The 55,537-nt window shown below is 41.2% G+C and carries 63 protein-coding genes (2 of these 63 cut by a window edge); 49 read left to right on the top strand and 14 right to left on the bottom strand.

Features of this window, described 5'->3' with window-relative positions; genetic code table 11:
- Positions 1–1,508, bottom strand: the 5' portion of a protein-coding gene (gene gcvP, locus ACFQ3Q_RS13875; protein ID WP_380746851.1) for an aminomethyl-transferring glycine dehydrogenase. 1,345 nt of this gene lie to the left of the window's left edge; 1,508 of the gene's 2,853 nt are visible here — the first part of the coding sequence; the start codon lies at positions 1,506–1,508; its stop codon lies off the left edge, out of view.
- A 132-nt stretch (positions 1,509–1,640) separates the two neighbouring features.
- On the opposite strand from gcvP, the gene ACFQ3Q_RS13870 reads away from it, so the two are divergent.
- Positions 1,641–2,462, top strand: coding sequence for a hypothetical protein (locus ACFQ3Q_RS13870; RefSeq protein ID WP_380746849.1), 822 nt, complete (start codon positions 1,641–1,643; stop codon positions 2,460–2,462).
- Here the strand turns inward: ACFQ3Q_RS13870 and ACFQ3Q_RS13865 are convergent.
- The 5 genes from ACFQ3Q_RS13865 to ACFQ3Q_RS13845 form a co-directional block, all read right to left on the bottom strand.
- The gene (locus ACFQ3Q_RS13865) at positions 2,443–2,703 is read right to left on the bottom strand and encodes a hypothetical protein (RefSeq protein ID WP_380746847.1); all 261 of its coding nucleotides are present in this window, start codon (positions 2,701–2,703) and stop codon (positions 2,443–2,445) included. The two genes, ACFQ3Q_RS13870 and ACFQ3Q_RS13865, sit on opposite strands and share 20 nt — an antisense overlap.
- Before the next feature lie 2 nt (positions 2,704–2,705).
- Positions 2,706–3,257, bottom strand: coding sequence for a sigma-70 family RNA polymerase sigma factor (locus ACFQ3Q_RS13860; protein ID WP_380746845.1), 552 nt, complete (start codon positions 3,255–3,257; stop codon positions 2,706–2,708).
- Positions 3,258–3,432: 175 nt separating this feature from the next.
- Positions 3,433–5,463, bottom strand: a complete 2,031-nt coding sequence (locus ACFQ3Q_RS13855) for a M3 family metallopeptidase (RefSeq protein WP_380746843.1) — start codon at positions 5,461–5,463, stop codon at positions 3,433–3,435.
- Between the two features lie 230 nt (positions 5,464–5,693).
- On the bottom strand, positions 5,694–6,179 hold the full coding sequence (gene purE, locus ACFQ3Q_RS13850) for a 5-(carboxyamino)imidazole ribonucleotide mutase (protein WP_380746841.1): 486 nt from the start codon (positions 6,177–6,179) through the stop codon (positions 5,694–5,696).
- A gap of 5 nt (positions 6,180–6,184) precedes the next feature.
- Positions 6,185–7,345 carry a 5-(carboxyamino)imidazole ribonucleotide synthase gene (locus ACFQ3Q_RS13845; RefSeq protein ID WP_380746839.1) on the bottom strand — a complete coding sequence of 387 codons (1,161 nt, stop codon included), beginning with the start codon at positions 7,343–7,345 and terminating at the stop codon, positions 6,185–6,187.
- A gap of 119 nt (positions 7,346–7,464) precedes the next feature.
- Here ACFQ3Q_RS13845 and hpt point away from each other — a divergent pair, with 119 nt between their 5' ends.
- The 4 genes from hpt (at position 7,465) to ACFQ3Q_RS13825 (ending at position 10,248) form a co-directional block, all read left to right on the top strand.
- Positions 7,465–7,998, top strand: coding sequence for a hypoxanthine phosphoribosyltransferase (hpt, locus tag ACFQ3Q_RS13840; RefSeq protein ID WP_380746837.1), 534 nt, complete (start codon positions 7,465–7,467; stop codon positions 7,996–7,998).
- 1 nt (position 7,999) lies between these two features.
- A complete protein-coding gene (locus tag ACFQ3Q_RS13835) occupies positions 8,000–8,572 on the top strand; it encodes an adenylate kinase (RefSeq protein ID WP_380746835.1) in 573 nt (190 codons plus the stop codon).
- Between the two features lie 60 nt (positions 8,573–8,632).
- Positions 8,633–9,640: a GTPase ObgE gene (obgE, locus tag ACFQ3Q_RS13830; RefSeq protein ID WP_380746833.1), complete on the top strand. Its 1,008-nt coding sequence runs from the start codon at positions 8,633–8,635 to the stop codon at positions 9,638–9,640.
- Positions 9,641–9,726: 86 nt separating this feature from the next.
- Entirely contained in the window at positions 9,727–10,248 is a 522-nt protein-coding gene (locus tag ACFQ3Q_RS13825) for a DUF4136 domain-containing protein (RefSeq protein WP_380746831.1), read from the top strand.
- A 100-nt stretch (positions 10,249–10,348) separates the two neighbouring features.
- On the opposite strand, the gene ACFQ3Q_RS13820 is transcribed toward ACFQ3Q_RS13825, so the two are convergent.
- The 3 genes from ACFQ3Q_RS13820 to ACFQ3Q_RS13810 are packed head-to-tail and all read right to left on the bottom strand — an operon-like array spanning position 10,349 to position 17,670.
- Entirely contained in the window at positions 10,349–12,025 is a 1,677-nt protein-coding gene (locus tag ACFQ3Q_RS13820) for an OmpA family protein (RefSeq protein ID WP_380746829.1), read from the bottom strand.
- Positions 12,026–12,037: 12 nt separating this feature from the next.
- On the bottom strand, positions 12,038–12,976 hold the full coding sequence (locus ACFQ3Q_RS13815; protein WP_380746827.1) for a PorP/SprF family type IX secretion system membrane protein: 939 nt from the start codon (positions 12,974–12,976) through the stop codon (positions 12,038–12,040).
- Between the two features lie 23 nt (positions 12,977–12,999).
- The gene (locus ACFQ3Q_RS13810; protein WP_380746825.1) at positions 13,000–17,670 is read right to left on the bottom strand and encodes a gliding motility-associated C-terminal domain-containing protein; all 4,671 of its coding nucleotides are present in this window, start codon (positions 17,668–17,670) and stop codon (positions 13,000–13,002) included.
- Between the two features lie 204 nt (positions 17,671–17,874).
- Between ACFQ3Q_RS13810 and ACFQ3Q_RS13805 the strand changes: the two genes are divergently transcribed.
- From ACFQ3Q_RS13805 to ACFQ3Q_RS13770, 8 genes are all read left to right on the top strand, one after another.
- Positions 17,875–18,753, top strand: coding sequence for a tetratricopeptide repeat protein (locus ACFQ3Q_RS13805; RefSeq protein ID WP_380746823.1), 879 nt, complete (start codon positions 17,875–17,877; stop codon positions 18,751–18,753).
- Between the two features lie 60 nt (positions 18,754–18,813).
- A complete protein-coding gene (locus ACFQ3Q_RS13800; RefSeq protein WP_380746822.1) occupies positions 18,814–20,166 on the top strand; it encodes a UDP-N-acetylmuramate--L-alanine ligase in 1,353 nt (450 codons plus the stop codon).
- A 79-nt stretch (positions 20,167–20,245) separates the two neighbouring features.
- Positions 20,246–20,947 carry a RadC family protein gene (radC, locus tag ACFQ3Q_RS13795; protein ID WP_380746820.1) on the top strand — a complete coding sequence of 234 codons (702 nt, stop codon included), beginning with the start codon at positions 20,246–20,248 and terminating at the stop codon, positions 20,945–20,947.
- A gap of 10 nt (positions 20,948–20,957) precedes the next feature.
- On the top strand, positions 20,958–22,247 hold the full coding sequence (locus ACFQ3Q_RS13790) for a polysaccharide deacetylase family protein (RefSeq protein WP_380746819.1): 1,290 nt from the start codon (positions 20,958–20,960) through the stop codon (positions 22,245–22,247).
- Entirely contained in the window at positions 22,234–22,923 is a 690-nt protein-coding gene (locus ACFQ3Q_RS13785) for a YjjG family noncanonical pyrimidine nucleotidase (RefSeq protein ID WP_380746817.1), read from the top strand. The genes ACFQ3Q_RS13790 and ACFQ3Q_RS13785 overlap by 14 nt, the downstream gene beginning before the upstream one ends.
- 48 nt (positions 22,924–22,971) lie before the next feature.
- The gene (locus ACFQ3Q_RS13780) at positions 22,972–23,523 is read left to right on the top strand and encodes a hypothetical protein (RefSeq protein WP_380746816.1); all 552 of its coding nucleotides are present in this window, start codon (positions 22,972–22,974) and stop codon (positions 23,521–23,523) included.
- Positions 23,524–23,525: 2 nt separating this feature from the next.
- A complete protein-coding gene (locus ACFQ3Q_RS13775) occupies positions 23,526–24,926 on the top strand; it encodes a DUF5723 family protein (protein ID WP_380746814.1) in 1,401 nt (466 codons plus the stop codon).
- A 6-nt stretch (positions 24,927–24,932) separates the two neighbouring features.
- Positions 24,933–25,817: a hypothetical protein gene (locus tag ACFQ3Q_RS13770; RefSeq protein ID WP_380746812.1), complete on the top strand. Its 885-nt coding sequence runs from the start codon at positions 24,933–24,935 to the stop codon at positions 25,815–25,817.
- Here the strand turns inward: ACFQ3Q_RS13770 and ACFQ3Q_RS13765 are convergent.
- On the bottom strand, positions 25,814–27,088 hold the full coding sequence (locus ACFQ3Q_RS13765) for a replication-associated recombination protein A (protein WP_380746810.1): 1,275 nt from the start codon (positions 27,086–27,088) through the stop codon (positions 25,814–25,816). The genes ACFQ3Q_RS13770 and ACFQ3Q_RS13765 overlap by 4 nt on opposite strands.
- Before the next feature lie 123 nt (positions 27,089–27,211).
- Here ACFQ3Q_RS13765 and ACFQ3Q_RS13760 point away from each other — a divergent pair, with 123 nt between their 5' ends.
- Positions 27,212–27,910, top strand: coding sequence for a rhomboid family intramembrane serine protease (locus tag ACFQ3Q_RS13760; protein ID WP_380746919.1), 699 nt, complete (start codon positions 27,212–27,214; stop codon positions 27,908–27,910).
- Here the strand turns inward: ACFQ3Q_RS13760 and rlmB are convergent.
- The 4 genes from rlmB to ACFQ3Q_RS13740 all read right to left on the bottom strand — a co-directional run bounded on the left by rlmB (position 27,907) and on the right by ACFQ3Q_RS13740 (position 34,227).
- Positions 27,907–28,647 (bottom strand): 23S rRNA (guanosine(2251)-2'-O)-methyltransferase RlmB, encoded by a 741-nt coding sequence (rlmB, locus tag ACFQ3Q_RS13755; protein WP_380746808.1) that lies wholly within the window; start codon positions 28,645–28,647, stop codon positions 27,907–27,909. The two genes, ACFQ3Q_RS13760 and rlmB, sit on opposite strands and share 4 nt — an antisense overlap.
- A 101-nt stretch (positions 28,648–28,748) precedes the next feature.
- Positions 28,749–29,411 carry a hypothetical protein gene (locus tag ACFQ3Q_RS13750; RefSeq protein WP_380746806.1) on the bottom strand — a complete coding sequence of 221 codons (663 nt, stop codon included), beginning with the start codon at positions 29,409–29,411 and terminating at the stop codon, positions 28,749–28,751.
- A 133-nt stretch (positions 29,412–29,544) separates the two neighbouring features.
- Positions 29,545–30,960 carry a SusD/RagB family nutrient-binding outer membrane lipoprotein gene (locus ACFQ3Q_RS13745; RefSeq protein ID WP_380746804.1) on the bottom strand — a complete coding sequence of 472 codons (1,416 nt, stop codon included), beginning with the start codon at positions 30,958–30,960 and terminating at the stop codon, positions 29,545–29,547.
- A 12-nt stretch (positions 30,961–30,972) separates the two neighbouring features.
- Positions 30,973–34,227 carry a SusC/RagA family TonB-linked outer membrane protein gene (locus ACFQ3Q_RS13740; RefSeq protein ID WP_380746802.1) on the bottom strand — a complete coding sequence of 1,085 codons (3,255 nt, stop codon included), beginning with the start codon at positions 34,225–34,227 and terminating at the stop codon, positions 30,973–30,975.
- Between the two features lie 447 nt (positions 34,228–34,674).
- On the opposite strand from ACFQ3Q_RS13740, the gene rpsL reads away from it, so the two are divergent.
- The 35 genes from rpsL to ACFQ3Q_RS13565 all read left to right on the top strand — a co-directional run.
- On the top strand, positions 34,675–35,049 hold the full coding sequence (gene rpsL / locus ACFQ3Q_RS13735; protein ID WP_380746800.1) for a 30S ribosomal protein S12: 375 nt from the start codon (positions 34,675–34,677) through the stop codon (positions 35,047–35,049).
- Positions 35,050–35,072: 23 nt separating this feature from the next.
- Positions 35,073–35,549, top strand: a complete 477-nt coding sequence (gene rpsG, locus ACFQ3Q_RS13730) for a 30S ribosomal protein S7 (RefSeq protein ID WP_380746798.1) — start codon at positions 35,073–35,075, stop codon at positions 35,547–35,549.
- 5 nt (positions 35,550–35,554) lie between these two features.
- A complete protein-coding gene (fusA, locus tag ACFQ3Q_RS13725; protein ID WP_380746796.1) occupies positions 35,555–37,663 on the top strand; it encodes an elongation factor G in 2,109 nt (702 codons plus the stop codon).
- A gap of 10 nt (positions 37,664–37,673) precedes the next feature.
- Positions 37,674–37,979, top strand: coding sequence for a 30S ribosomal protein S10 (gene rpsJ, locus ACFQ3Q_RS13720; protein WP_007094989.1), 306 nt, complete (start codon positions 37,674–37,676; stop codon positions 37,977–37,979).
- A 146-nt stretch (positions 37,980–38,125) separates the two neighbouring features.
- Complete coding sequence (rplC, locus tag ACFQ3Q_RS13715) at positions 38,126–38,737, top strand: 50S ribosomal protein L3 (protein ID WP_380746794.1); 612 nt, start codon at positions 38,126–38,128, stop codon at positions 38,735–38,737.
- Positions 38,737–39,366 (top strand): 50S ribosomal protein L4, encoded by a 630-nt coding sequence (rplD, locus tag ACFQ3Q_RS13710; protein ID WP_380746792.1) that lies wholly within the window; start codon positions 38,737–38,739, stop codon positions 39,364–39,366. Before rplC ends, rplD begins: the two co-directional genes overlap by 1 nt.
- A 5-nt stretch (positions 39,367–39,371) precedes the next feature.
- On the top strand, positions 39,372–39,662 hold the full coding sequence (rplW, locus tag ACFQ3Q_RS13705; RefSeq protein ID WP_380746790.1) for a 50S ribosomal protein L23: 291 nt from the start codon (positions 39,372–39,374) through the stop codon (positions 39,660–39,662).
- A 9-nt stretch (positions 39,663–39,671) separates the two neighbouring features.
- Positions 39,672–40,499 carry a 50S ribosomal protein L2 gene (gene rplB, locus ACFQ3Q_RS13700; RefSeq protein WP_380746788.1) on the top strand — a complete coding sequence of 276 codons (828 nt, stop codon included), beginning with the start codon at positions 39,672–39,674 and terminating at the stop codon, positions 40,497–40,499.
- Positions 40,500–40,505: 6 nt separating this feature from the next.
- Positions 40,506–40,784, top strand: coding sequence for a 30S ribosomal protein S19 (gene rpsS, locus ACFQ3Q_RS13695; RefSeq protein ID WP_380746786.1), 279 nt, complete (start codon positions 40,506–40,508; stop codon positions 40,782–40,784).
- 8 nt (positions 40,785–40,792) lie between these two features.
- Complete coding sequence (gene rplV, locus ACFQ3Q_RS13690; RefSeq protein ID WP_380746784.1) at positions 40,793–41,200, top strand: 50S ribosomal protein L22; 408 nt, start codon at positions 40,793–40,795, stop codon at positions 41,198–41,200.
- An 8-nt stretch (positions 41,201–41,208) separates the two neighbouring features.
- Positions 41,209–41,928 (top strand): 30S ribosomal protein S3, encoded by a 720-nt coding sequence (gene rpsC / locus ACFQ3Q_RS13685; RefSeq protein WP_380746782.1) that lies wholly within the window; start codon positions 41,209–41,211, stop codon positions 41,926–41,928.
- A 19-nt stretch (positions 41,929–41,947) separates the two neighbouring features.
- Positions 41,948–42,367 (top strand): 50S ribosomal protein L16, encoded by a 420-nt coding sequence (gene rplP / locus ACFQ3Q_RS13680; protein WP_380746780.1) that lies wholly within the window; start codon positions 41,948–41,950, stop codon positions 42,365–42,367.
- A gap of 12 nt (positions 42,368–42,379) precedes the next feature.
- The gene (rpmC, locus tag ACFQ3Q_RS13675; RefSeq protein ID WP_081208841.1) at positions 42,380–42,571 is read left to right on the top strand and encodes a 50S ribosomal protein L29; all 192 of its coding nucleotides are present in this window, start codon (positions 42,380–42,382) and stop codon (positions 42,569–42,571) included.
- Between the two features lie 18 nt (positions 42,572–42,589).
- Positions 42,590–42,847 carry a 30S ribosomal protein S17 gene (rpsQ, locus tag ACFQ3Q_RS13670; protein WP_081208843.1) on the top strand — a complete coding sequence of 86 codons (258 nt, stop codon included), beginning with the start codon at positions 42,590–42,592 and terminating at the stop codon, positions 42,845–42,847.
- Between the two features lie 2 nt (positions 42,848–42,849).
- Complete coding sequence (gene rplN / locus ACFQ3Q_RS13665; protein ID WP_081208845.1) at positions 42,850–43,218, top strand: 50S ribosomal protein L14; 369 nt, start codon at positions 42,850–42,852, stop codon at positions 43,216–43,218.
- Positions 43,219–43,230: 12 nt separating this feature from the next.
- The gene (rplX, locus tag ACFQ3Q_RS13660; protein ID WP_380746777.1) at positions 43,231–43,542 is read left to right on the top strand and encodes a 50S ribosomal protein L24; all 312 of its coding nucleotides are present in this window, start codon (positions 43,231–43,233) and stop codon (positions 43,540–43,542) included.
- A 2-nt stretch (positions 43,543–43,544) separates the two neighbouring features.
- A complete protein-coding gene (rplE, locus tag ACFQ3Q_RS13655; RefSeq protein WP_380746775.1) occupies positions 43,545–44,096 on the top strand; it encodes a 50S ribosomal protein L5 in 552 nt (183 codons plus the stop codon).
- Positions 44,097–44,098: 2 nt separating this feature from the next.
- Positions 44,099–44,368, top strand: coding sequence for a 30S ribosomal protein S14 (gene rpsN / locus ACFQ3Q_RS13650; protein WP_380746773.1), 270 nt, complete (start codon positions 44,099–44,101; stop codon positions 44,366–44,368).
- A gap of 59 nt (positions 44,369–44,427) precedes the next feature.
- Positions 44,428–44,826: a 30S ribosomal protein S8 gene (rpsH, locus tag ACFQ3Q_RS13645; RefSeq protein WP_380746771.1), complete on the top strand. Its 399-nt coding sequence runs from the start codon at positions 44,428–44,430 to the stop codon at positions 44,824–44,826.
- A gap of 21 nt (positions 44,827–44,847) precedes the next feature.
- Positions 44,848–45,390, top strand: a complete 543-nt coding sequence (gene rplF / locus ACFQ3Q_RS13640) for a 50S ribosomal protein L6 (RefSeq protein WP_380746769.1) — start codon at positions 44,848–44,850, stop codon at positions 45,388–45,390.
- A gap of 12 nt (positions 45,391–45,402) precedes the next feature.
- The gene (rplR, locus tag ACFQ3Q_RS13635) at positions 45,403–45,759 is read left to right on the top strand and encodes a 50S ribosomal protein L18 (RefSeq protein ID WP_380746767.1); all 357 of its coding nucleotides are present in this window, start codon (positions 45,403–45,405) and stop codon (positions 45,757–45,759) included.
- Between the two features lie 5 nt (positions 45,760–45,764).
- Positions 45,765–46,289: a 30S ribosomal protein S5 gene (gene rpsE / locus ACFQ3Q_RS13630; protein ID WP_380746765.1), complete on the top strand. Its 525-nt coding sequence runs from the start codon at positions 45,765–45,767 to the stop codon at positions 46,287–46,289.
- A 13-nt stretch (positions 46,290–46,302) separates the two neighbouring features.
- Complete coding sequence (gene rpmD, locus ACFQ3Q_RS13625) at positions 46,303–46,485, top strand: 50S ribosomal protein L30 (RefSeq protein WP_380746763.1); 183 nt, start codon at positions 46,303–46,305, stop codon at positions 46,483–46,485.
- 9 nt (positions 46,486–46,494) lie between these two features.
- Entirely contained in the window at positions 46,495–46,947 is a 453-nt protein-coding gene (rplO, locus tag ACFQ3Q_RS13620; protein ID WP_380746761.1) for a 50S ribosomal protein L15, read from the top strand.
- Between the two features lie 12 nt (positions 46,948–46,959).
- Positions 46,960–48,297, top strand: coding sequence for a preprotein translocase subunit SecY (gene secY / locus ACFQ3Q_RS13615; RefSeq protein ID WP_380746759.1), 1,338 nt, complete (start codon positions 46,960–46,962; stop codon positions 48,295–48,297).
- A 2-nt stretch (positions 48,298–48,299) separates the two neighbouring features.
- Entirely contained in the window at positions 48,300–48,515 is a 216-nt protein-coding gene (gene infA, locus ACFQ3Q_RS13610) for a translation initiation factor IF-1 (RefSeq protein WP_014031991.1), read from the top strand.
- 120 nt (positions 48,516–48,635) lie between these two features.
- Entirely contained in the window at positions 48,636–48,752 is a 117-nt protein-coding gene (ykgO, locus tag ACFQ3Q_RS13605; protein WP_010519235.1) for a type B 50S ribosomal protein L36, read from the top strand.
- Between the two features lie 2 nt (positions 48,753–48,754).
- The gene (gene rpsM, locus ACFQ3Q_RS13600) at positions 48,755–49,129 is read left to right on the top strand and encodes a 30S ribosomal protein S13 (RefSeq protein WP_380746756.1); all 375 of its coding nucleotides are present in this window, start codon (positions 48,755–48,757) and stop codon (positions 49,127–49,129) included.
- A gap of 8 nt (positions 49,130–49,137) precedes the next feature.
- Positions 49,138–49,524, top strand: a complete 387-nt coding sequence (gene rpsK, locus ACFQ3Q_RS13595; protein WP_380746754.1) for a 30S ribosomal protein S11 — start codon at positions 49,138–49,140, stop codon at positions 49,522–49,524.
- 97 nt (positions 49,525–49,621) lie between these two features.
- The gene (rpsD, locus tag ACFQ3Q_RS13590; RefSeq protein ID WP_380746751.1) at positions 49,622–50,227 is read left to right on the top strand and encodes a 30S ribosomal protein S4; all 606 of its coding nucleotides are present in this window, start codon (positions 49,622–49,624) and stop codon (positions 50,225–50,227) included.
- Between the two features lie 20 nt (positions 50,228–50,247).
- On the top strand, positions 50,248–51,240 hold the full coding sequence (locus ACFQ3Q_RS13585; protein WP_380746749.1) for a DNA-directed RNA polymerase subunit alpha: 993 nt from the start codon (positions 50,248–50,250) through the stop codon (positions 51,238–51,240).
- Positions 51,241–51,309: 69 nt separating this feature from the next.
- Positions 51,310–51,801, top strand: a complete 492-nt coding sequence (rplQ, locus tag ACFQ3Q_RS13580) for a 50S ribosomal protein L17 (protein ID WP_380746747.1) — start codon at positions 51,310–51,312, stop codon at positions 51,799–51,801.
- Between the two features lie 143 nt (positions 51,802–51,944).
- Entirely contained in the window at positions 51,945–53,057 is a 1,113-nt protein-coding gene (gene carA / locus ACFQ3Q_RS13575; protein WP_380746745.1) for a glutamine-hydrolyzing carbamoyl-phosphate synthase small subunit, read from the top strand.
- A 426-nt stretch (positions 53,058–53,483) separates the two neighbouring features.
- Positions 53,484–54,770 (top strand): phosphopyruvate hydratase, encoded by a 1,287-nt coding sequence (eno, locus tag ACFQ3Q_RS13570; protein ID WP_380746743.1) that lies wholly within the window; start codon positions 53,484–53,486, stop codon positions 54,768–54,770.
- A gap of 195 nt (positions 54,771–54,965) precedes the next feature.
- A protein-coding gene (locus ACFQ3Q_RS13565; protein WP_380746741.1) for a citrate synthase crosses the window boundary here: on the top strand, positions 54,966–55,537 show its 5' end (the start). Its footprint extends 712 nt past the window's final position; only the first 572 of its 1,284 coding nucleotides appear in the window; the start codon lies at positions 54,966–54,968; its stop codon lies off the right edge, out of view.

Below are 55,537 nucleotides of genomic sequence, written 5' to 3'. Positions count from 1 at the left end.
GAACCAAGCGAGATCATCGAATGATTCAAAGAAAGGTCTCTGCGTTCCAGTTTCTTGATATAACGCATCAGTTCGGTTTCCGAATGATAAGCGTTGAATACCTCGTGGGTAAGGAAATCTGTTTTTCTTGCAACTTCAGCCGGAATGGCCTCTTCTTTTGCTAATTCCTTTATTCTTCCTGCTTCCTTTCCGCTTAATTGAGCGAAAACAGCAATGATATTATTTATATCCTCGGGAGTAGTGGTTTCGTTTAAAGAAATAGCCACGGTGTCTGCATCGGGATAGTAGAAGTTGATCTCGGCAGCTTCGGCGATCTCTTTTACTGAAAAGGCGTTGGCTTTTACCTGGATGGTGTCAAAGTAAGCCGAATTCAGCTGCTCAAAGCCAAGGGCTTTTAATTCTTTTTCAAGGCTTACCGCAGAACTGTGTACCGTATCGGCAATATACTGGAGGCCTTTTGGACCGTGGTAAACAGCATACATCCCTGCCATTACGGCAAGAAGCACCTGTGCGGTACAGATGTTAGAAGTTGCCTTGTCTCGTTTAATGTGTTGCTCCCTGGTTTGAAGGGCCATCCTTAAAGCGTGATTGCCGTCAAGGTCTTTGGTTACCCCTATAATTCTTCCCGGGAGGTTTCTCTTATAAGCCTCTTTTGTTGCGAAGTATGCGGCGTGCGGCCCTCCATAACCTAGCGGGATACCAAAACGCTGCGTGGTTCCAACAACCACATCTACCCCAAGTTCTCCCGGAGCCTGGAGTTTAACAAGGCTAAGGATATCGGCAGCAACGGCTACTTTTATTCCGGCTTCGTTAGATTTGGCAACAAAGTCTTTATAGTTGTAGACTTGCCCGTACTTACCAGGGTATTGCAATAATGCCCCGTAAAAACCTTCAGAGAAATCGAATTCTTCGTGATTGCCGATCACCAGTTCTATTCCCATAAAATCGGCCCTGGTTTGAAGCAGGGATATGGTTTGCGGAAGAACTTCTTCAGAAACGAAGAATTTATTTACGTCATTTTTCTTTTGCTTGCGGTCTCTAACGGCGTGCAATAAAGCCATAGCTTCGGCTGCCGCGGTAGATTCATCTAAAAGAGAAGCATTGGCTATTTCCATTCCGGTAAGGTCGCTTACCATAGTCTGGAAATTCAGCAGGGCTTCAAGTCTTCCCTGGGCGATTTCTGCCTGGTAAGGGGTGTAGGCGGTATACCATCCCGGATTCTCAAGAATATTCCTTTGAATTACCGCCGGCAGGATCGCCTGGTGATAGCCTAAGCCGATATAGGTCTTAAAAACCTTGTTTTTTGCAGCCAGTTTCCCGATGTGTTCAGCATACTGGTTTTCGCTAAGTGCTTCCGGTAAATTTAAAGGAGATTTTAAACGAATATCGTCAGGAATGGTTTCGTAAATCAATTGTTCCAACGAATCTACACCAATAGTGTCTAACATTGCCTTAAGATTAGTCTCTTTAGGGCCAATGTGGCGTAGTGCAAAAGAATCTGTTCTCATCAAATTATAGTTGTGTTTTTGGTGCTGCGAAATTACATATTTTAAACGTAATTTTTTAGTAATTAGAGGTTCAGTCTTGTTAAGATTTCAGAGGAAATTATCAGGCCCGTTTTTTATGCATAATTTAGCGCTATGAAGTTTCTGGAAAAAGTTCTGGGTCTGTATATAAGCAGCAGCATACATGTGGCTCTGGCCGTGGTTTCCTTAAGCCTGATTAGTTTGCTGGAATTCGGTTTGGCAATAGATATAAACCTGCTTGCGTTTATTTTCCTGGCCACGATCACCGGATATAATTTCGTGAAGTATTCCGGGGTGGCAAAACTTCATCATATAAGCCTTACCAGAAACCTGCGTTTTATTCAGGTATTTTCACTCATCTGTTTTTTACTACTTGTCTATTTTTCTTTTTTGCAGGAGGCTGAAGTGATCTATGTAGCCATCACTATGGGGCTGCTTACGGCCTTTTATACCCTGCCAATATTGAAAGGCGGACTTAACCTCAGGAATCTGGAAGGAGTAAAGATCTTTATCATTGCATTTGTTTGGGCTGGGACAACTGCTGTAATGCCACTCATTACTGAAAATGTAGCTGCTGCAGATGTAATTCTGATCTTTTTTCAGCGTTTGTTGTTCATTGTGGCCCTAACGCTGCCGTTTGAAATTCGGGATGTAAGGTTCGATGATGTGTCTCTAGGGACAATTCCCCAACAGCTGGGTGTGAAAAATACTAAAAGACTCGGCTTTATACTGCTTGCTGGAATGTGCTTTCTGGAGATTTTTAAATCTCAATTCAGTGTTGTGAATTTATGGGCTATGGTACTTGCTGCTTTAATTTCAGGTATCTTTATAAAAAAGGCGAGAACCCATCAGCACGAATATTATTCTTCATTATGGGTAGAGGCGGTGCCGATCTACTGGCTGGGAATCTGGTTAGTTATACACTATTGGATTTAGAAAGCTCATTTTCTATCTTTTTTCGCCACTGCTGTTTTTCCTCTTCCGGGCAGGGTTTAAGATTGGCTTTCCTGATGAGTTTGGTGAGTTTGGTGTTTTTCTTGGTATAATTCTGGCATCTTTCACAAAAAAACCTGTGAAGACGCATCTTTAATTTCTCTATTCTGCTTGCCTCGTTATACTGGGCCTTGTCACAACAATTGGCAGCTTTAGAACAGTCTATAAAAAAATTTCTTAGCATAATTAAAACCAGTTTTTCTCTAAACATTCAGCAAGAGCCGTACGGGCCCTGTGTATTATCACCCAAAGGTTAGACGGGGTGATATTAAATTCATTACACACAGCTTCAGTATCTGCCCCTTCAATTGTCTTCATCTTGAAAATGGCTGCGTGCTTTTCATTTATCTGGTCGAGACATTCTAAAATAGCCAGGCCCAGTTCAGTATTTTCCATTTCGTCTTCGGCCGTCCTGTCAAAATTATCGGCAACCTGTTCCTCAAGCCAGTCCCCGCTATTGTAGTCATCAGAATAGTTTACGCGAACCTCTGCCTTTCCTTTCTGCGAATTAATCTTCCGGTAATAGTCTATGATCTTTCGTTTAAGGATCGAGATCAGCCAGGTGCGTTCACTGGCCTGTCCCTTAAAGTTATTCATAGATTTTAAACCTGCCAAAAAAGTTTCTGAAATTAGGTCGTTAGCAACCTCACGGTCGTTCACGCGAACAATCGTGTAGTTGAATAAATAATCTGAGTATTTATCAACCCATTTGGTTGGATCTAATTTTGGCTTCGACATGTTTTTGAGAAAAGGTCTTTATCAAAAATAGGAAAACAATTCAGTTTAAAAAGTTATAGAAACGATAAGATTTATAGTGGTTTTGAAAGGATTTTCCCTGAAAAAGAATATCTGTATCCGGAAAAATACACATTGCCGGATACAGATATGTATAAAAACTAAATAAAGGCTGAACCTATTTCTTGATAAGGCCGGCTCTTTTAAGTAAAGCATCGGGGTGAGGTTCTTTTCCTCTGAAGCGTTTATATAGGGTCATTGGGTGCTCGGTGCCACCTTTTGTTAGAATGTTATCCTTGAATTTAGTGGCGATCTCCCTGCTGAAGATCCCGTTTTCCTGAAAATATTCAAAGGTATCGGCATCCAGTACTTCTGCCCATTTATATGAATAGTAACCTGAAGAATAACCTCCCTGGAAAATATGTGAAAATGCTGTGCTCATACAGTTCTCTGGTACATCAGGGTAAAGTTTGGTAGGTTCGAAAGCTTTATCTTCGTGAGCTTTTACATCATTTATGCCGGTTGGGTCTATAGCGTGCCAGCTAAGGTCCAGCAGCCCGAAGCTAAGCTGTCTAAGAGTGGCCATTCCTTCGTGGAAATTGGCCGATTCCTTGATCTTTTCAACCAGTTCCATCGGGATCACTTCTCCTGTTTTGTAATGTTTGGCAAAAAGCTGTAAGGCTTCCTTTTCATAACACCAGTTTTCAAGCACCTGGCTTGGAAGCTCAACAAAGTCCCAGTAAACGTTAGCTCCGGAGAGGCTTGGGTAAGTAGTGTCTGCAAGCATCCCGTGCAGGGCGTGGCCAAATTCGTGGAACAGCGTGGTCACCTCATTGAAGGTAAGTAAAGAGGGTTCTTTTTCTGAAGGTTTAGTGAAGTTGCATACTATGGAAATATGCGGACGCTCATTTTTACCGTTCTCTACGTATTGCGGTTTGTAACCCGTCATCCAGGCGCCATCCCGTTTCCCCGGTCTCGGATGAAAATCGGCATAAAAGGTCGCGACCTCGTTGTTGTTTTCGTCACTTACCTTAAAGGTTTTGACATCCGGATGATACTTGTCGATATTGTTTACCTCGTTGAACTGAAGGCCGTATAATTTTCCGGCTACCGTGAAAACGCCGTCAATAACATTTTCAAGCTTGAAGTAGGGTTTCAGCTTTTCATCATCAAGATTGAACAGCTTTTGCTTCAATTTCTCTCCATAGAAAGCCGAATCCCATTTCTGAAGCCGGTCTATGCCACCGGTTTCTTTCGCGAAACCTTCAAGCTCTTTGAATTCTTTTTCGGCTGCCGGTTTTGCCTTTTCCAGCATATCTTCTAAAAACTTGATGACCTTTTCCGGTGTTTCAGCCATTCGTTCTTCCAGGACAAAATGAGCGTGAGTTTCAAAGCCTAAAAGATTTGCGCGCTTGTGGCGAAGTTTCACGATCTTCAGTACATTTTCCTGGTTGTCCAGTTCATCATTGTGAAAAGCCTTAGACCCGAAAGCCAGCAACATTTTTTTGCGTAATTCCCTGTTCTCTGCATACTTCATAAAAGGCAAAAAGCTCGGATATTCTAGGGTGAAGATCCAGCCTTCCTTATTTCGGCTTCTGGCAAACCCGTGCGCTTCTTCTTTAAAGCTTTCGGGCAGACCTTTAAGGTCTTCTTCATTAGTTAGGTGAAGTTCAAACTTATTGGTTTCAGCCAGGACATTTTCCCCGAATTTAAGGCTAAGGGAAGAGAGTTCTTTGTCGATGTCCCTTAATTCCTGCTGTTTCTCATCAGGTAAATTAGCGCCGTTTCTTGAAAAGGCCTTGTATTTTCTATCCAGAAGTGTTGCCTGCTCTGTGTTGAGGTCCAGTTCATCTTTCTTTTCGTAGATGCTTTTTATTCTTTTGAAAAGATCCTTGTTAAGGATCACATCATTTCTGAATTCTGATAATAAAGGGGAGACCTCCTGCGCGATCTTTTGTATTTCCTGGTTGGTTTCGGCAGAATTCAGGTTGAAAAAGATACTGGTCACCCTGTCCAGCTGTTTTCCCGAGAACTCAAGAGCCTCGACCGTATTTTTAAAATCGGGAGCTTCGGCTGAGTTTGCGATCTCTTCAATTTCTTTTCTTGCCTGCTCTATAGATGCAGTTATGGCGGGCTTAAAATGCTCATCCTTTATCTTGGAAAATGGCGCATATTCAAACTCTTCTAATAGTGGGTTATTCGATTTCATTTCTTAAACAATTCTTAATTAACGTTTTTGAGAAGTTTTTTAGCTCAAAAACTAATTTTTTTAAAAAAATATGTATATTTCGGCTTCGTTATCCGACTATTATAGCAAAAACATAAAGGAATGTAGTGACTTTTAAAGTTTTTCTGGGTTAATATTTAGAATGGTTAATAAATTATATTCACAGACTGAAAGTTATCTACTAAAAAGCCACGCAACAGCGTGGCTTTTGTTTATTTATTAAGGCTCTTGGCGCCTTCTATCACTTTCTGTTTTAATCCCTCTTTATAAACCACAATTTTATCCTGAATGCATTTATCTGTAGCCCCTATAATTTGTGCTGCCAGGATCCCTGCGTTTTTGGCTCCGTTTAAAGCTACAGTTGCCACCGGAACGCCTCCCGGCATTTGAAGTATGGAAAGTACAGAATCCCATCCGTCTATGGAATTGCTGGATTTTACAGGAACTCCAATTACAGGAAGAGGGGAGAGGGAAGCAAGCATCCCGGGAAGATGAGCGGCTCCGCCGGCCCCGGCTATGATCACCTGAATCCCTTTTTCGTGAGCTGTTTTGCCGAAATCAAATAGTTTTTCGGGAGTGCGATGGGCAGAAACAATATCCACTTCTACCTCAATATCAAACCCCTTTAAGATCTCTATCGCATCCTCCATTACGGGCATATCGCTGGTGCTACCCATAACTACTGCTACTTTTGCCATAATCCTTATGTTTTGCTAATTACTTTTATACTGTTTTTTACTTTTTCGGCTATTTTCCTGGCTTCAGCCAGGTCTTTGTTCACTATGGTCACGTGGCCCATTTTCCGGAACGGGCGGGTGATCTTCTTACCATAAATATGAGGGGTTACCCCATCCATCTTCATAATTTCCTCGATGTTCTGGTATACCACCTCGCCGGTATGGTTTTCATCACCCACTAAATTTACCATAATTCCGCCAACTTTGCTGTCGGTATTTCCGAGCGGGAGATCAAGGATAGCTCTTATGTGCTGTTCGAACTGGTTGGTGTAACTGGCTTCTATACTGTAATGACCACTGTTGTGAGGCCTTGGAGCCACTTCATTTACCAGGATCTCGTCTTCCTGTGTCTGGAACATTTCTACGGCTAATAGTCCTACGTGTTCAAATGCTTCGGAAACCTTTTTGGCAGTTGCTCTTGCTTTCTGAGCAACTTTATCATCGATCCTTGCAGGGCAAAGCACATATTCCACCTGGTTAGCGGTGGGGTGAAATTCCATTTCAACTACCGGGTAGGTGCGTACTTCTCCCGAAGCGCTTCGTGCCACGATAACCGCAAGTTCATTTTTGAAGGGGATCATCGTCTCGGCAATACATTCCGAATCATCAAGTCCGTCAAGGTCTTCTGCCTTTTTAATGACCGATACTCCTTTGCCATCATATCCTCCCGTGGTGCTTTTCCATACAAATGGAAGGCCAACCTTTTCCGTTTTTACAGCTTCGGTAAGCGCCTCCAGGTTATCAAATCTTTCGAAAGCAGCAGTAGGAATGTTATTATCTATGTAGAATTGCTTTTGAATTCCCTTATTCTGGATCTTTTTAAGTGTATCAGCCGAAGGATAGGTTTTAATTCCTTCTTTTTCGAGCTGAGCCAGGGCTTCCACATTTACGCCTTCTATCTCAAAGGTGAGCACGTCCACTTTTCTTCCGAAGTTAAGGACTGTCTCGAAATCCATAAGATCGCCCTGTTCAAAATGATCGCAGGCGATCCTGCAGGGCGCTTCGGCGTTAGGATCTACAACATTAGTCTGAATATCATATTTCCGGGTCTCGTAAAGCATCATCTTTCCCAGCTGACCGCCGCCGAGGATCCCTAATTTAAAATCTGAAGAAAAATAATTGACCATAAAATTTCGGTTTACGCAAAAATAAATTTTTAAGGCGTAATGCGCTATTATTCTTAGACAAATCTGGCACTGCCAGTAATTAAGAATCCTTATCTTTGCGTTTCTAAAAAATTATAGTTTTGATTCAGTTACACGATTTACAATTTGAACCTTACCTTTCAGAGAAAGAAATCAATGAAGCCATAGACAAGCTTGCCGAGCAGTTGAACCGGGATTACGAGGGTGATACCCCGGTATTCCTTGGGGTTCTTAACGGAGCATTTATGTTCGCTTCAGAAATCATCAAGAGGTTTAAAGGAGATTGTGAAGTAAGTTTTGTGAAGCTCGGTTCTTATGAAGGAACCCGGTCTACAGGAGATGTAAAAACCCTTTTAGGGCTGAATCAATCTTTGAAAGGCAGAAGGGTGGTGCTTATTGAGGATATTGTAGATACAGGGAATACCCTCGAAGAGATCAATGAGATCCTGAAAAAAGAAGGGGTGGCCGATTATAAGGTACTTACTTTATTCTTTAAACCTGAAGCTTATAAGAAATCGATCAAAATAGATTACAAGGGAATGGAAATTCCCAATAAATTTATAGTGGGGTACGGACTTGACTACGATGGTCTGGGCCGAAATCTTACTGAAGTATATAAACGCAAAGAACAATAACATGACAAATTTGGTGCTGTTTGGCCCTCCCGGAGCCGGCAAAGGAACACAGGCAACAATCTTAAAAGACAAGTACAACCTAATTCATATTTCTACAGGAGATGTATTTCGTTTCAATATCAAAAATGAAACGGAACTTGGGATAAGTGCAAAAGCTTTTATGGATAAAGGGCAATTGGTACCCGATGAAGTTACGATTAAGATGCTTAACGCCGAAGTTGATAAAAATGAAGGCGCTGAAGGATTTATCTTTGACGGATTTCCCAGAACGGAGGCCCAGGCCGAGGCTTTAGCTGCGCTCCTGGAGCAAAAAGGTACCGAAGTTAGCGCAATGATAGCTCTTGAGGTTGACGATGAGATCCTTGTGGAGCGTTTGCTTGAAAGAGGAAAGACCTCTGGAAGGCCCGATGATGCCGATGAGAAAGTTGTACGCAACAGGATCAGTGTTTATTATGAAGAAACGGCTATCCTTAAGGAATACTATAAAAAGCAGGGGAAATACTACGGTGTAAACGGAGTAGGTTCCATAGAAGAGATCACTCAGCGATTGAGTGATGTGATCGATAAGCTGTAATTACCGATCGGAAATTTTCTGCGGAAGACTGCAGAAGATCAATTTTACTAAAAGAAGAATATGACTGAAGGGAATTTTGTTGACTACGTAAAGATTCACGTTTCTTCCGGGAACGGAGGTAGCGGATCATCGCATTTGCATCGCGAGAAATATATCACCAAAGGTGGGCCTGATGGCGGAGACGGTGGTCGTGGTGGTCACGTGATCATTAAAGGAAACAAAAACCTTTGGACCTTATTTCATTTGAAGTTTAAAAGGCACGTAAGAGCCGAGCACGGTGGTAATGGCGGGAAACAACGCAGCACCGGTGCCGATGGTTCAGATGAGTATATAGAAGTGCCATTGGGTACCGTAATCAGGGATACCGATACCCAAAAACCAATTTTTGAGATCACGGAAGACGGCGAAGAGTACGTGGTGGCTGAAGGTGGAATGGGAGGCCGTGGAAACTGGCATTTCAAAAGTTCTACAAATCAGACTCCTCGTTATTCACAGCCCGGAATCGATGGGAAAGAGGTGGATATCACCCTCGAATTGAAGATCCTTGCCGATGTTGGGCTTGTAGGTTTTCCAAATGCGGGAAAATCGACCCTGCTTTCTGTGATCACTGCGGCTAAGCCCAAGATCGCCGATTATGAGTTCACTACCCTTAAGCCAAATCTTGGGATCGTAAAGTATCGTGACTTTAAAACCTTTGTGGTTGCCGATATTCCCGGGATTATTGAAGGAGCAGCTGAAGGGAAGGGAATAGGACATCGTTTCTTAAGGCATATTGAGAGAAATTCCACACTTTTGTTCCTTATTCCTGCAGATGCAGATGATATCACCAAACAATACGAAATTCTTCTTGACGAATTAAGGCGTTATAATCCGGAAATGCTGGATAAGGATCGCCTTATAGCGATTTCGAAGAGCGATATGCTGGACGATGAACTTAAGGCCGAATTGAAGCAGGAGCTTGATAAGAACCTTGGAGCTCCATATATTTTTATTTCTTCAGTCGCTCATCAAGGGCTAACAGAACTTAAGGACAGGCTTTGGGAAATGCTCAATAAGAAGCCTGAATAATTTCAATTATATTCTGGGATAGTTTTTGCGTAATTTAGTAGAAAGCCATCGGCTTTTGGTTTGTGAATTACGTAAAAACTCATCCTATGAAGATCTTCAAAACTTTACTTATTTGTCTGGTGCTTGCGTCCTGTAATGCGCCGAGCGCCGTATACGATTATGACCGGAAGGTCAATTTCAGTCAGTATTCTACCTATTCATTATTCCCGGACTTTAGATCCGGCTTAAGTCAGCTGGATGAAGGAAGGCTTATCGAAAGCCTTGACTCTGCCCTTAAAAGTAAAGGCTTTTCAAGAGGTGATGATGCCGGCATCTATGTGAATGTTTATTCCGAAGAATTTATTCAGAATAGCGGTAATCGCGTGGGTGTTGGAATTGGTGGTAGTGGTCGTAATGTTGGAGTAGGGGTTTCCGGAGGATTCCCTTTGGGCGGCCCCGATACCTATTTACGGCTTACCTTCGATTTTATTGATGTGGAAGATGATTCGCTTATCTGGCAGGCAGTGGTGGAGAGCAGGTTCGATAAGAATGCTTCTCCTGAAGAAAGAAGTGCTGTTTTTGATAAGATCGTTAAAAAGGCTCTGGAAGGCTATCCGCCAAAGAAGTGATCGATCTGAGCGAAAAGCCTGATGATATAAATTAAAAAAGCCCCTTTTTAAAGGGGCTTTTTCTTTTTGATTGGTTAGTTAGTGAATATACTAATTGAAATTAGTTTTCTTCATTGTTCTCCATCTCTTCACCTTCCATCTCTTCGGTAGCAGGCTCATCATCCATAATGGTGAACTCACTACGTCTGTTCTTAGCATACTGCTCTTCAGAGCACATTCTAGGCTTGGTACAGTCGTTAAGTGGCATACTTTCACCATAACCTTTAGAGGTTAGTCTTTCACGTTCTACACCGTGCTCTACAAGATACTCAAGGGTTGAAGCGGCACGTCTTTCAGAAAGATCCATATTGTACTTGTCAGTACCACGGGCATCGGCGTGAGATCCGATCTCGATGTTCAGTTCAGGATATTTCTTCATGATGTCAACCACTTTGTTAAGAGTTGGCTCGGATTCTGGTTTGATCGTAGCCTTATCGAAATCGAAGTAGATCTTACCAACATCTCTAAGTTGTTGTCTACCGGTTTCTGTATTGGTTTCTCTATCATCAAATTCTACAACCGGTGGCTCATAGTCTTCTCTTGTGAAAGAATAAAGGTTATCAGTTCCTCTTCTGTTTGAAGCAAGGTAACCTTTGTCCTCGTCAGCTTTCACAGCGAATGCGAAATCATCGTGAGCGCTGTTTACTGAAGCACCTAAGTTCTGAGCTTCGCTGAAGTCTCCTTCGCTGCTGTAAACATCAAGGTTTCCATAACCCATATGTCCGTCTGAAGCGAAATAAAGGATTCCGTCTTTACTGATGAAAGGGAACTGCTCACGGTGAGCTGTATTGATTCCGCTTCCAAGATTCTCGGGTTCTCCGTAAGTTCCGTCTTCATTTACGTCTACAACGTAGATGTCGAAAGATCCCATTGAACCAGGCATATCACTGGCAAAGTAAAGTTTAGAACCATCGGCACTAAGGCTTGGATGTTCAACAGAATATTCCTCGCTGGAGAAGGGAAGTTTTTCGATGTTGGTCCATTCGCCGTCTACCATTTCTGCACGGTAGATGCTAATGTGAGCAACCTTCATTCCTTCTTCATTCTTAACTCTGTCTTCATTGGTACGGTCAAAATACATCACGTTTCCGTCTTCGCTGAAAGTAGCTGAACTTTCGTGAGAATCGGTGTTGATGTTTTCAGAGAAAAGCACTACATCGCTTAGCTCTCCGTCATCAGACATGTTTGCGCTGTAAAGATCAAGGGTTGGCTTGTTGTTCCAAGGGTAGATAGGACGCTCCTGGTTTCTTGTAGAAGCAAAAGCGATCTTATCTCCGTAGAAAGCAATCCCGAAATCTGCAGAAGCGCTGTTGTTCATCACCTGGTTAGTGGTGTATACGTGAGGAACTACAGTGTCCATTTTCTTGGTGAATTCCTCATAGTTTACATCATCCCCGGTATAAGCGCTCATATATTTATCAGCATCTTCATTTTCGCCTGTAGCTCTAAGAGCATTGGCGAATCTAAACTGGTATACAGGCTCTATATTCCCTTCGTGGCGAAGGAAAAGCAACCGGTAAATTTCGGCTGCATTTTCCATTTGGTTAGTGAAAAAGTAGGAATCTCCAAGATTCTGAAGAACTTCCTGGTTTTTATCCACTACATTTTCATAAGCATCAGCTGCGTCGATGTAGGCTCTTTGGGCGAAGAACTTATCGGCCTTCTTTATTTCAGAGCTCTGTGCGAACGCGGTAGCGCTTACTAAGAGTATTAAAAGTGTACTATATATATTTCTCATGTTATGCTGTTTTTAGAAGAATCTTGGTGATTTATCATATCCTTTATTAAGCCCGAGTAGATCGAGGTCGAATAAAAGCATGATCTCGTGTGTTCCATCATTGTAATTGCTCAGGTTGCTTGTAGTGTAATCGTAAGCATACCCGACACGCAATTGCGGAGTGATCTTGAAGTTTACAAGCCCTGTTACTGATTCATCGAATCTGTAACCGATACCTGCTTCAAGACGATCGTACAATAATACGTTTGCAGTAACATCTACGGAAAGAGGTGCACCCTGAACTCCCCTGGCCATAAAGGCCGGTTTAAGCTTAAGGTTTTCATTAAGGTCGAACACATATCCACCGGTTAAGAAGTAATGGATGTTTTCTTCTCCAATTCCTCTTAATCCTTGTGAATTCTCAATGTGCTTAGAGGTGAACAGGTTTGGAGCAGACAACCCTAAATAGTAATTGTCGCTAAACCAGAAGGCACCTACCCCGAATACAGGAAACACTTCACTTACACTTTCTGCAGCCGGATCGTTGCCATCAGGAATTATAAGTCCTGAAGGGTCGGCATCATAAGTAGAAAGTCCCCCTTTAACACCAAAGGAAATTTTTGAGGTCTCACCTGCAGGAAGCACGTATGCAAAATCTGCGGTAATGTTATTTTCCTTTATGATATCACCTATCTCATCGTGAACAATACTGATACCTAGCTCTACTCTTTCGCTCACAGGAGTGTGGGCGAAGAAATTGGCGGTGCTTGGCGCACCTTCCATTCCTACCCACTGACTTCTGTAAATACCACCAAGGTTGAGTATTCCAGGATCATCTGTTGCATAACCGGGGTTAACCACGCTCATGTTGTACATGTATTGCGTAAACACCGGATCTTGCTGAGACATACCTTTAATAGAGAAAAGGATAATGCCTGTAAATATTAAATATTTTGTGATTGTTTTTTTCATTTCTGTTTAGTGTTTATCCTTTATTATCTACTTAAGTATACTTTACCTTGTTTAGCAGGAGTGCTTCCGTCGTTGAATTCAACAACCCAGAAGTATACTCCAACAGGAAGAACATCATCTCCAAGAGAACCTCCCTGGTTTGAAGTTCCGTCCCACTTAGGAGTGGAAGCGTTCCCTTTGTATACCAAGTTACCCCATCTGTTATAGACTTCAAGGTTATAGTTTGGATATTCGTTTTCGATATTATCGATTGAGTACACATCGTTCAGACCATCCCCGTTTGGTGTTATAACCTCAGGGAATACAAGAGGACATTGTTGTAGCTCTACCGTCACGGCCAGTCTTACAGAACTTTCACATCCTGTGTTGGCACTGGTTAAAGAAGCGTAGTAAGTAACACCATCTTCTAATTGAGTGTTCAGGCTAAGCTCCTCACCATCTTCTTCCGCATCGTACCAGGTGATATCACCAGATTCATTAATACCGTCATTAAGATCAGCAATGGTAGGTTCATCTGCTTCACAAAGCTCAAGAGCTGAATTATCTATGCTTGGAGCGTCGATGTCATCTATAGTTACGTTTACCATTGTGGCATCAGACTCACAACCTCCGTTAGTTTGAGTTACATAGTACTCTCCGGTCATAAGCTCGTCATCTGCTGCAACCATAGTGGTCATTTCAGCATCTGCATACCAGGTATAATCCTCGCCAGAAGGCATTAGGTCAGCTCCTGTTGCCATATCAACAGCACAGAAAGACTGGTCTGCAGCTTCCGGAGAAGCTGGTGCTTCATTTACGTTAATTGTAAAAGTTGATGTGTCATCTGCACACTCATTATCAGACTCTACTGTATAAGTTACAGTATAAGTGTCAACCTCAAAATCTGCAGGGTTCATCATTCCGTCAGTGATTACATCTCCATCAAGAGTGAATTCTCCCGTAGTATCTGCATCAACACTTAGGAAATCAAATAAGTTTACAGTGCCCTGATTTGTGCAAACATCAAGATCCATATCTTCGCCTGCTAATGGTGATTGCAGGATGGTTACATTTAATTCAGCTGAATCTGTACATTCACCAGTTCCTACAGTATAGGTGGTGTTATATTCTCCAACCCCGTCGCTTTGGTAGGCTTCAATTATTTCTGAAATTGAAGGAGTGAATGTACCGTCTCTAGCAACATCTTCATCAAGCATATCAAGATAGAAGTTTCTAACCGATGGTACATCCGGGAATAACATATCTACATCTGCACTACATACTGTTTGAGATTGATCTTCTCCGGCAACTCCTGATAAGTCATTTACCTGAATGGTAAATATAGATGAATCACTTCCGGTTACACAGGCGGTAGTTGGATCTACGGTGTATGTAACTGTGAATTCACCAGCTTCAGATGGATTGAACATTCCATTGTCTAATCCCTCAAAATATCCATCAGGATTGGCATTTTCAGGAAGATAGTCATAAAGATTTTGTTCGCTTTGGCCCAGGCAGAAAGTAACTTCAGTATCATCACCTGCATCAGCTTCTACAGTATCTTTTATGGTAACTGATATAGTTGCTGAGTCTTCGCATTCATCATTTGAAACAGTATATACTGTTTCAAAAGTACCAATAGGGTTACTGGCAAACTGAGTAGCCAAGGTCTCTAAAGATGGTTCAAAAGCTCCATCCTGAGGTACACCTTCGTCTAAAAGAGAATAGTATAGATCAATAGCATCCTGAGGACTGTTGATTAAATCCTGAGCTTCTGTAATGCAGTATTCCTGAGTGATATCAGAACCTGCATTAGGAGCTTCGTTTACTTCTATTATGAAACTTTCCGAATCTTCTCCGGTTACACAGGAAACATCTTCATTTACTACGTAAGTGAGGTCGTAAGATCCGGCACCTTCTTCAGAAGGGCTGAAGATACCATCTTCATATCCGGTAAAGATTCCATCCTGGCTAGCATCCTCGCTTAAAAGGCTATAGAGGTTGATGTCTTCGTCATTGGAGCAAACAACAACATCCTCAATTACCCCTGCATTTGCCGGTTGAGTTGCTATAATGCTTACTGTTAGTTCAGCAGAATCCTGGCAATCACCATCAGTTACTGTATAAGTTAGGGTGAAATCACCAAGGCCATCCTCATCATTTTGGTAATCATCTACCATCTGGGCTACAGATGGGTTAAAGGTTCCACCTCTTGAAACCCCTTTATCAAGTAAGCTTAAGTAGTACTTTCTTACTTCATCAATACTTGGGAAGGTGGCTTGAACATCACTTTCGCAAACTATGCCTGTGTTATCGCTACCTGCATTTGCAGCACCTTCGTTTACTTCTATAAAGAAAGTGGCCGAATCATTTCCGGTTACACATTCTGCACTTTCATCTACGGTATAAGTTACTTCGTAAGATCCAGCTCCTTCTGCCATCGGGTCAAAGATACCGTTTTCATATCCTTCAAATACCCCGTTTGGATTAGCATCTTCACTCAAGTAATTGTAGAGATTCTCCTCTCCATTACCAGTGCAAAAAGTTAAGTTTTGATCTTCTCCTGCGTTAGCTGGATCAGATTCAGTTATTCTAATCGTAAGTTCAGTTGAGTCCGTACAGTCTCCGTCTGCAACAGTATAGGTCACTGTGAAATCACCCAGGCCGTCTTCATCATTTTGGTATTGAGAGACGATTTGATCAATTGTTGGGTCGAACGTTCCGTTGGCTGGCACTCCGGAATCTAATAAACTTAAATAATAGTCTTCAACTGCATCAAGGCTAGGGAAAGTTGCTTGAACGTCACTTTCACAAACAATCCCCGTGTTGTCACTACCTGCGTTAGCAGCTCCTTCGTTTACTTCTATGAAGAATGTTGCAGAATCGCTACCTGTTACGCAAGCTTCAGTGCCGTCGACAGTGTACGTAACTTCATAGTTTCCGGCTCCTTCCGTCATAGGGTCGAAGGCTCCATTTTCGTAACCTTCAAAAACACCATTAGTATTGGCTCCTTCGCTCAAGTAATTGTAAAGATTCTCCTCACCGTTACCTGTACAAAAAGTCAGGTTTTGATCATCTCCTGCATTTGCAGGCTCAGGATCGTTTATTGTTAGAGAAAAATTAGTTACATCTTCACAATTCCCTGTGCCTGCTGAATAAGTTGTTTCATATACTCCAGCTGGGTTGTTTGGATCGAAAGTTGCGAAAAGGGATTCAAGACTTGGGTCGAATCCATCTAAATTATAATCTTCAGAGTTGAAGTCTTGAATAGAAGAAACTATATAATTAAAAGCCTCCATTTGAGACATTCCATCAAACTCAGTAGAACAGAATGTAAGAGCTAAATCTGTTCCTGTTCCGTTATTAACTTCAACTGTATATGTGGCATTGTCGCTTCCGGTTACACAAGCAGTGGAATCATCAACAACATAAGAAATATTATAGGTTCCTGCTCCTTCTTCAGACGGATTGAAGAGTCCATCTTCATATCCCTGAAAATATCCGTCAGGATTTGCATCGTCACTTAAGTAATCATATAAATTTTGTTCGCCTTCAGCAGAGCAAAAGCTCAAATCTACATCACTTCCCGCATCGGCCGCTACAAGAGGGACAATACTAATGGTTAATTCTGCTGAGTCCTGGCAGTCTCCTGAGCCAATTGTATAAGTTGTTGTGAAGTCCCCAAGACCGTCTGTATCATTTTGATATTGGGAAACGATTTGGTCAATTGTCGGGTTAAAGGTGCCATCAGCTGGTACTCCAGAATCTAAAAGGCTTAAATAATAATCTTCAACTGCATCATTACTAGGAAATGTATCCTGAACATCGGACTCACATACCGTCCCGGTGTTATCAGCACCAGCATCTGGACCTTGTTCTACATTTACTAATACAGCAGTTCTTTCTTCACTTTCACAAGGAGGAAAAACACTATTACGATCATTCACAACTTGTGATGCGTAATAAGTCTGCCCATCAATCAATTGAGTGTCGTCTGAAAGTGGTGAATTTGCAGTTTCAGATCTGTACCATCTGATATCCTGAGTGTTAGGGTAAGTTCCCTGAGCCTGAAGGTCTGCTACTGTTGCTCCTTCACAAAAAGTTTGTGGAGATGTAGCCGTTGGAGCATCAGGATCGTTAGGATCGTAACCTACTGCTGCCCTTGTAGAAGGACATCCTGATCCTACCTGTCCAACATAATAGCTATCTCCAGGTACTAGTTCGCCAGTGTAAGGAGTGGTCCCAAACTCTGTATCATAAACCTCTATGCTATATCCGCTAATAGGCTCAAAATAGCTGGCCAGGTCAGATGCTGAAAAATTAGTCGCTGAACAAGGGCTTATTGAAAAGCTGTTGCTATTAGGGAAAATAGTGTTGGTAGGTGTTGCTTCAGCATTAACTGTTGCAGTTACGGCTACCCTGTCACAGGTTCCCGATTCACCACCCACATAATAGGTTGTCCCATCAGTAAGTAGCTCATCTGCAGGAATAGGCTGTGTGTCATTCTGATTGTCGTCTGTCTGATAAACAGCGGTATTGGAACCATCCCTTTGGATGTCTCCAACTGTTTCTAAATAACAGAAAGTCTGAGAAGAAGATGTCCCGCTTTCTGTTGGGCATACTTCTTGCCCAAAAGAGGACAAGTTTCCGATTAAAAAAACAAAGGCAAAAAGGAACCAATTCGTTCCATTCTTACCTAAAGTAAAATTTTGCATAGGCTAGGTGTTAAATTCAATTATTAGTATTAGGTTTAAACTGATTTAGTGGCACAAATATTAAAATAATTTTTAATACTAAGGGTGTTAAAGTCTACTACTTTAACATTTATTAGCATTTTTGGCATGCATTTAAAATTTTAAAGGCAAAATGGGTGTAAGTATTTAATTTTCGGCTGCTTAAATTTAATAAAATTTTAATATATGTGTAAGATTTCCACGGTTTTTTGGATCATTTCCTCGATTTTTTGCCTGCATTGTGCCGCTCAAGGTGGTTTTGAACGAGCAGAAGAACTGCTTGAACATGGGGAAATAACTCGGGCTCGGTTGCTTTTTGAGGAGATAAACGACAAACCTGAGGCTCTTGAGAGGCTTGGTGATATAGCCAGTTTTGAGAAGAAATGGGATCTGGCTATTGGTTATTACGATAATCTCGTGGAAGAATATCCGGAATCGGCCAGGTATAACTTCAAACTTGGAGGCGCAATGGGGATGAAGGCTATGCAGGTGCCTAAGATACAAGCCGCATTAATGCTTGGTGATATCAAATTTCATTTAAATAAAGCCGCAGAATTGGATAAAACCAACCCCGAGGTTCGCAGGGCTCTTGTGGAATTCTATATGCAAATTCCAGGAATTGTTGGGGGGAGCCGGGAAGTGGCTGAAGATTTTGCGCGGCAGCTCAAAGACATTAATCCCATAGATTATTACCTTGCTAAGGCATATATCTATAAAACAGACGGCGAGGCGGAAGCTGCGCGGAATATGGTGAAAAATGCTATTCTGTTGGCATCAGAAGATAAAAGCCTTATTCGCAGAAATTACCTTTATTATGAACTTGGAACTTTGGGGAGTAAGTATAATCTGTATCCGGAAATGTCAATCGCTTTTTTGGAGAAATATATCCAGAACTATGGATATAAAGACCTAAAATCTCCCGATTGGGCCAGATACCGAATAGCGCGAATAAAGGCAGATCAAGACCGGAAAGGTGAGGCTTTGGCACTTATTGAGCAAGTGCTTCAGAATAACCCGGATTTTGAAGAAGCAAAGCGGGAAAAAGAGCGAATCTTAAAACTTTAACTTGTCTTTTGCAGGACTTGTCTTCGATTTCAAATAAGTATATTTGCCAAAAATTAGTTTATGAATCTTCACTTTATTGCAATTGGGGGGAGTGCTATGCACGCTCTGGCTATTGCCCTTCATGATAAATCATATCAAATAACAGGAAGCGATGATGCCATTTACGGGACTTCCAAAGCTGCTCTCGAAAATAAGGGGCTTCTCCCTGAAAAAATGGGATGGTTTCCCGAGAAGATCACGACAGGCCTTGATGCTGTGATCCTTGGGATGCACGCACGAGAAGATAATCCTGAACTTCTACGAGCAAAAGAACTTGGCATTAAGGTGTATTCATATCCTGAATTTTTATTTGAGCAGGCTAAGCAAAAGACAAGAGTAGTTATTGCCGGATCCCACGGAAAGACTACAATAACATCAATGATCCTTCACGTAATGCAGTATCACGAAAAAGAAGTAGACTTTATGGTTGGTGCTCCTCTGGAAGGATTTGATAATATGGTGCATCTTACAGAAGAAAATGACTTTATCGTGATCGAAGGGGACGAGTATTTGTCTTCCGCCATAGACAGAAGACCTAAATTTCACCTTTATGAACCGAATATTGCGTTCCTGAGCGGAATTGCTTGGGATCATATTAATGTTTTTCCGAGTTATGATAACTATGTTCAGCAATTTGAAAAATTTGTAAGCTCCATAGTAAACGGCGGGATATTGGTTTATAATGAGGAAGATCCCGAAGTGAAAAGGATTGCTGAAGAAACCTCGAATCCCATCAGGAAACATGCTTACCATACTCCGGAATATCACGTTCAGGATGAAATGTGCATTCTGGATACTCCTGAAGGGGAGTTGCCGCTTGAGATCTTTGGAAAGCACAATTTGAATAATCTTGCCGGAGCAAAGTGGATTTGCCAGCACATGGGAATCGATGAAGATGATTTTTATGAAGCTATTGCGACCTTTAAAGGTGCTGCCAAGAGACTTGAAAAAATTGCAGAAACCAGTTCGGCTGTGATCTTTAAGGATTTTGCCCACAGTCCATCTAAGGTAAAAGCAACTACAGCTGCGGTGAAGGAACAATTTCCAGATAGAAAAGTGATCGCCTGTCTTGAGCTTCACACCTACAGTAGTTTGAATGCTCAGTTTTTGAAGCAGTATGAGAATGCTCTGGATTTTGCAGATGAAGCTTTGGTGTTTTATTCACCAGAGGCAGTAAGTCAGAAAAAACTGGAAAAAGTATCTGCAGAGGTGATCTCTGATGCATTTCAAAAGGAAGGGCTTCGGGTCTTTACAGACCCCGCGGAGCTCAAACAAAGCCTGGAGGCGACAGATCTTTCAAATTCAGCCTTACTGCTAATGAGCAGCGGGAATTACGGAGGGCTGGATCTTGACGAGGTGAAAACCTGGATATAATCCTTCACGAAATAAATATCTTTCTGAAAACCAGTTTGTTTTAAAATATAAAGAATACATTCTTTATATTTATTGAACGATGGAGAAAGAAGAAAATCAGCGGTTTAGTATACGCCAGTGGGCGGAGGACGACCGTCCACGGGAGAAATTGCTTCAGAAAGGGAAACTAAGCCTTAGTGATTCTGAACTCATTGCTATTCTCATTGGTTCCGGAAGTCGAAATGAAAGCGCGGTGGAGCTAAGTAAGCGAATTCTTTCTTACACCAGGAACAATCTTAGCGAACTTGGAAAGCTCTCCGTAAATCAACTTTGTAACTTTAAGGGGATTGGGAGTGCTAAGGCCGTTAGTATTATTGCGGCGCTTGAACTGGGAAGAAGGCGGAGAATTGAAGAAGCGTTAGAACAAAAGAAGATAAGTTCCAGTGCCAGTGTTTTTGAACTGATGCAGCCCGTGATAGGGGAATTGCCTCATGAAGAGTTCTGGATCCTATATCTTAATAACTCTAATAAGGTGATAGATCAGTTTCAACTAAGCAAGGGTGGGATAACCGGTACACTGGTAGATGTGAGGCTTACGCTTAAGAAAGCCCTGGAGCTGGGAGCCACTTCCATTATTCTGGCTCATAACCATCCATCCGGAAATCTCAACGCCAGCGAAGCCGATAAACAACTTACCAAAAAGCTGAAGACTGCTTCCGAAAGTCTGGACATTAAAGTTCTGGACCACATTATTGTAACTGAAAAATCATATTTTAGCTTTGCCGACGAAGGTATTCTTTAAAAAACGATGAATGTTACTGATCTATACCCAAAAAGTTACTCCGCGTATTGTCTATACCTTTAAACATATCTGCAGTAATATCCTGGGGATTTCGGTGAAATTCAGTACTAAGATCGAAGAGTTTATTGCGCACGACGGGATGAAGATGTCTTATGGCAAGCAGCCCTTGGGGAATGAGCTTTTCGTGCAGAAGGTAGATCTGCTTATGGAACAGGGTTTTTCAGAAGTAGAGATCAAAGTGCAGCCCTGGGGTAATAGTTTTTGCTTTTTTCCGCTTCCGGAAACAAGTGCTTTACCTTTCGATATATTTGCTGCTTCATTTTATTTGCTAAGTCGCTACGAAGAATATCTGCCTCACGTGAAAGATGAGGCAGGGAGATTCCCTGCTGCTGAAAGTCTCGCGTACCAGGAAGGTTTCTTACAGTCTCCGGTGGTCGATGTCTGGGCATACAAATTTAAGGAAGTGCTCGAGGAACGCTTCCCTGAAATTGAAGTGGGGAAGAGATCTTTTTCTTCCCGCGCTGTTATTGCAGTGGAGCACGTTTTTGGATATAGGAATAAAGGATTTATAAGAAGTTTCCTGGGAATGCATATTGATATGTTCCATTTGCATTTTGGGAAAGTGTTTGACAGAATAAGGGTACTCTTTCGTTTGAAGAAAGATCCCTTTAATGTATTTGAGGACCTCATTGAAATCATAAAATCTTACAATTTAAAGATGTTGTTTATGTTTCAGTTAAGTGACTTTACGGTTCACGACAGGAACATCAACCATAACCGGATGCCTTACAGGTCGGTGATAAAATATGTTGCAGATTATGCCAAAGTAGGTCTTCTTCTGGGGTATTATGCTTTAGATGATTTCAGAATTCTTCGCAGAGAGAAGCTTAGAATGGAAGATATCATTCACAGTCCTCTGGAGTATGTGATGAATACTAAATACGATCTGAATCTTCCGGATTGTTATAATAACCTTAATGAACTTGAGATCAATCACGACTACTCGATGGGGTATCCTCATACCCCGGGATTCAGGGCGGGTACCTGTACTCCTTTTTTATTCTATGATATAAATATGGAGGTAACCACTCCGCTGATGGTACATCCTTATGCGTTTAATTCAGCGGCTGCAGATATTCTTAGCCTGGAAGATGTTCAGCGGCTGTTAGGGAATATGATGCAGGAAGTGAAAGGACTTGGAGGTCACTTTAATGCGGTCTTCAAGAACCAGGATTTCTCAGAGTATTTTGATAAGGAACTGAATTATTCGTTTTTAAAACAGATCTATGAAATTGAATAATATAGAGCACGTTTATTTTGACCTGGACCATACCCTTTGGGATTTTGACAGGAATTCTTCGCTGGCGTTTCAGAAGATTTTCGAGCTGCATAAAATGGAGGTAGAGCTTAATGATTTTCTTGAGGTTTATATGCCGGTAAATTTTAGATACTGGGAATTGTACCGTGATAATAAGGTGAGCAAGGAAGCTCTTAGGTATGGAAGGCTTAAGGAGAGTTTCAATCTGCTTGAAATGGATACCACAGATGAGGTGATCGATCTGTTGGCCAAGGACTATATAAAATACCTTCCGGTGAACAACCATTTGCTGGATGGGACCAAAGAAGTGCTGGATTATTTAAAGCCGAAGTATAAACTCCACATTATTACCAACGGGTTTCAGGAAGTTCAGCATACCAAAATGAGTAATTCAGGGATACTGGAATATTTTGAGACCATAACCACTTCCGAAGAAGCCGGCGTTAAAAAACCACACGCCCTTATTTTTGAAAAGGCGCTTGGAAAGTCAAAAGCAAATGCTTCAAACAGCGTTATGATTGGAGATAATTATGAGGCCGATATTCAGGGAGCCAAAGATTTCGGCTTACATTCCATATTTTTCGACTATCACAATAAACCGGAGCCTATCGATGAAATTCGTATAAAAACGTTAAATGAAATTACAAGCTACCTCTAGTAATAAACTTTTGTTAATTTCGTTAGGCTAGTCTAAGAGAAATAATTAATGAAAGGATTCGGGCTTACATGCAGGTTTCTTGGTTTTTGCGCATTAACCTTATTAATGGTTTCCTGCGTTAAAGATGTAGACCTGGGCCAGGGTAAGGAAATTCAGCTTACCCCCGATATTCAGACCGACCTCCTTATTTATACTGTTGAAAAAAAGGATCTTATAGATTCTGAAAACGGAGAGATAAAACAGGCTATAAGAGATACCGTTCGCCTGGAATTTCTTGATGACGATTATATTCAGAATGATCTTTTTTCAGCTGAATTATATTTCAGTAATACCAATACTTTTTCCCAGGCCTTTACAACCCGAATCAGCTTCCTTTCCGAAAGCGGCGCTGAACAATTCAGCGTGAATTATGATATCCCTGCCGGAACAGAGGCCAGTCCTTCTTCGGCAGAGGCACTGGAGGTGGTAGAAGAAGACAGGATTCATTTACTTCGAAATTCAATTAAAATGGTCGTGGAGTTGCAAATGCAATCTGCTCCCGGTAATCTTGAAGGTCAGCTTGATTTTGATTCGACCGGATTATTCAAGTTTGAATTTTAGATATGAGGTACTGGATTGCGGTTATTTTTACTTGTTTTCTTACAGGTGCCTCGGCTCAGCATAAACCCCTGCTGTATAATGTAGACAACCTTCCGCAAACCTTAAGGGGTAACCCCGGGGCACAGATCAAATTTAATAGTCATATCGGGATCCCATTTTTTTCTCAGATAAGCCTTAGTGCCGGTTCCAGCGGAGTCACTCTTTTCGATATTTTTAATGACGAGAACGATAATGTGAATCTGAGGGTTCGGGAGGCGATAAGGAATATGACCTTTAAAGACCATTTTTCTGTTAATGAACAGTGGGAAATTGCTTCATTGGGCTGGCGCCTTGATAACCGAAGCTATCTTTCAGCCGGAATTTACCAGGAACTTGACGCCTTTTCTTACTTTCCTAAAGATTTGGCGCTTTTAATGAACGAAGGAAACAGTAATTATATTAACCAGAGTTTCGATTTTTCTCAGGTAGCCTTCACCGCCGAGGTGATGACCGTGTATCATATTGGCCTTAATTTTAGGTGGGATAATGACCTTACCGTGGGGGGGAGGGTGAAATTCTATTCCGGGATCTTTAATGTGGAGAGCACGGGAAATACGGGGGAATTTGTTACTGTGGAAACACCTGAAGGCCCAAATGTCTACAGGCATTTTGCCCGAAATATCGATGTGCTTATTCAAACTTCGGGATTTGCTTCTCTTAAGAATGAAGAAGGGATGAGTGTACAGGAAGCTACCGCCGATCTTTTAGGCAGGTCTTTCTTCGGTGGGAATCTTGGAATTGGAGTGGACCTTGGCTTTACTTATGAGGTTAATGAGCAGTTTAAGGTCACCGGTGCTGTCAGGGATCTTGGGGTGATGTTTCAGCAGCAGGATGTGGAGAGCTACCATTACTATGGAGATTATCAAACAGATGGCCTGGAGCCGCTTTTCCCTGAGCTTGATGAGAATGATGAGGCCATCCCGTATTGGGACATTTTTGAAGATGAGGTGAATGCCAATCTTAGGGATGATACCTTTAATAAACCTTACCGTACCTGGCGACCTTTCAAATTAGTTGCTTCGGCCGAATATGGATTTGGGAGAAAACTTTTTCCGTGTAATTACAGGCTGGTAAGCAAGCTCAGGTATAGTAATCTTGCAGGAATGCAGTTGTCTTCGGTAAACCGGCCTCAGGGGATGGTCTATGCAATGACGGCCTATTACGATCGTAAGATCTCGGAAAAGCAGCGGGTAAGACTGGCCTATACCTTAGATGATTATTCGTTCAAGAATATCGGGCTAATGTACACATCAACCTTTAATAAATTTAATGTGTATCTTGCAGCTAACAACCTGCTGGCTCTACCTAACCTGGCAAAGGCGAACAGCTTTTCAATGCAGTTGGGAATGCAGTTAATTTTTTAAACTCTTATGAAGAAACTAATTTTAAGCCTCGTTTTATTGATCTCAGGCCTTGCGGCAGAAGCCCAGGATCTTAATAAATTTAAATATGTCGTGGTGCCTGAAATTTATGATTTTGCCGACAGAGAAGATCAGTACCAGATCAATTCGCTTACAGAGTTCTTATTTGAAAAATTCGGCTTTAATGCATATATGAAAAGTGAAGATAAACCAGAGGATCTGGATAATGATAATTGTCTTGCGCTAAGAGCAGATGTTAAGGATAACTCCGGGATATTTGTTACTAAAATGAAGGTCTTGCTTGAAGATTGCAGGGGGAATGTAGTGTTTGAATCTAAGGAAGGCCGAAGCCGTGAAAAGGAATTTAAAAAAGCCTGGCACGAAGCCCTGAGAGATGCCTTTACTTCAATAGATTCTTTGAATTATAATTATGATGCCGACCCGGTAACTGAAGTTAATGAAGAGACGGAAGAGGGGGAAGCTGAAATGCAGGGGATGGAAGCTGAAGTGGAGGCCGAGGTAGAAGCCGAAGCCAAAGAGGCTGCAGAAGAAATTGAAGAGGCAACTGAAGTTGCAGAAGAGGTTGCTGAGTCAGTGTCCGGGCAACAGCCCGAATTAACCGAAGCGGAAAGTCCTGCCAGCGAAAAATATTTTGTGAGGGAGAATGCTGTCTTTTTCCTGAAAGATAATGGCGACGGGTATTCCTTTTATCAGAAAGGAATGGCCGAGCCCTTTGCAGTTCTTGTGAAGTCTGATATGGGCAAGGCCTTCATCTATAATTCTATGACCAAACAGGGAATGGCTTATTTTGATAAAAGCGGCAACCTTGTTGTGGAGTTTTATGACCGTAACCGGAATAAATCGGTTAAGACGGTCTATGAAGTTCAGAATTAATATCCGTATTTATCCTTCCAGCGTTTTTTGAGGAATTCCCTTTGTGCATTTTCCCGCTGATTGTTCCCAGGTTGATATAAAGTTGTATTCTTTATTTCATCGGGTAGAAATTCGGCAGGGGCAAAGTTATTCTCATAATTGTGTGCATACTTATAATCCTCTCCGTAACCAATGTCTTTCATTAATTTTGTAGGAGCATTCCTTATGGAAAGCGGTACAGAAAGATTCCCCGTCTTCTTTACAAGACTCTGGGCCTGGTTGATGGCTATATAAGATGCGTTGCTTTTTGGGGAGGTAGCAAGGTAAGTTACACATTGGCTTAAGATGATTCTGGATTCCGGGTAGCCAATAGTGGTGACTGCCTGGAAAGTATTGTTGGCAATAACCAGAGCCGTAGGATTAGCGTTGCCAATATCTTCACTTGCGAGGATAAGCAATCTTCTTGCGATGAACTTCACGTCTTCGCCTCCCTCAATCATTCTGGCAAGCCAGTAAACAGCGGCATTGGGATCACTGCCGCGTATCGATTTAATAAATGCCGAAACTATGTCGTAATGCTGTTCTCCGGATTTATCATAAAGCACGGTATTTTGCTGAACTTTGTCAAAAACAAGGTCGTTAGTGATCTCTTCCCCTTCCTGAATGGAGTTTACCAGCAATTCGAAAATATTCAAGAGTTTTCGGGCATCTCCGCCACTTAATCTTAAAAGGGCCTCGGTTTCCTTCAGCTTTACTTTTTTAGCTGAAATGGTCTTATCTTCGGTCATTGCCCTTTTTAATAAGGCAACAAGATCTTTTTTGCTGAAAGGCTTAAGGATATATACCTGGCAGCGTGATAAAAGAGCCGATATTACCTCGAAACTCGGGTTTTCGGTAGTTGCACCTATAAGGGTGACCCAGCCTTTCTCTACGGCGGCTAAAAGCGAATCCTGCTGAGACTTGCTGAATCTGTGGATCTCGTCTATAAAAAGGATAGGACTTTTGGTGGTGAAAAGGCCATCGCTCTTTTTAGCCTTTTCTATTACCTCTCTTACATCTTTAACACCGCTGCTTATTGCACTTAGGGTGAAAAAGGGTCGGTCTGTTTCAGTTGCAATTATATTTGCAAGGGTGGTTTTCCCCACTCCGGGAGGGCCCCAGAAAATAATGGATGGAATAGTGCCCTGCTTAATTTGTTGTCTCAACACTCCCTTGGGGCCAATTAAATGCTGTTGACTTAAATAATCATCCAGACTTTTTGGCCTTAATCTCTCTGCTAATGGTTTATTCATCTGACAAAATTAGTAAATCAAATATACATTGTCAGCCTGATAAAGATTGGATGGTTTTTTGTAATATTAATATAAAAGTAAAAATTCTTGAAACAGCGTCAGCCATTTGTTTTTTCACCCGGTGTGGTTGGATATCCACTCCTGTTCGTATTATTGATCTGGATCGTCTTCTGGTTTGAGGTTCGGTTTGGTTTCGATTTCAATTCCTTTGGAATACAGCCCAGGACACTCAAAGGCCTGAGAGGAATATTTTTTTCGCCCTTCATTCATTCCGGGATGAAACATCTTTTTAACAATACTATTCCCTTGTTTGTGCTGTCTATGTCTTTGTTCTATTTCTACAGGAAGATAAGCTGGCAACTTCTCTTTTATGGACTTTTGTTAACGGGGGTAATGACCTGGGCCATCGGTCGCCCGGCCAATCATATTGGAGCGAGCGGGATCATTTATCTTCTGGCGGCCTTTCTGTTCTTTAAAGGAATATTTTCCCGGCACTACAGGCTAATCGCCTTGTCTTTGATCGTGGTATTTCTCTATGGCGGGATGCTCTGGTATATCACCCCGATAGTGCCGGATATTTCCTGGGAGGGCCATCTTTCCGGTTTGCTCTCCGGCTTCGTTTTTTCGCTGATCTATCGGAAAAAGATCGCCCGGCCTCCAAAATATGAATGGCAGAAGCCCGGTTATAATGAAGAGGAGGATGAGTTTATGCAGCACTTCGATGAGAACGGGAACTTTATTGAAAAGCTTCCGCAGGACGAAGAGGGAGATTCAGGAGAGATCACCTATAATTATATCTATAAAGAACGTAAGAAGGATTAGCCTTTAAGTCTTTGTCGTACGGCTTCATAAAGAAATGCCCCGCAGGCCACTGAAACATTAAGAGACTCAATAGTTCCGAACATTGGTAGCTTTGCCCTTTTGTTTGCAGCTTTTAAAATAGAGTTGGAAACTCCCTTGGCCTCGTTTCCCATAATTACAGCTGAAGCCTTTTTGAAATCTATATCGTAAATGGTGTCATCGGTCTTTTCTGTGGCAGCCACTACCTGTACATCTGAAGATTGTAAGAAGTAAAGGGCATCCTTAATATGGTTAACCTTACATAGAGGAATGTTGAAGACTGCCCCGGCCGAGGTTTTAACCGTATCGGCATTTACCGGTGCGGCTCCTTTTTCAGGGATTATGATGCCGTTTACTCCACAGCATTCAGCGGTTCTGATCATAGCCCCGAAATTCCTTGCATCTGTAATCTGATCTAAAAGCAGGAAAAGGGGAGTAGGGGTGTTGGAAAAAGCTTTTTCTACAAGATCTTCAATGCTCATAAAACTTACCGGGGAAATGGTCGCTACCACACCCTGATGATTCCCTTTGGCGAGCTTGTTAAGTTTTTCCGGCGGGACATAACTTACATTGTACTGGTTCCTGGATAATAATTGTTCCAATTCTTTGAAAAGATGGCCGGAAAGGCCTTTTTGAATATATATCTTGTCGATGTTCTTTCCGCTTTGAACGGCTTCGATAACCGTTCTTATCCCGAAGATCTTTGTAGAATTTTCCATAGAGGACAAAGTTAATATTTAAACCTTGGCTGAACCCAATTTATTATAAAATAAAAAACCACCCGATGTGGATGGTTTTAAAATTGTTTATCTAAGAAGGATTAAAGAGCTTTTACCAAGTCTTCATTTTTCTTGATATTCCCGTCGAAGTCTTTTCTTTCTTCTTTGGACATTCCTAAAGCTTCGTAGATCTTTCTTCGGGAATTAGGTACTTCTGTAAGCTTATTTTCGTCATCCATAAAGTAACGGTCATCCTTTACGGTTACTTTTTTTTCGTATAGGCCTAAGGAAGTTGTAGACTGGACATCTTTAACTCTTAACCAGTATTGCTTAACAAGGTCAAACTTTTCACCGGTTCCTAAAACTTCAACATAATTTTTTATGTCCTTGTTGTAAGTAACAGGAGTAGGTTTAAATACCCGGTCTCCATATCTTATTTCTACGACGATATCTTTCCTTAAATAGTAAAGTTCATCATCTACCTTCATTTCAAACCTGTCGCTGAATAAATTATAGTTGCAGGGAATGCTGAAGGTATACCCGTTATCATAAGTTGTTTTAATTATACACATTTGCCAATCATCGAACAAGTAAGCTTTCCCGCCAACCTTTTCAGAGAATTCGTTGTGGTATACCTTATCGATCTTCTGCATGGCGAAATCTCCAAGATTATTGGCCAGCACATTACTCTTTAAACTTGGGTTTCTGTCCTGGGCAAAGGAAACTAGAGGAATTAAGAATAAAATTAAAATTAGTTTTTTCATAACTGTTAAATTATTTTGAATTAGGTGTTAAAGCCTAAAAATAACACTTATTATATGAAATCCCTGTTTATTATGAATAAAAAAAGGCTACCAGAATCTGGTAGCCTTTTAATTTATTGAGGTGGGTGACTAATTAGTCAACGTCCCAGAAAATCTTTACAGTTTTTTCATCACCTCCAATTGCAGATGCAGCGTCATTGTATTGCTGCGGGCTAATTGTTTGCTCATCTGTTGGATAAAGGAATCTTGTTGGAATGTCATCTATAGTCATTCCTTCAGGAGCATTAAGTTCAGGAGCTTCAAAGATTCTCCATAATGTCCATCCTTCAAATCCGTTGTTGAACATAGCGATCCATTTTTGAGTGGTTAAACTGCTTTCCCAGTTTGCAGAATCGTATGCTACGTCTGGCTGAGCAAGGTATTCGTTAGCCTGCTCTTCAGTTCCGCCCCATTCAAGGATAGACTGAGTTACACCAGCATTGTAGTATTCTTCAGCAGTCATAGGAGTGCTGTATCCTCTTTCTGCAGCTTCATTCAATAGGAAGTGAACTTCAGCAGATGTAATGATGTTACCATCTAAGGTTGGGTCGCTAAGGATATCTCCCAGTTGAGAATAACTTGCAGGAGAGTTTGCAGATCCATAGATACCACCTACGAATTCACCGTCTACAGGCTCGAAATAAATTGGAAGCCTTGGGTCATCAAGTTCCTTAAGTACATCTACGAAAGTATTAGCAGCAACGAAGTCTGTACGACCACTCTGTACTAAAGATACCCAAAGTGGGTTAGTGTTAGGAGCTCCGCTTAGGTACTTGATACCAAAGTTATCAGCATTATCTGTTATAAGGTCAGAGTCGATTGCTTTTTCAGCAGTAGTCTGAGAAAGTGAAGGATTCACTTCCGCAAGACGCATACCTAATCTCAGTCTAAGAGAGTTAGCAGCTTTTGCCCATTGCTCTACATTTCCATTGTATACAGGATCTGCGTTAGCTTCGAAACCTCCGCCTCCGTTCTCTAAAGTAGCAACAGCTTCGTCTAATCTACTCAATAGATCTTGGTAGATAGTAGCAGCATCGTCATACTTAGGAGATGGGTTAGTTGGATCTAAAGCTTCAGAATAAGGTACATTTCCGAAAGTATCAACTAATACAGAGTAAGCATAAACTTCCATAAAATTAATAATGGCAAGCTTGTTCTCAAGATCTGCTGCGTTGTTTGCAGTTAGGGTCTCACGAGCTCCCTGAAGATCCTTTAATACATCTCTGTACATAGCATCCCAGATATCTCCACCTATATTACGACCAGCCTGGTTGTACTGACTTTCATCAGGGTAAGTAGTCTGTGCCCAGTACTGAGCATATAGTCTAAATACATTTTCATTAACGCTGGCAGAATTCATCTGATTAAATAAGTTAATCGTAGCGTTGGTAAAGAGCCCTGAGCCTGGAACGGCCGTCGGGTTCTTTTTGTCTCTGTTCAGACCTTCATCTACTTCACACGAAGTGAAGAGGAAGGTAAAACAAAATATGGTTAATAATACTTTTTTCATCTTTATGATTTATTAAAATTCAAAGTTTAAGTTAAGACCAACTGTTCTTAGAGTTGGGTAAGATCCTGAAAGGTAACCTTGAGCATTACCTGCACCTAATCCAGATTCAGGATCGGCGAAAGGAACGTTCTTGTCGATTATCCATAGGTTTCTACCTACTACAGAAACATTAGCAGAGTTTACCATATCTCCGAACCACTTCTTCACAGGAAGCTTGTAGGTTAGAGATAGTTCACGAAGCTTAACATAAGATGCATCATAAACAGTTAGAGCAGCAGGGTTTCTGCTAGAGTTACCCCAGTAGTATGCACCACCGTAGAAATCAGCTCTTGCTCTTGTTGTGTTTTCCTGACCATCTTCAGTCACACCTTCGTTAAGGATTCCACCGCCTTCAGAAACAGGATCTCTCTTTGGATTTCCTAGTTCGTTAAGACCTGCTGTGTAATCAGGAAGTCCTGTACCTTGTCCGTAGTGTAAATCCAGTGAATAAACATCACCACCTTGTTGAACATCGATTAGGAATCCTAAAGCAAGGTTCTTGTAAGTGATCTTGTTAGATACACCACCATTCCAGTCTGGGTTGGCATCACCAATTACCTGGTTAGTTGCAGCTTTGTAGTATCCGTTAGCATCAACTACTCTACGGCCATCTTCGTTATAAACGAATCCTGTACCTCTAAGAGTGTTGTAAGGCTCTCCTACAGTTGCGTTAAGCGAAACACCACCTTGGTAAGAAGCTAACTGAAGGTTTTCCTGATCTCCGTAAAGATCTACCACTAGGTTGTCGTTCTTCGCCCAGTTTACATTAATTGTCCAGTTCCAGTCATCTGTGCTTACTGGTACTAGGTTCAATCTTGCTTCAATACCTTTGTTTTGAAGCTCTCCGGCGTTTAACCAACGGCTGTTAAAACCTGTAGCAGTTGAAAGTGCAACCGGCATTAACTGGTCTTCAGTGTTCTTCTTGTACCAGGTAAGGTCAATCCCAACTCTGTTGTTGAACATTCTGGCTTCAAGACCAACTTCGATCTCTTTTGTTCTTTCCGGCTTAAGCTCGCTGTTTTGCTTAATTCCAGGGAAAGAGAATCTTGCAGCACTACCAAAGTTGTTGATAATGTTGTAAGTGTCATATACGTTATTTGCAGGAAGGTCGTTACCTACCTCAGAATAACCAGCTCTTACTTTACCAAAGCTTAACCAACCTGCATCAAAAAGGTTAGAGAATACCAAAGAAGTACTCGCAGCATAGTAGTTGTAAGTATTATTATCTGTTGGAAGTGCAGAAGAAATATCTACACGGTCCGTAAGATCAAGGAACAGAGTGTTATCATAACCTAAAGAGGCCTGAGCATAGTATCCGTTCACTTGCTTTTCTCTCAGTTGTTCAACCGGCTTAGGGTTGGTGTTTACAGAGTTAGAAAGTGCAAATACTCCTGGAGCAATTAATCCTCCGGCAGTAGCCTGGTGGTAGTAGCTGTACTTCTCTCTTCTTATGTTGATACCAGCAACACCAGCAAGGCTAATGTCTTCTGAAAGATCGGTATCTACGTTGAACATCAAGTCATAGTTGTACTCTGTAAAGTCTATGTCTTTTCTGTCGTATCCTGAAGACTCATCATCTCTTAGTACCCCGAATGGAGTAGCAACAGATCCGATTGCTCTTCTTTCCTCTCTTAGTTCTTTATAAGTATCTACAGCAGCTTTTGCGGTTACATCTAACCAGTCTGTTACACTGTAAGTACCATAAAGGTTACCGTAGAAACGAGTTCTGTTATCTGACTGGAAGTTCTTGTAACGTGTCCAGTATGGGTTATCCCAGTAGTGTGGCTGTAATTCAGATCCTTGAAGAGCACCTTCGTGGTTCCAGGAATAATTCTTTCCTGTTTCATCGAAGATTCTTCTTTGTTCTTCCATATCTACGTTTACCTGCCACCATTGTCTGAACTGAGACATTAGGTTGTCACTGTAACCAGTTGAGTTTCTACCTGTAGTTCTTTGAACAACGAAGTTACCAGAAGATCCTGCGTTAAAACGATCGTTGATCTTGATAGTTCCGTTAAAGTTAAAAGTGTTCTTGTTCAGGTTAGAGTTAGGAAGCATACCTGTTTGTTCAAAGTTGGTATATCCTAATCTGTAAGTAAGTTTTTCAGAACCTCCTGATACCGCAACAGAGTTGTTGAACTGGTAAGAAGTTTCGAAAAAGTCTTCCGGAGTGTGCGCTCCTGCAGTGTAAGGAGTCGCAGTCTGGTAATTTCTGTGCTCAGGAACAAAAGCATCCCATTGGTATACTAATCTTCCGTCTAGAGGAGCACCATAAGATGCATCATCAAATGTAGGTACTACATCATCAATAGTTCCGTCTCCGTCTACATCAAATCTTTCGAAATACCCGTCAAAATTCGGAGCTCCGTAGTATGGTCCGTAACCGGCACCGTACTCATCCTGGTACTCAATAAAAGTGTCAGGATCTATGGTTCCAACAGTTACACCAGAACTTACAGATACTTTAGTGCTACCTGCTTTACCAGATTTAGTAGTAATGATCACAACCCCGTTTGCTCCACGAGAACCGTAGATAGCAGATGCAGCAGCACCTTTAAGTACGTTAATAGAAGCAACGTCATCCGGGTTAATGTCAGAAGCGGCGTTACCGTAGTCATAACCTGTACTACCCTGTCTTTGGGAATCAGTGTTGTTTACGGTGTTAGCGATTGGCACTCCGTCAATTACGAATAATGGCTGGTTGTTACCTGTTAAGGAACTAACCCCACGAATAAGGAAGTTTGCAGAACCACCAAAGTTGTTGTTGGCTTTAATCTGCACCCCACTTACCTTACCTGAAAGAGAGTTAACTACGTTGTCTACTTTTACAGTAGAAACCTCTTCTCCAGATACCTCTTGCGCGGCATAACCAATAGATCGTTTTTCTCTCGAAATACCCAGTGCCGTAACTACAACTTCTTCTAATTGTGCGGCATCCTGTTTAAGGACCACATCAATATTGTCGTTGTTTGCTACGGTGTATTCCGCAGTTTCCAGACCTACGAAAGAGAAAGACAATACATCACCGGTAGCGGCTTGTATCGAATAATTTCCGTCGAAGTCTGTTTGAACACCAGATGTGGTGCCCTTAATCAGGACGTTTACCCCTGGAAGAGGTAGCCCGTCCTCATCGGTTACCGTACCGGTAATCGTTCTTTGTTGTGCAAACGTTACCTGCACAACTAACGCTAACATGAGCGTTAGAATAGTACTAAACTTTGTTTTCATTTTTAAATTTGTTTGAATTAGCCAAGGCCAAATGTGCTAATAAATGGTTAATTAAACAAACTTTTATTTTCAAAATCGCCAATTTTTATTAAAATCCTGTTAATAAACACCGATACTCCCCTAGACCAGAGCTTTTAAGCCTAAACGGTTTAAATGTTAAAATTTGTAAGGCATCCCTTGCTGTCATTGAGTTTTTGTTGATTTTTAGTTAAAGAATTGCAGGTTTTTGTGAAAATTTGAGTTTTCGGTCTTTTTTTGTTTTTCGCAATAAATCAACGTGATTTATTGTGAAGTACATGATATAAGGTAATTCAGGTCGGTGGAGTTGTTTCAACCTGTCTGAAAATTAATATATTATATATTTGAATTATTGGTATTTATTTCTACATTTGCAAACCCTAAAAAATAGGGAGATAATTTTTAACAATAATTAGTGTAAAAGAAATTATGCCAACAATTTCACAATTAGTACGAAAAGGAAGGGCCAAAATAACTAAGAAGAGTAAATCGGCTGCTTTGGATTCGTGTCCTCAAAGGAGAGGGGTGTGTACGCGTGTGTATACTACCACTCCTAAGAAACCTAACTCTGCGATGCGTAAAGTTGCAAGGGTGAGGTTGACGAACGGGAAGGAAGTGAATGCTTACATTCCTGGAGAGGGTCACAATTTACAAGAGCACTCGATAGTATTAGTTAGAGGCGGAAGGGTGAAAGATTTACCGGGAGTTAGATACCATATTGTTCGTGGTGCGCTCGATACCGCAGGTGTTGAGGGGAGATCACAACGTAGGTCTAAGTACGGTGCAAAACGCCCTAAAAAGTAATTTAAAACTTTTAATGTAAAGAAATGAGAAAAAGACAGGCCAAAAAAAGACCACTTTTACCAGATCCTAAATTTAACGATCAGCTTGTGACACGTTTTGTGAACATGATGATGTGGGATGGTAAGAAGTCGGTTGCCTTTAAAATTTTCTACGATGCAATTGCGATTGTAGAAGAGAAGAAACAAGACGAAGAGAAGACTGGTTTGGAAGTTTGGAAAGATGCGCTTTCTAATGTAATGCCTCACGTTGAAGTTAGAAGTAGACGTGTTGGTGGTGCTACCTTTCAGATACCTATGCAGATAAGACCAGACCGTAAAGTATCTACAGCTATGAAATGGCTTATTTCATTCTCTCGTAAGAGAAATGAAAAGTCTATGGCTGCGAAATTAGCTGCAGAAGTTTTAGCTGCTGCTAAGGAAGAAGGTGCTGCTGTTAAGAAAAGAGTAGACACGCATAAGATGGCTGAAGCTAATAAAGCATTCTCTCACTTTAGATTCTAAATAAAATGGCACAAAGAGACTTAAAATTTACAAGAAATATAGGAATTGCAGCTCACATTGATGCGGGTAAAACCACAACTACTGAGCGTATTCTTTATTATACAGGGATCAGTCACAAGATTGGAGAGGTTCACGACGGAGCTGCAACAATGGACTGGATGGAGCAGGAGCAGGAAAGAGGTATTACCATTACTTCAGCTGCAACGCATTGTACCTGGATGTATAAAGACCAGGAATATATAGTTAATATTATTGATACTCCCGGGCACGTTGACTTTACCGTAGAGGTGGAGCGTTCTTTACGTGTTCTTGATGGGGTTGTTGCTTTGTTTAGTGCTGTAGACGGTGTGGAGCCACAGTCTGAAACAGTATGGAGACAGGCAGATAAATATAAAGTACCACGTCTTGGGTTCGTAAATAAAATGGACCGTCAGGGTGCTGATTTCTTTAACGTGTGTAAGCAGGTTAGGGAAATGCTAGGTGGTAACCCGGTTCCGCTTCAGGTGCCGATTGGGGATGAGATCGACTTCAAGGGAGTTGTAGATCTTATTTCTAAAAAGGCGATCATCTGGAACGAGGAAGATCACGGAATGACTTATGACACCATTGATATTCCAGAAGAGCTTAAAGAAGATGTGGATAAGTACAGAGCTGAGCTTGTAGAAGCTGTAGCTGAGTATGATGAAGCTTTAATGGAGAAGTTCTTCGAAGATGAGAACTCAATTACTGAAGATGAGATTATTGCTGCTCTTAGAGCTGCAACCATAGATATGTCTATCATACCTATGATGTGTGGTTCAGCCTTTAAAAATAAAGGAGTGCAGGCAATGTTGGATGCGGTGATGAGATATCTTCCTTCACCAGTAGATGTTGAGGCGATTGTTGGAGAAAATCCTAACACCGGCGAAGAGGAATCTCGTAAGCCGAATGTAGACTCCCCATTCTCTGCTTTGGCATTTAAAATTGCAACTGACCCATTCGTAGGTCGTTTAGCATTCTTTAGAACTTACTCAGGTACCTTAAACGCAGGTTCTTACGTATTGAACGTTCGTTCAGGTAAGAAAGAGCGTATTTCGCGTATCTACCAGATGCATTCTAACAAACAAGAGCCTATCGATAAGATTGAGGCTGGTGATATTGGAGCTGCGGTTGGATTTAAAGATATTAAAACAGGAGATACTCTTACAGATGTAGATCACCCGATTATTCTTGAGTCTATGACCTTCCCGGCGCCGGTAATTGGTATTGCGGTAGAGCCTAAGACCAAGGCTGACGTTGATAAGATGGGTATGGCTTTAGCTAAACTTGCTGAAGAAGATCCAACTTTCCAGGTGAAGACAGATGAAGCTTCAGGACAGACCATTATCTCTGGTATGGGTGAGCTTCACATCGAGATCCTTGTGGATCGTTTGAAGAGAGAATTTAAGGTAGAGGTGAACGAAGGTGAGCCTCAGGTAGAATATAAGGAAGCTGTTACCAAAACCGCCCAGCACAGAGAAGTTTATAAGAAACAGTCTGGTGGTCGTGGTAAGTTCGCAGACATCGTATTTGAGATGGGTCCTGTAGATGAGGATTTCGAAGGAACAGGTCTTCAGTTTGTTGACGAAATTAAAGGTGGTCGAATTCCTAAAGAATTCATTCCATCTGTACAGAAAGGTTTCGAAGAAGCAATGAAGAATGGTCCTTTGGCAGGATTTACAATGGACAGTCTTAAGGTTGTTCTTAAGGATGGATCTTTCCACCCTGTGGATTCTGACCAGCTTTCGTTTGAATTGGCTGCTAAAATGGGATATAAAGCCGCTGCAAAATCTGCAGGAGCTGTGATCCTTGAGCCAATTATGAAGATCGAAGTAGTAACTCCGGAAGAAAATATGGGGGATATTGTTGGTGACCTTAACAGAAGAAGAGGTCAGGTAAACAGTATGTCTGATAGATCTGGAGCGAAAATTGTAAAAGCTGAAGTGCCGTTATCAGAAATGTTCGGTTATGTAACTACATTAAGAACATTGTCTTCTGGTAGAGCGACTTCAACTATGGAATTCTCTCACTATGCTGAAACTCCTTCTAATATTTCGGAAGAAGTGATTAAAGCAACAAAGGGTTCAAACGAATAATATTAGGAACATGAGTCAGAAAATAAGAATAAAACTAAAATCTTACGATCACAACTTGGTAGATAAGTCTGCTGAGAAAATCGTAAAAACCGTAAAAACCACGGGTGCTGTGGTAACCGGGCCGATCCCGTTGCCAACGCACAAAAAAATCTTTACTGTTTTGCGTTCTCCTCACGTAAACAAGAAATCCAGAGAGCAGTTTCAGCTTAGCTCTTATAAGAGATTGCTTGATATCTACAGTTCATCTTCTAAGACCATCGATGCGTTGATGAAGCTTGAGCTGCCAAGTGGAGTAGAAGTAGAGATTAAAGTGTGATAGAAAAAAATCCGCGTAGCTTCGGTTGCGCGGTAACATGTCCTGCGCGTTTCGCAAAGGAAAAACGGAGAAAAATACATTCAGGGCGAAAGTATTTTTCTGCCCTGAATTTTTTTAAATAAATAATTAATAACTAATAATTAAATATGTCTGGGTTAATAGGAAAAAAAGTAGGCATGACCAGCATTTTTGACGAGAACGGGAAAAATATCCCTTGTACCGTTATTCAAGCAGGACCATGCGTAGTTACCCAAGTCAGAACCAAAGAGGTTGACGGGTATGAAGCACTTCAACTTGGTTTCGATGACAAAAAGACTGCAAGCAAAGCTGCTGAAGGGCACGCGAAGAAGGCAGGAACCGTTGCAAAACGTAAAGTCGTGGAATTCCAGGGTTATAATGAAGATTACAAATTAGGTGACTCTGTTACCGTGGAGCATTTCAAAGAAGGTGAATTTGTTGATATTTCAGGTACATCTAAAGGAAAAGGTTTCCAGGGTGTTGTTAAGAGACACGGTTTTGGAGGAGTTGGGCAGGCCACTCACGGTCAGCACAACAGATTAAGAGCTCCTGGTTCTATTGGTGGAGCATCGTATCCTGCGAGAGTATTCAAAGGAATGCGTATGGCCGGTAGAATGGGTGGAGATAAAGTAAAAGTAGAAAACCTGAAAGTTTTAAAAGTTGTGGCAGATAAGGACCTTATTGTTGTTAAGGGATGTGTGCCAGGACATAAAAACTCATACGTAATCATTAGTAAGTAATGGAAGTAGCAGTTTTAGATATAAAAGGAAAAGAAACAGGTAGAAAGGCAAACCTTTCTGATTCTGTTTTTGGAATAGAGCCTAATGAGCATGCGGTTTATCTTGATGTGAAGCAATATCTTGCAAATCAGCGTCAGGGAACTCACAAGGCTAAAGAGCGTGCTGAGATTTCCGGAAGTACCCGTAAGATCAAGAAGCAAAAGGGTACAGGTACTGCCAGAGCTGGTAGCATCAAGTCTCCTATCTTTAAAGGTGGAGGTCGTGTTTTTGGTCCTAGACCAAGAAACTACGGATTCAAATTGAATAAGAACCTTAAGCGTCTTGCCAGAAAATCGGCTTTATCTATTAAAGCAAATGACAAGGCGATCATGGTTGTTGAAGATTTTAACTTTGAAGCTCCAAAAACGAAGAGCTTCATAGACGTTCTAAATGCCTTAGGCATAGAGAATAAAAAGTCTCTTATAGTATTGGGTGGCTCAAATAAAAACGTATATTTGTCGTCACGTAATTTAAAAGGCTCTGAGGTTGTAAGTAGCTCAGAATTAAGCACTTACAAAATATTGCACGCGAATAATATCGTGTTCATGGAAGGGTCTCTAGAAGGAATTGAGTCGAATTTAAGTAAATAAGCGTTATGAGTATCTTAATAAAACCTATTATTACAGAAAAGGCTACTGCAGATAGCGAGTTGAATAACCGCTATAGTTTTGTGGTTGATAATAAGGCGAATAAGATTGAAATAAAAGACGCGGTTGAGTCTGCTTATGGCGTTTCAGTATCTAAAATTCGTACAATTAATGTCCGTCCAGATCGTAAGACCAGATATACAAAATCTGGGATGATCACTGGTAAAACCAAGGCTTATAAAAAAGCATTGGTACAGGTGGCGGAAGGTGAAACTATTGATTTATACAGTAATCTTTAAGATTAAACAATGTCAGTTAGAAAATTAAAACCAATCACACCTGGACAGCGATTTAGAGTAGTTAATGGGTATGACGCCATTACTACTGATAAGCCGGAGAAAAGTCTATTGGCTCCGATAAAAAAGTCAGGTGGGAGAAACAGTCAGGGAAAAATGACCATGCGCTACAAAGGTGGTGGTCACAAAAGACGTTACAGAGTTGTAGACTTTAAGCGTGACAAGCAGGGTATTCCTGCTACTGTTGCGACTATAGAATATGATCCTAACAGAACTGCTTTTATCGCGTTATTGAACTATCAAGACGGAGAGAAAAGGTATGTTATTGCTCAGAATGGGCTTCAGGTAGGTCAGAACATTGTCTCTAGTAAAGAGCAAGCGGCTCCTGAAATCGGGAATGCTATGCCATTGGCATATATTCCTCTTGGTACCATTATCTCTTGTATCGAGTTAAGAGCCGGGCAAGGTGCTGTAATGGCGCGTAGCGCCGGGGCATTTGCTCAGTTATTGGCGAGAGAAGGGAAATACGCAACCGTTAAGTTGCCTTCCGGAGAAATCAGAAGAGTATTGTCTACTTGTATGGCGACTATTGGAGCTGTGTCTAACAGTGACCACCAGTTGCAGATATCTGGTAAAGCCGGTAGAAAACGTTGGTTGGGTATAAGACCAAGAACAAGACCAGTTGCTATGAACCCGATTGATCACCCAATGGGTGGTGGTGAAGGTAGAGCTTCAGGAGGTCACCCACGTTCTAGAAAAGGTCTTCCTGCTAAAGGATTCAAGACCCGTTCAAGAACAAAAGCGAGTAATAAATATATTGTAGAACGTAGAAAGAAATAATAAGATATGGCACGTTCATTAAAAAAGGGACCTTTTGTTCACTATAAATTAGATAAGAAAGTTACTCAAAACGTTGAGTCTGGTAAGAAAGCCGTGATCAAGACTTGGTCAAGAGCTTCAATGATTACTCCAGACTTCGTTGGGCAAACTATTGCGGTTCATAACGGGAAACAATTTGTTCCTGTATATGTGACTGAGAACATGGTAGGTCATAAATTAGGAGAATTTTCACCAACACGTTCTTTCAGAGGACATGCAGGTGCAAAAAATAAAGGTAAAAAATAATTGAAGCTATGGGAGTTCGTAAAAGAGAAAGAGCAGAGCAAATAAAAGAAGCCAAGAAACAGGTAGCTTTTGCAAAGTTGAATAACTGCCCTACTTCGCCAAGAAAAATGCGTCTGGTTGCAGACCTTGTTCGTGGTGAAAAAGTAGAAAAAGCGCTTCATATTTTGAAATTCAGCCAAAAGGAAGCATCAGGTCGTATAGAGAAGCTTTTGCTTTCAGCTATCGCCAACTGGCAGGCTAAAAACGAAGATGCAAGTCTTGAAGACGCTGAGTTGTTCGTAAAAGAGATCCGTGTAGACGGGGGAAGTATGTTGAAAAGACTTCGTCCTGCGCCACAGGGTCGTGCACACAGAATAAGAAAAAGATCCAACCACGTTACATTGGTGCTTGGAGCAAACAATAATACACAAAGCTAAGAGATAGTATGGGACAGAAAACAAATCCAATCGGAAATCGCCTTGGTATCATTAGAGGATGGGAATCCAACTGGTACGGAGGAAATGACTACGGCGATAAGTTAGCCGAAGACGATAAGATTAGAAAGTATATCCATGCTCGTCTTTCTAAAGCGAGTGTATCTAGGGTAATTATTGAGCGTACCCTTAAGCTTGTAACCGTTACTATCACCACTGCCAGACCAGGTATTATTATTGGTAAAGGCGGCCAGGAGGTAGACAAGCTTAAAGAGGAGCTTAAGAAGATTACCGACAAAGAGGTTCAAATTAACATCTTTGAGATTAAGAGGCCAGAACTTGATGCGCACCTAGTGGCATCTAGTGTTGCTAGACAAATTGAGAATCGTATCTCTTACCGTCGTGCAATTAAAATGGCTATCGCGGCTGCTATGAGGATGAACGCCGAAGGGATCAAAATTCAGATCTCCGGTCGTCTAAACGGTGCTGAAATGGCACGTTCTGAGGCATACAAAGATGGTAGAATTCCTTTGTCTACTTTTAGGGCCGATATTGATTATGCTTTGATTGAAGCTCATACTACCTACGGTAGACTGGGTGTAAAAGTATGGATCATGAAAGGTGAGGTTTACGGAAAAAGAGAACTTTCCCCGCTTGTTGGCCTAGCAAAAAAGCAAGGAGGGAAATCCGGAGCCGGACGAGGTGGTAACAAATCACGTCGTAGAAAGTAATTTTTTAAAGTAAAGAAAAATGTTACAACCTAAAAGAACAAAATATCGTAAACAGCAAAAGGGCCGTATGAAAGGAAATGCTCAAAGAGGGCACAGACTTTCAAACGGAACATTTGGTATCAAGTCACTTGATAGCAATTTTGTGAATGCCCGCCAGATCGAGGCAGCACGTATTGCCGCTACCCGTTATATGAAAAGGGAAGGGTCTTTATGGATTAAAATATTTCCAGACAAGCCTATCACCAAAAAGCCTCTTGAGGTACGTATGGGTAAAGGTAAAGGTGCCGTTGAATACTGGGCAGCTGTTGTAAAGCCAGGAAGAATTATGTTTGAAATTGGCGGAGTGCCAATGGATGTTGCTAAAGAGGCGTTGCGTCTTGCAGCACAGAAACTTCCTGTGAGAACTAAGTTTATTGTAGCTAGAGATTATCAGGCTTAATATTTAAATGTTATGAAACAATCAGAAGTAAAAGAATTTTCTGTGGCAGAATTACAAGAAGAGCTTGATAAGTCTAGAAAAGCATATTCAGACTTAAAAATGGCTCACGCAGTGTCGCCTTTAGAAAATCCAATACAGCTTAGAGCTGTAAGAAGAGATATAGCGAGACTTGCTACAGAGTTAACTAAAAGAGAACAACAATAAGTGTTATTCTGCTGAAAGATGGAAAAAAGAAATTTAAGAAAAGAACGTATAGGTGTAGTTACAAGTAATAAAATGCAGAAGTCTATTGTGGTTTCTGAGGTTAAGAAAGTAAAACACCCTATGTATGGAAAATTCGTTTTAAAAACGAAAAAATACGTAGCGCACGACGAGCAAAACGACTGCAACGAAGGAGATACTGTAAGGATCATGGAAACACGACCTTTAAGTAAATCTAAATGTTGGAGATTAGTAGAAATAATTGAAAGAGCGAAGTAATTATGGTACAACAAGAGTCTAGACTAAAAGTAGCAGACAATACCGGGGCTAAAGAAGTTTTAGCTATCCGAGTATTAGGAGGTACAAAGAAAAGATACGCTTCTGTTGGAGACAAGATAGTTGTCAGTGTAAAAGAAGCTACACCTAACGGGAATATCAAAAAAGGTGCAGTTTCAACAGCAGTTGTTGTTCGTACCAGAAAAGAAGTTCGCAGGCCAGACGGATCTTATATCCGTTTTGACGATAACGCCTGTGTGCTTTTAAACCCAACCGGAGAAATGCGCGGTACTCGTGTATTCGGACCGGTTGCGAGAGAACTTCGTGATAAGCAATTCATGAAAATTGTATCATTGGCACCTGAAGTGCTTTAATACATTAAAGAAATGACAAAGCTTAAGATAAAATCAGGAGATACAGTACGTGTAATTGCCGGAGACCATAAAGGTCAGGAAGGTAAAGTGCAGAAAGTACTCCTTGACAAAAATAAGGCTATTGTGGAAGGGATTAACATGGTTTCTAAACATGAGAAGCCAAGTGCATCTAACCCACAAGGCGGGATCGCAAAGAAAGAAGCTCCTGTTCATGTGTCTAACCTGTCTCTTATAGACAAGAATGGTGAAACCACCAGGGTTGGATACAAGACGGAAGACGGAAAGAAAGTGAGATTTTCTAAAAAATCTAATGAAGTAATTTAGTTATGGCATACGTACCAAGACTTAAACAAGAGTATAAAGACAGAGTAAAGTCTACTCTTACCGAAGAATACAGCTATTCCAACGTAATGGAGATACCGGAACTTGAAAAAATAGTTCTGAGCCGTGGTGTTGGAGCTGCTGTTGCAGACAAGAAGCTTATCGACTACGCTATTGAGGAATTAACAGCGATTACCGGTCAACAGGCAGTACAAACCATATCTAAAAAAGACGTTGCTTCTTTTAAGCTTCGTAAAGGAATGCCAATTGGCGCTAAAGTTACTTTACGAGGATACAGAATGTACGAATTCTTAGATCGTTTGATAACATCTGCGTTACCACGAGTTCGTGACTTTAACGGAATTAAAGCGGACGGTTTTGACGGTAGAGGTAATTACAACCTGGGAGTCCAGGAGCAAATTATCTTCCCCGAGATCGATATTGACAAGGTGAACAGAATATCCGGAATGGATATCACCTTCGTTACTTCTGCAAAGACCGACAAGGAAGCGAAATCATTGTTAACCGAACTAGGATTACCTTTTAAAAAGAATTAATTATGGCTAAAGAATCAATGAAAGCCCGTGAGGTGAAAAGACAAAAATTGGTGAAGAAGTATGCTGAGAAGCGCGCAGCTCTTAAAGAAGCTGGTGACTGGGAAGCACTACAAAAATTACCAAAAAACTCTTCTCCTGTGCGTTTGCATAACCGTTGTAAATTAACCGGAAGACCAAAAGGTTATATGAGACAATTTGGTGTTTCTCGTGTTATGTTCAGAGAGATGGCCAATAACGGATTAATTCCAGGGGTAAGAAAAGCTAGTTGGTAAGAATATAAATTGGTTGAAGGTTCGGGTATTCCGAAAACCACTTCCGCAAAATAAGACAAATGAATACAGATCCGATTGCAGATTATTTGACAAGAATTAGAAATGCTGTTGCAGCCAGCCACCGTGTGGTTGAGATTCCGGCTTCTAATCTTAAAAAGGAAATCACAAAAATATTATTCGATCAGGGATACATCCTTAGTTACAAATTTGATGACAGTACCGCTCAGGGAACCATCAAAATAGCTCTTAAGTACGATAAGCTTACTAAAGATTCTGTAATTAAAGATATCCAGAGAATAAGTAAACCTGGTTTACGTAAATATGCCGGAGCAAATGAGCTTCCAAGAATTCTTAACGGATTGGGGATAGCTATCGTGTCTACCTCTCACGGGGTGATGACAGGAAAGCAGGCCCAGGCCGAGAAAGTTGGTGGCGAGGTATTGTGTTACGTTTACTAATATACTTAAAAGACTAAAGAAATGTCAAGAATAGGTAAAAGCCCAATTACAGTTCCTCAAGACGTAGATGTTACGATCAAGGACGGACTTGTAACGGTAAAAGGAAAGTTAGGAGAGCTTCAGCAGGAAGTAAAAGGCATCGACGTCAAGTTAGAAGACGGTGTGATCTACTTCGAACGTTCTTCTGAGAAAAGTGATCAGAAAGCCAAGCACGGTCTTTACCGAGCATTGGTTAACAATATGATTCAGGGAGTAACTAAAGGTTATACTAAAGAATTGGAATTGGTAGGTGTAGGTTACAGAGCATCTAACCAAGGTCAAAAATTAGATTTGGCTGTTGGGTATTCCCATAATATTGTGATAGATTTGGCGCCTGAAGTTAAAGTTGAAACGGTTTCAGAGAAAGGTAAGAACCCTATCGTGAAACTTACTTCATATGATAAACAACTTGTAGGTCAGGTTGCCGCTAAAATACGTTCTCTTAGAGCACCAGAACCTTACAAAGGTAAAGGGATCAAGTTTGTTGGAGAGCAATTAAGAAGAAAAGCAGGTAAATCAGCTTAATAAAGTTTAGTTATGGCATTTTCAAGAGAAAAGAGAAGACAAAAGATAAAAAAGCGTATTCGTAGGAATATCACTGGAACTGAAAGCCGTCCAAGATTATCTGTGTATAGAAGCAATAAAGAAATTTATGCTCAACTTATAGATGACGTAGCGGGTAAAACCCTTGCTGCCGCCTCTTCAAGAGATAAAGATATCGCATCGGCATCAGGAAATAAATCTGAGATCGCTGTTTTGGTAGGGAAGACCCTTGCTGAAAAAGCTAAGAAAGCCGGAGTGGAAACCATTTCCTTCGACAGAAGTGGATACCTGTATCACGGAAGAGTTAAATCATTAGCAGAAGGTGCTCGCGAAGGAGGACTAAAATTCTAGAAAATATGTATCAAGATTATAAAAACGTAGAACATGTAAAGCCGGGCGGACTTGAATTGAAAGACCGTTTGGTAGGAGTACAACGTGTTACCAAAGTTACTAAAGGTGGTAGAGCATTTGGTTTCTCTGCTATTGTAGTAGTAGGGGACGAGAATGGTGTTGTTGGGCAAGGTTTAGGGAAATCTAAAGAAGTTGCCGACGCTATTTCTAAAGCCGTAGAAGATGCGAAGAAGAATTTAGTACGTATTCCTCTTAATAAAGGTACTTTGCCTCACGAGCAAAAAGGTAAGTATGGTGGAGCGAGAGTTCTTCTACTTCCTGCTGCAACTGGTACCGGTATTATTGCCGGTGGTGCGATTCGTGCGGTATTGGAATCTGTAGGGGTACATGATGTACTTTCTAAGAACCAAGGATCTTCGAACCCACACAACGTGGTGAAAGCTACCTTTGATGCGCTGCTTCAGTTAAGAAGTGCAGAGACCGTAGCCAAGCAACGTGGTATTACGTTAGAAAAGGTTTTTAAAGGATAAATCAAGGACAGAGATGGGAAAGATTAAAGTTACAAAAGTAAGAAGTGCAATTAACCGCTCTAAAAACCAAAAGCTCGTATTAGAGTCTTTAGGACTTAAGAGAATTGGTCAGACGGTTGAGCACAACGATACGCCAAACATCCTTGGTATGGTAAATAAAGTTAAACATTTAGTTTCTGTAGAAGAAACAAAATAATAAGTTCACATGGATTTAAGTAACTTAAGACCTGCAGAAGGTTCAGTTAAAAGTAACAACAAGCGTGTTGGCCGTGGAGAAGGTTCAGGAAAAGGTGGTACTGCCACCCGTGGACACAAAGGGGCTAAGTCACGTTCTGGTTACTCTAAGAAGATAGGTTTTGAAGGAGGTCAGATGCCACTTCAACGCCGTGTGCCTAAGTTTGGTTTCAACAACAGAAATCGTAAAGTTTATCAAGGTATCAACCTGGATACCCTTCAGTCTCTTGTAGACGAAGGAAGAATCAAGGATACTGTAGATATGGACGTTCTTGTTGAAAACGGTTTGGCAGGAAGAAACGAACTAGTTAAGATATTAGGTAGAGGTGAATTAAAAGCAAAGTTGAAAATATCTGTTCATAAATTTACGGCCTCAGCAAAAGAAGCTATTGAAGCTGCCGGAGGTGAAGTTGTTACTTTATAATAGATACGCCCAATGAAATTCATCAATACTATAAAAAATATCTGGAAAATCGAGGAGCTAAAAAATAGAATTTTAGTGACCCTCGGTTTGCTATTGGTATACCGATTTGGAGCCCAGGTAGTACTACCGGGTGTAGACGCGGCACAACTTGCCAACCTATCAAGTCAAACAGAGAGTGGACTATTAGGCCTGCTTAACGCATTTACCGGAGGTGCTTTTTCAAACGCCTCTGTTTTTGCATTAGGGATTATGCCTTATATTTCTGCTTCTATTGTGGTGCAATTGATGGGGATCGCGGTTCCTTATTTGCAAAAACTACAAAAAGAAGGAGAAAGCGGAAGAAAGAGAATAAATCAAATCACCAGGTGGTTGACCATTGCAATTACTCTTGTACAGGGTCCCGGTTATATTTATAACCTGTTTGCAACACTTCCATCGGGAGCATTCCTGCTTGGAGATACAGTAACCTTTGTTGCTTCTTCGGTGATTATTCTTACTACCGGTACCATTTTCGCAATGTGGCTTGGTGAAAGGATAACCGATAAAGGTATTGGTAATGGTATTTCCCTATTGATTATGGTGGGGATTATCGCGAGATTGCCTATATCTTTTGCACAGGAATTCGTTTCCAGGGTTTTTGAATCTAACGGTGGACTAATTATGATTCTTATAGAATTGGTAATTTGGTTTGCAATCATCCTTGGATCTGTAATGCTGGTAATGGCGGTTCGTCAGATACCTGTGCAGTACGCCAGGAGATCTGCTTCGGGCGGTTATGAGAAGAACGTATTTGGTTCAAGACAATACATCCCTTTAAAGCTTAATGCTTCAGGGGTAATGCCTATCATCTTTGCTCAGGCAATTATGTTTATCCCGGCGGCCGTAGCAGGGCTTTCCAGCTCTGAGACCGCACAGGGAGTAACTGCAGCATTTAGTGATATATTCGGGTTTTGGTATAACGTGGTATTCGCATTGTTGATCATTGTGTTTACGTATTTCTATACGGCTATCACGGTGCCAACGAATAAAATGGCTGATGATCTAAAACGCAGCGGTGGATTTATCCCAGGCATTCGTCCGGGCTCTGAGACTGCCGACTTTTTAGACCGAATAATGTCCCAGATCACCCTTCCGGGTTCTGTCTTTCTTGCGCTGATAGCCGTGTTCCCGGCTATCGTAGTGAAGTTGCTTGGTGTGCAACAAGGATGGGCATTGTTTTTTGGAGGTACCTCGCTTTTAATTATGGTTGGAGTTGCGATCGACACTATGCAACAGGTGAATTCTTACTTGTTGAATAGGCATTACGACGGATTAATGAAAACAGGTAAAAACAGAAAAGCAGTAGCTTAATTATGGCAAAACAACCGGCGATAGAACAAGACGGAACGATCATTGAAGCATTATCAAATGCGATGTTCCGTGTAGAATTGGAAAACGGTCACGTGGTGACCGCACACATTTCGGGTAAGATGCGTATGCATTACATTAAATTATTGCCCGGAGATAAGGTGAAACTGGAAATGAGCCCTTACGATTTGACTAAGGCTCGAATTACATACAGATACTAAAAAGTAAAATTAGCTAATTCCAAATTTTTCAGTACTTTTGCATTCTGAAAAATTGGCTTAGCGAAAAATCTCCTGGATGCGAAAATTTTCTCGCCTTCAGGAAATTAAAAACCGAAAGAGATGAAAGTTAGAGCATCAATAAAGAAGAGAAGTGCCGACTGCAAGATTGTTCGCAGAAAAGGGCGCCTTTACGTAATTAACAAAAAGAATCCTAGATTTAAACAAAGACAAGGCTAATTATGGCAAGAATTGCAGGGGTTGATATACCAAAACAAAAGCGAGGAGTTATAGCATTAACCTATATCTTCGGAATTGGCAAGAGCAGGGCACAAGAGATCCTGGCCGAAGCCAAAGTAGACGAGAGTAAGAAAGTTTCAGATTGGGACGACGATGAAATTGGTCGTATTCGTGAAGCTGTTGGTAATTTCACAATCGAAGGAGAATTACGTACTGAGGTTCAAATGAGCATTAAGCGTCTAATGGATATTGGATGCTACAGAGGAATCCGTCACAGAACCGGATTGCCTTTAAGAGGTCAGAGAACCAAGAACAACTCAAGAACCAGAAAAGGAAGAAGAAAAACAGTTGCTAACAAGAAAAAAGCAACTAAATAGTAAGTAATATGGCAAAGAAGACAACTCAAAAAAAGCGTAAAGTAACTGTTGAGGCTAACGGAGAGGCGCATGTTACTGCTTCTTTCAACAATATCATCATTTCGTTAACGAACAAGAACGGAGATGTTGTTGCCTGGTCATCAGCTGGGAAAATGGGCTTTAGAGGATCTAAGAAAAACACTCCTTACGCTGCTCAGTTAGCTGCGGAAGATGCGTCAAAAGTAGCTCACGAAGCAGGTTTGCGTAAAGTGAAAGTTTATGTGAAGGGTCCTGGGAACGGTAGAGAATCTGCAATAAGATCTCTTCATAATAACGGGATAGAAGTAACCGAGATCATCGATGTTACTCCATTACCACATAACGGATGTCGTCCTCCTAAAAGACGTAGAGTTTAATTAATTACAATAAGTAGTATAACAACAGGAAGGAGCTTACGATTATCGAAGGACAGTGACCTTAATTCATAATCCCTTTCTGATAAATTTAAATTTAATGGCAAGATATACTGGTCCAAAGACTAAAATAGCCCGTAAATTCGGAGAAGCTATTTTTGGAGACGATAAGTCTTTCGAAAAAAGAAACTATCCTCCGGGACAACATGGTAACAACCGTCGTCGCGGAAAGAAATCTGAATATGCGATCCAGTTAATGGAGAAGCAAAAAGCTAAATATACTTATGGTATATTGGAGCGTCAATTCAGAAATATGTTTGAAAAAGCAACCCGTTCATCAGGAATTACCGGTGAAGTGCTTTTACAATTGTGTGAATCTCGTTTAGACAACGTGGTTTACAGAATGGGTGTTGCCCCTTCCAGAAGAGGAGCAAGACAATTGGTTTCTCACAGACACATTACCGTGAATGGAGAACTTGTTAACATTCCTTCTTACCACTTGAAGCCGGGCGATGTTGTAGGGGTAAGAGAAAAATCTAAATCTTTACAAGTAGTTCAAGACTCACTTGCTAACAATAGCAGTGTTTACGAATGGATTACCTGGAATAATGAAACCAAGGAAGGAACATTCGTTTCTGTGCCTGGAAGAATTCAGATTCCGGAAAATATAAATGAACAATTCATCGTCGAATTATATTCGAAATAATAATTCACAGAAGTCGTAATATGGCAATACTAAATTTTCAGAAGCCCGATAAAGTTATAATGATTGATTCAACCGATTTCGAAGGGAAATTTGAATTTCGCCCTTTGGAACCCGGCTATGGATTAACCGTTGGTAACGCTTTAAGAAGAGTGCTGTTATCTTCTTTAGAAGGATTTGCGATCACTTCGGTACGTATCGAAGGCGTAGATCACGAATTCTCTACTATCCCTGGGGTGGTAGAAGATGTAACAGAAATAATCCTCAACCTTAAACAAATAAGGTTCAAAAGGCAAATTGATGAAATAGATAATGAAGCCGTTACAATTTCTGTTTCCGGTGAAGAGCAGCTTACTGCCGGTCATTTCCAAAAATTTATCTCAGGATTCCAGGTATTGAACCCTGATCTTGTGATCTGTAACCTTGACAAAAAGGTGAACATCAATATGGAAATCACTATCGAAAAGGGTAGAGGTTATGTTCCTGCGGAAGAAAACAAAAAAGCCAACGCACCTTTAGGTACCATCTTTACAGATTCTATCTATACTCCAATCAAGAACGTAAAGTATAGCATAGAGAACTATCGTGTGGAACAAAAAACCGACTACGAAAAACTGGTTTTTGAAATCATTAGTGATGGTTCTATTCATCCTAAAGATGCTTTGACTGAAGCTGCCAAGACTCTTATTCACCACTTTATGTTGTTCTCTGATGAGCGTATCACCCTTGAGGCTGATGAGATCGCTCAAACCGAGACCTATGATGAGGAGTCACTTCATATGAGACAGCTTTTGAAAACCAAACTGGTAGATATGGATCTTTCAGTTAGGGCTCTGAATTGTTTAAAAGCGGCTGAGGTAGATACCCTTGGAGACCTTGTTTCTTACAACAAGAACGATTTGATGAAGTTCAGAAACTTCGGAAAGAAATCTCTTACCGAGTTGGAAGAACTTGTAAGCAACAAAGGACTTAACTTTGGTATGGACCTTTCAAAATACAAATTAGATAAGGACTAATAAATACAGTAGTTTTCCATAAAAACGGGCAAAAGTCCTGTTTTGGGAAGATGAATTAAGAAAAGAACAATGAGACACGGAAAAAAAGTAAATCATTTAGGGCGTAAGACTGCACACCGCAAGTCTATGCTGGCCAATATGGCCTGCTCCCTGATTGAGCACAAACGTATCAACACTACAGTTGCTAAAGCTAAAGCTTTGAAAGTTTTTGTAGAGCCTTTAGTAACCAAGTCTAAAGAAGACACTACGCACAACAGAAGGTTGGTTTTTTCCAAGCTTCGTAGCAAACAAGCGGTAAGTGAATTGTTTCGTGAGGTAGCTCCTAAAGTAGGAGACCGCCCGGGTGGTTATACCAGGGTTATCAAATTAGGTAACCGTCTTGGAGATAACGCCGATATGGCCCTTATCGAATTGGTTGACTACAACGAAACTTATAACCTTAGCAAGCCAGAGAAGAAGAAATCTACTCGTAGGGCTGGTAAGAAGAAATCTTCAGATGCTGAAGCTCCAAAAGCGGAAGCAAAAACAGAAGAAAAGAAAGACGATAAAAAAGAAGAGTAAAAAATGATTCTTTTATTTCGATAATTTTAAAAAGGATAAACTTTCAGGGTTTATCCTTTTTTTATATAATTTAACCAAATCATTCCGGATTCCGGATTAATAAAAATCGGTTCTGCAAAGCAGACATTTTAGATCTAATAAGTATGAAATATCAAGCCAAAAAGAAAGCGATAATTTTACTGGCAGATGGTACGATCTTCCACGGGAAAGCTGTTGGAGGGAAAGAAGGAAGCGCTGTTGGAGAAGTTTGTTTCAATACCGGGATGACCGGGTACCAGGAAATCTTTACGGACCCTTCTTATTATGGGCAGTTAATGGTGACTACCAATGCTCATATTGGTAATTATGGAACCCTTAAAAGCGAAAATGAATCTGATAAGGCCAAGATCTCAGGCTTGATCTGTAAAAACTTTAGCTATACCCATTCAAGACCGGCTGCAGATTCTTCTCTTGAGGAATTCCTTGAAGACAGCAACCTGTTAGCTATTTCTGATGTGGATACCCGTGCCCTTGTAACCTATATCAGGGAAAACGGGGCGATGAATGCCATCATCTCTACCGATGTAGATAATATTGAAGGGCTTAAAGCTCAGTTAGCTGAAGTGCCTGATATGAACGGTCTTGAGCTTGCTTCAAAAGTTTCTACTAAAGAGCCTTATTTTGTTGGTGATGAAAATGCTACTTATAAAATTGCTGCACTTGATATAGGGATTAAAAAGAATATTCTCAGGAATTTTGCCGACAGGGATGCTTACGTAAAGGTGTTCCCTTATGATGCGACCTATGAAGAAATGAAGGAGTGGAATCCTGATGGGTATTTCCTTTCCAATGGGCCTGGAGATCCACAGCCTTTGGAAAATGCCATCGAGCTTACAAAGAATATCATTGAGAAAGATCATCCGCTATTCGGGATCTGCCTAGGGCATCAGGTAATAGCCATCGCTAATGGCATTAAAACCTATAAGATGCACCACGGGCACCGCGGAATTAATCATCCCGTAAAGAACCTTAAAACAGGTAAAGGCGAGATCACTTCTCAAAACCACGGATTTGCCGTAGACAGAGAGGATACCGAAAAGAACCCTAATGTAGAGATCACACATATATGCCTGAATGACCAGACGGTAGGAGGGATTGAAATGAAGAGCAAGAATTGTTTTTCTGTACAATATCACCCTGAAGCAAGTCCTGGTCCTCACGACGCAAGTTATTTATTTGACGAATTTATGGACAGAATTAAGGCTGCCAAGGCCTAAGGATTTTCCGTAATTTTGACCAAAAGGGCCGAAAACTACGCAGTTTTCGGCCTTTTTTGTTTGTTCGGGCTGAAAAGGAGCTGATTTCCCTGTATTTCAACTAAGCTCTTTTGGTGTCGCTGCCGAGGGTTTGCAAAGGGATTACGGGAATGCTTTTATGTTAAGTCTTTACCTTATGCTTCTGTTCCGTCATTTACGAAGATACAGAACCTCGTTTTTCGTTTTTGAAAGAGCTTCGGTGGGCCGGAAAAAAGGGCTTAATTGTGGTATTTGTATGAATGGGGATCTTTTTTTAAAGGCCTGTTAAAATCTTGTGTTTTCGAAAACGATTTAGTAAAAATACGGGCTATTCCCTCGTTAAATGCTCGCGAATTTGTGCTCTGATTTGTATCTTGCAGACTAATCAATTAACTAATAAAGAATACTATGAGTGCTATTATAAATATTCACGCACGTCAAATATTTGACTCAAGAGGAAATCCGACTGTAGAAGTAGATGTAATTACCGAAAATGGTATTTTAGGAAGAGCTGCTGTCCCTTCAGGAGCATCAACCGGGGAGCACGAGGCTGTAGAGCTACGTGACGGAGGTGATGACTTTATGGGAAAAGGAGTTTCCAAGGCCGTAGATAATGTGAATAACGCTATTGCTGAAAACCTTCTGGGGTATTCGGTATTTGAGCAGAACCTTATCGATAAGGCAATGATCGATCTTGACGGTACGCCGAATAAAGGAAAGCTGGGAGCAAATGCCATTCTTGGAGTTTCTCTTGCCGTGGCCAAGGCTGCAGCAAATGAACTGGGACTTCCGCTTTATCGTTATGTAGGCGGAGTAAGTGCAAATACGCTTCCGGTGCCAATGATGAATATTATTAATGGTGGTTCTCACAGTGATGCACCTATCGCATTTCAGGAATTTATGATTATGCCGGTAAAGGCTAAAGATTTCTCCCACGCCCTTAAAATGGGAACCGAGATCTTCCATCACCTTAAAAAAGTGCTTCACGACAGAGGGCTTAGTACCGCTGTTGGAGATGAAGGAGGTTTTGCACCGACACTTGACGGAACCGAAGATGCTCTGGATACCATTCTGAAAGCGATAGAAAAAGCAGGTTACAAAGGCGGAGACGATGTAATGATCGCCCTTGATTGTGCTGCGGCTGAATTCTATGAGAACGGAAAATATGATTACAAGAAATTTGAAGGAGATTCAGGTAAAGTAAGAACCAGTGAGGAGCAGGCAGAATATCTTGCTCATCTGGCTTCTAAATACCCGATCATCTCTATTGAAGACGGAATGGATGAAAACGACTGGGAAGGCTGGAAAGCCGTTACCGATAAGATCGGGGATAAAGTGCAGCTTGTTGGAGATGACCTTTTCGTAACCAACGTGGAGCGTCTTTCAAGAGGTATCGACGAAGGTATTGCCAATTCCATCCTTATCAAGGTGAACCAGATCGGTACTTTAACCGAAACCATCGCCGCTGTAAATATGGCTCATAATGCAGGGTATACTTCTGTAATGTCTCACCGTTCTGGGGAGACTGAAGATAATACCATTGCCGATCTTGCCGTTGCCCTGAACACAGGTCAGATCAAGACCGGTTCGGCTTCAAGAAGTGACCGTATGGCAAAATATAATCAGTTGATAAGAATAGAAGAAGAACTTGGAGATGTGGCCTTTTATCCACAGCGAAAAGCCTTTAAGATCTAAGCACTGATTTCCATTATTTTAGAAAATCCCTTTTGAAGAAAATTCAAAAGGGATTTTTTTTAAGGAAATATGATAATTATCAGTTAAAATATTGTTTATCCCGCAAATTCAGGGGCTTTGTTGATGGGGAATTAGGCGTATATTTTGTACTTTAGCATTTCTGAAAAATTAATCCTAAAAAGTATATAAGATAATATGTCAAAAGTTGCTACACTTGAGATTAACGGGAAAAAATACGAGTTTCCTGTTGTTGAAGGAACCGAGAATGAATTAGGGATAGATATAAAGACTTTGCGTGGTGAAGCAGGGGTTATCACTTTAGACCGCGGGTATAAAAATACCGGAAGCTGCGAAAGTGCAATTACCTTCTTAGATGGTGAAAAAGGAATACTAAGATATCGCGGATATGCAATTGAAGATCTTGCGGAAAAAGCAGATTTTCTTGAAGTAGCATACTTGTTGATTTTTGGAGAGCTTCCGAATAAGGAGCAATTGGAGAAATTCCATCACGATATTAAAGAAGAGTCACAGGTAGATGAAGAAGTAAAAAAGATCCTTGACGGATTTCCAAAGGCAGCACACCCAATGGGAGTGCTTTCTTCTTTAACCAGTGCTCTAACCGCATTTAACCCTTCTTCTGTAGATGTGTCTTCAGAGGAGGATATGTACAATGCCATAGTGAAGATCCTTGGTAAGTTTCCTGTGCTTGCAGCCTGGACACTTAGAAAGAAAAAGAGTCTTCCGTTAAACTACGGAGACGATTCATT

It is taken from the genome of Salegentibacter chungangensis (assembly GCF_042678405.1).
In the GTDB taxonomy this organism is placed as follows: domain Bacteria; phylum Bacteroidota; class Bacteroidia; order Flavobacteriales; family Flavobacteriaceae; genus Salegentibacter_A; species Salegentibacter_A chungangensis.
Note: the sequence above shows the minus strand (reverse complement) of the source record. Positions and strands in the feature narration are given on the sequence as shown.

What these genes read in the sequence shown, in the direction of transcription:
- ACFQ3Q_RS13870 (WP_380746849.1), top strand. Translation starts at nt 1,641, where the DNA reads ATGAAGTTTCTGGAAAAAGTTCTGGGTCTGTATATAAGCAGCAGCATA.
- ACFQ3Q_RS13865 (WP_380746847.1), bottom strand. Translation starts at nt 2,703, where the DNA reads ATGCTAAGAAATTTTTTTATAGACTGTTCTAAAGCTGCCAATTGTTGT.
- ACFQ3Q_RS13860 (WP_380746845.1), bottom strand. Translation starts at nt 3,257, where the DNA reads ATGTCGAAGCCAAAATTAGATCCAACCAAATGGGTTGATAAATACTCA.
- ACFQ3Q_RS13855 (WP_380746843.1), bottom strand. Translation starts at nt 5,463, where the DNA reads ATGAAATCGAATAACCCACTATTAGAAGAGTTTGAATATGCGCCATTT.
- purE (WP_380746841.1), bottom strand. Translation starts at nt 6,179, where the DNA reads ATGGCAAAAGTAGCAGTAGTTATGGGTAGCACCAGCGATATGCCCGTA.
- ACFQ3Q_RS13845 (WP_380746839.1), bottom strand. Translation starts at nt 7,345, where the DNA reads ATGGTCAATTATTTTTCTTCAGATTTTAAATTAGGGATCCTCGGCGGC.
- ACFQ3Q_RS13835 (WP_380746835.1), top strand. Translation starts at nt 8,000, where the DNA reads ATGACAAATTTGGTGCTGTTTGGCCCTCCCGGAGCCGGCAAAGGAACA.
- obgE (WP_380746833.1), top strand. Translation starts at nt 8,633, where the DNA reads ATGACTGAAGGGAATTTTGTTGACTACGTAAAGATTCACGTTTCTTCC.
- ACFQ3Q_RS13825 (WP_380746831.1), top strand. Translation starts at nt 9,727, where the DNA reads ATGAAGATCTTCAAAACTTTACTTATTTGTCTGGTGCTTGCGTCCTGT.
- ACFQ3Q_RS13820 (WP_380746829.1), bottom strand. Translation starts at nt 12,025, where the DNA reads ATGAGAAATATATATAGTACACTTTTAATACTCTTAGTAAGCGCTACC.
- ACFQ3Q_RS13815 (WP_380746827.1), bottom strand. Translation starts at nt 12,976, where the DNA reads ATGAAAAAAACAATCACAAAATATTTAATATTTACAGGCATTATCCTT.
- ACFQ3Q_RS13810 (WP_380746825.1), bottom strand. Translation starts at nt 17,670, where the DNA reads ATGCAAAATTTTACTTTAGGTAAGAATGGAACGAATTGGTTCCTTTTT.
- ACFQ3Q_RS13805 (WP_380746823.1), top strand. Translation starts at nt 17,875, where the DNA reads ATGTGTAAGATTTCCACGGTTTTTTGGATCATTTCCTCGATTTTTTGC.
- ACFQ3Q_RS13800 (WP_380746822.1), top strand. Translation starts at nt 18,814, where the DNA reads ATGAATCTTCACTTTATTGCAATTGGGGGGAGTGCTATGCACGCTCTG.
- radC (WP_380746820.1), top strand. Translation starts at nt 20,246, where the DNA reads ATGGAGAAAGAAGAAAATCAGCGGTTTAGTATACGCCAGTGGGCGGAG.
- ACFQ3Q_RS13790 (WP_380746819.1), top strand. Translation starts at nt 20,958, where the DNA reads ATGTTACTGATCTATACCCAAAAAGTTACTCCGCGTATTGTCTATACC.
- ACFQ3Q_RS13785 (WP_380746817.1), top strand. Translation starts at nt 22,234, where the DNA reads ATGAAATTGAATAATATAGAGCACGTTTATTTTGACCTGGACCATACC.
- ACFQ3Q_RS13780 (WP_380746816.1), top strand. Translation starts at nt 22,972, where the DNA reads ATGAAAGGATTCGGGCTTACATGCAGGTTTCTTGGTTTTTGCGCATTA.
- ACFQ3Q_RS13775 (WP_380746814.1), top strand. Translation starts at nt 23,526, where the DNA reads ATGAGGTACTGGATTGCGGTTATTTTTACTTGTTTTCTTACAGGTGCC.
- ACFQ3Q_RS13770 (WP_380746812.1), top strand. Translation starts at nt 24,933, where the DNA reads ATGAAGAAACTAATTTTAAGCCTCGTTTTATTGATCTCAGGCCTTGCG.
- ACFQ3Q_RS13765 (WP_380746810.1), bottom strand. Translation starts at nt 27,088, where the DNA reads ATGAATAAACCATTAGCAGAGAGATTAAGGCCAAAAAGTCTGGATGAT.
- rlmB (WP_380746808.1), bottom strand. Translation starts at nt 28,647, where the DNA reads ATGGAAAATTCTACAAAGATCTTCGGGATAAGAACGGTTATCGAAGCC.
- ACFQ3Q_RS13750 (WP_380746806.1), bottom strand. Translation starts at nt 29,411, where the DNA reads ATGAAAAAACTAATTTTAATTTTATTCTTAATTCCTCTAGTTTCCTTT.
- ACFQ3Q_RS13745 (WP_380746804.1), bottom strand. Translation starts at nt 30,960, where the DNA reads ATGAAAAAAGTATTATTAACCATATTTTGTTTTACCTTCCTCTTCACT.
- ACFQ3Q_RS13740 (WP_380746802.1), bottom strand. Translation starts at nt 34,227, where the DNA reads ATGAAAACAAAGTTTAGTACTATTCTAACGCTCATGTTAGCGTTAGTT.
- rpsL (WP_380746800.1), top strand. Translation starts at nt 34,675, where the DNA reads ATGCCAACAATTTCACAATTAGTACGAAAAGGAAGGGCCAAAATAACT.
- rpsG (WP_380746798.1), top strand. Translation starts at nt 35,073, where the DNA reads ATGAGAAAAAGACAGGCCAAAAAAAGACCACTTTTACCAGATCCTAAA.
- fusA (WP_380746796.1), top strand. Translation starts at nt 35,555, where the DNA reads ATGGCACAAAGAGACTTAAAATTTACAAGAAATATAGGAATTGCAGCT.
- rpsJ (WP_007094989.1), top strand. Translation starts at nt 37,674, where the DNA reads ATGAGTCAGAAAATAAGAATAAAACTAAAATCTTACGATCACAACTTG.
- rplC (WP_380746794.1), top strand. Translation starts at nt 38,126, where the DNA reads ATGTCTGGGTTAATAGGAAAAAAAGTAGGCATGACCAGCATTTTTGAC.
- rplD (WP_380746792.1), top strand. Translation starts at nt 38,737, where the DNA reads ATGGAAGTAGCAGTTTTAGATATAAAAGGAAAAGAAACAGGTAGAAAG.
- rplW (WP_380746790.1), top strand. Translation starts at nt 39,372, where the DNA reads ATGAGTATCTTAATAAAACCTATTATTACAGAAAAGGCTACTGCAGAT.
- rplB (WP_380746788.1), top strand. Translation starts at nt 39,672, where the DNA reads ATGTCAGTTAGAAAATTAAAACCAATCACACCTGGACAGCGATTTAGA.
- rpsS (WP_380746786.1), top strand. Translation starts at nt 40,506, where the DNA reads ATGGCACGTTCATTAAAAAAGGGACCTTTTGTTCACTATAAATTAGAT.
- rplV (WP_380746784.1), top strand. Translation starts at nt 40,793, where the DNA reads ATGGGAGTTCGTAAAAGAGAAAGAGCAGAGCAAATAAAAGAAGCCAAG.
- rpsC (WP_380746782.1), top strand. Translation starts at nt 41,209, where the DNA reads ATGGGACAGAAAACAAATCCAATCGGAAATCGCCTTGGTATCATTAGA.
- rplP (WP_380746780.1), top strand. Translation starts at nt 41,948, where the DNA reads ATGTTACAACCTAAAAGAACAAAATATCGTAAACAGCAAAAGGGCCGT.
- rpmC (WP_081208841.1), top strand. Translation starts at nt 42,380, where the DNA reads ATGAAACAATCAGAAGTAAAAGAATTTTCTGTGGCAGAATTACAAGAA.
- rpsQ (WP_081208843.1), top strand. Translation starts at nt 42,590, where the DNA reads ATGGAAAAAAGAAATTTAAGAAAAGAACGTATAGGTGTAGTTACAAGT.
- rplN (WP_081208845.1), top strand. Translation starts at nt 42,850, where the DNA reads ATGGTACAACAAGAGTCTAGACTAAAAGTAGCAGACAATACCGGGGCT.
- rplX (WP_380746777.1), top strand. Translation starts at nt 43,231, where the DNA reads ATGACAAAGCTTAAGATAAAATCAGGAGATACAGTACGTGTAATTGCC.
- rplE (WP_380746775.1), top strand. Translation starts at nt 43,545, where the DNA reads ATGGCATACGTACCAAGACTTAAACAAGAGTATAAAGACAGAGTAAAG.
- rpsN (WP_380746773.1), top strand. Translation starts at nt 44,099, where the DNA reads ATGGCTAAAGAATCAATGAAAGCCCGTGAGGTGAAAAGACAAAAATTG.
- rpsH (WP_380746771.1), top strand. Translation starts at nt 44,428, where the DNA reads ATGAATACAGATCCGATTGCAGATTATTTGACAAGAATTAGAAATGCT.
- rplF (WP_380746769.1), top strand. Translation starts at nt 44,848, where the DNA reads ATGTCAAGAATAGGTAAAAGCCCAATTACAGTTCCTCAAGACGTAGAT.
- rplR (WP_380746767.1), top strand. Translation starts at nt 45,403, where the DNA reads ATGGCATTTTCAAGAGAAAAGAGAAGACAAAAGATAAAAAAGCGTATT.
- rpsE (WP_380746765.1), top strand. Translation starts at nt 45,765, where the DNA reads ATGTATCAAGATTATAAAAACGTAGAACATGTAAAGCCGGGCGGACTT.
- rpmD (WP_380746763.1), top strand. Translation starts at nt 46,303, where the DNA reads ATGGGAAAGATTAAAGTTACAAAAGTAAGAAGTGCAATTAACCGCTCT.
- rplO (WP_380746761.1), top strand. Translation starts at nt 46,495, where the DNA reads ATGGATTTAAGTAACTTAAGACCTGCAGAAGGTTCAGTTAAAAGTAAC.
- secY (WP_380746759.1), top strand. Translation starts at nt 46,960, where the DNA reads ATGAAATTCATCAATACTATAAAAAATATCTGGAAAATCGAGGAGCTA.
- infA (WP_014031991.1), top strand. Translation starts at nt 48,300, where the DNA reads ATGGCAAAACAACCGGCGATAGAACAAGACGGAACGATCATTGAAGCA.
- ykgO (WP_010519235.1), top strand. Translation starts at nt 48,636, where the DNA reads ATGAAAGTTAGAGCATCAATAAAGAAGAGAAGTGCCGACTGCAAGATT.
- rpsM (WP_380746756.1), top strand. Translation starts at nt 48,755, where the DNA reads ATGGCAAGAATTGCAGGGGTTGATATACCAAAACAAAAGCGAGGAGTT.
- rpsK (WP_380746754.1), top strand. Translation starts at nt 49,138, where the DNA reads ATGGCAAAGAAGACAACTCAAAAAAAGCGTAAAGTAACTGTTGAGGCT.
- rpsD (WP_380746751.1), top strand. Translation starts at nt 49,622, where the DNA reads ATGGCAAGATATACTGGTCCAAAGACTAAAATAGCCCGTAAATTCGGA.
- ACFQ3Q_RS13585 (WP_380746749.1), top strand. Translation starts at nt 50,248, where the DNA reads ATGGCAATACTAAATTTTCAGAAGCCCGATAAAGTTATAATGATTGAT.
- rplQ (WP_380746747.1), top strand. Translation starts at nt 51,310, where the DNA reads ATGAGACACGGAAAAAAAGTAAATCATTTAGGGCGTAAGACTGCACAC.
- carA (WP_380746745.1), top strand. Translation starts at nt 51,945, where the DNA reads ATGAAATATCAAGCCAAAAAGAAAGCGATAATTTTACTGGCAGATGGT.
- eno (WP_380746743.1), top strand. Translation starts at nt 53,484, where the DNA reads ATGAGTGCTATTATAAATATTCACGCACGTCAAATATTTGACTCAAGA.